This is a genomic window from Amycolatopsis acidicola, assembly GCF_007713735.2.
Lineage (GTDB): Bacteria > Actinomycetota > Actinomycetes > Mycobacteriales > Pseudonocardiaceae > Amycolatopsis_E > Amycolatopsis_E acidicola.
Genome location: NZ_VMNW02000079.1, coordinates 1 through 44,817, shown reverse-complemented (window position 1 = coordinate 44,817; position 44,817 = coordinate 1). Strand labels below are relative to the sequence as shown.

Here is a 44,817-nt window from a genome sequence, read left to right as displayed (position 1 = left end):
CCCCAACGCCCCGCACCACCGAACCTTCCCCCGGAGGCAACCACTTGCCTGAGTGGAAAGTGACCTGATACTTTCCACTCAGGCAAGTGGTTGAACCGACGGAAAACCAGGGGGACGAAGATGGCTACCGAGCCCACTCCGGAAGAGGCGGCGAAGGCACTCGGCACCGTCGGGCAGGGGCGGGGTCAGGCCCGCACCGCGCTGGCCAGTGGCGCGCGCTGGCTGGACGTGGTCACCGGCATCGTGATCTTCCTGTACAGCGCGTCCACCGACTTCCTGCCCGGCGCGTCCTGGCCGGGCCTGGTGTTCGCGGCACTGGTGCTGGTCTACCTCGCCGCGGGCAGGACACGCCGCGGCGCCGCGATGTTCGGGCAGCCGGCGCGCGTGCACCGGGACGCGATCTCACCGCAGTTCCGGCGCGGCACCCACCTCCTGATCTTCGGCCTGATGCTGCTGTCGATCGCGGGAATACTGGTACTGGGCGTGATCCGTCCGGACGGCGTGCACGTTCCTTACCTCAGCACGATCTTCGGCGCGGTGCTCGCCCTGCTGCTGATCGCCTTCGGCCCGCACCTGCGCCGCGGCCTGGCGAAGGCGGCCATCCCCGGAGGAAGCACCGTCGATGGCCGAAGCTGAACTTTGCCCGCTGCTGCTCGACCCCACCCGGCTGTCGATCGTCTCGCTGCTGGCGGCCACCGAGTGGGGCGAGTTCGGCTGGGTCCGCGATTCGGTGGGGCTGTCGGACTCCGCACTGTCCAAACAGGTCACCACGCTCAGCAAACCCGGCTACCTCGAGGTCCGCAAAGGCTACGTGGGCAAACGCCCCCGGACTTGGCTCAACCTCAGCGAATCCGGGCGCGACGTGCTGCACTCGCACGTGAAGGCGTTGCAGGGCATCGTCGAGGAGTCCGGGCGCACGGGCCGCGAACGCCGTTCCCTCACGGATTGACCGCCAGGAACAGGAAACTCGCGAAGAGAGCCAGATGCACCCCGCCCTGCAGCAGGGTCGCGCGGCCGGGCACGACGGTCAGCACGCCGGTGATCACGGTGAGCGCCAGCAGCACGAGGTGTGTGCTGCCCAGTCCGAGCACGAGGGTCCCGGGTAGCCACACCGAAGCCAGCGCGATCACCGGGATGGTCAGCCCGATACTGGCCATCGCCGAGCCCAGCGCCAGGTTGAGGCTGGTCTGGATCCGGTCCCGCGTCGCCGCGCGCAGGGCCGCGATCGTCTCCGGCAGCAGCACCAGCAGCGCGATCACCACCCCCACCACGGCCTGCGGGAACCCGGCCTTGCTGACCCCGTCCTCGATCGCGGGCGACACCACCTTCGCGTCGCCCACCACGGCGAACAGCGCGACCAGCAGGAGCAGCAGGCTGAGCCACGCCGCGCTGGCCTTCGGCGGGTCAGCGTGTTCCTCCGTGCCCTGCTTGACCGGCAGGAAGTAGTCGCGGTGCCGCACGGTCTGCATCGCGACGAAAAGCCCATACAGCACAAGCGAAGCGACACCGGCGAACGCGAGCTGCGCCGGCGAGAACTCCGGCCCCGGCCGGCTGGTGGTGAACGTCGGCAGCACGAGGCTCAGCGTGGACAGCGTGGCGACCGTCGCGAGCGCCCCGCCGGTGCCTTCCGCGTTGAACACCGCGACCCGGTGCCGCCACGCGCCGACGAGCAGCGACAGCCCCAGGATCCCGTTGCAGGTGATCATCACGGCGGCGAACACGGTGTCCCGCGCCAGGCTCGCCGTCTTCGCGTCGCCGCCGATCATGAGGGTGACGATCAGGCCCACCTCGATGATCGTCACCGCGACCGCGAGCACGAGAGACCCGAACGGCTCGCCGACGCGGTGCGCCACGACCTCCGCGTGGTGCACCGCCGCGAGCACGGCCGCGGCCAGGCACAGCGCGACCAGCAGCACCACCACGAGCGGCAGTTTCCGGCCCCACGTCAGAACGAGCGCGAGTACGGCGATCAGCGGGCCGACCACGGTCCAGTCGGTCAGCCAGCTGCGGATCCGGGAAGCCACGGGCTCACGATGCCACAGCGCGCCCCGTCCGGCCTGGTGGCCGACCGTGCACAGTGGACTCAGGGCTGCCCGGGCAGCAGCTCCACGAACAGCCCTTCGGCGTCGGCGGTGAGGTGCTCGCCGTCGTAGAGCGCGCACGTCAGAAACCGCTTTCGCCCCTCTACGCGGGCGATCTTGGCTTCCACGCGCAACTCGGTGTCGAGCGGCGTGATCCGGTGGTACTCCACCTGCAGGTACTTGGTCCGGGCCCGGTTGCGGCCCGCGTTGGCCAGCCTGCCGAGCATCTCGTCGAACAGCACGGTGATCGCGCCGCCGTGCGCGGCGCCGTTGCCCCCGAGATGGAAGCGGTCGAACGTGACGCGCCCGCGCAGGTGGGTCTCGTCCCGCTCGTCCAGCCACAGCGGCGGAAGCAGTGGCTGGCCGCGCCCCGGCAGATCGTCGCGGTGCCCGCTGAGCTGCTCGTCTTCGCCGACCAGGTAAGGCTCGAGCGCGCCGGCCACCGTCTCGAGGATCGCGCCGACCTCGGCGGAGACCTCGGGCGGGGGAGCGGCGCCGGTGATCGCGGCCTGCACGGTCCGCAGCGCCTCGATCATCCGGCCGAACTCGGGCCCGCCCGGCTGCCCGGCGACGCCGGGCGTGGCTGAAATCTGGTCCATGACCGTCGATTGTGGCCTACGCGTTGGTAGGCTTTGCCCGCTATGGGTCCCGACGTCTCCGTGCTACTGCACGAACCGCTCGTGATCGTCCGCGCGGGCGAGCCCGTGCCCCCGCGTGGCGACCAGATCCTGGTCGGGGTCGGCGAGTTCCCTCGCGAAGCCGCCGCGCGGCTGGACGTCACGCTGGTGCCGCCCGGTTCGAACGCGGGACCCGAGTTCGTGGTCTCGGAAGATCCGGTGGCGGACGCCGAATTCCTGCGTGCCGCCGCGCACGACAACCCGCAGGCCGCGCTCGTGCTGGCGCAAGTGCTGCGCGCGGGCGGGGGAGACGTCGCCGCGGCCCTCGATCTGGAGTCCTTCGCCTACTCGACCCTGCTCGGAGGCGCGGAGTTCGCGCGCTGGCTGGAGAAACGCGGGGAACGCCCCCTGCCGCCGCCGTCCACGGAGCCCGTGCTGGTCGAGCGTGACGGGGCGCGGCTGCTCATCACGCTCAACCGGCCGGAACGGCGCAACGCCTACGGCCGTGAAGTGCGGGACGCGCTCGTGGAAGCGTTGCGGCTGGCCGAATTGGACGACAGCATCGAGCGCGTCGTGCTCACCGGCGCCGGGCCGTCGTTCTCCGCGGGCGGGGATCTCGACGAGTTCGGCACGACGCCGGATCTGGCCACCGCGCATTTCGTGCGCACGCGCGGCGGCGCCGGTCTGCTGCTGCACAGGCTGGCTGAGCGCGCCGAAGTCCGCGTTCAAGGCAGTTGTGTGGGCGCGGGCATCGAGCTGCCCGCTTTCGCCGGCCGCGTGATCGCCCGCGAGGGCACCACGTTCCGGCTGCCTGAGGTCGGGATGGGGCTCATCCCGGGCGCGGGCGGCACGGTCAGCATCCCGCGCCGGGCCGGCCGGTGGCGCACGTTGTTCCTCGCCCTGTCGGGCCGGCCGCTCGGCACCACCACAGCGCTGGAGTGGGGCCTGATCGACGCGGTGGAGTGACTCCTCAGGCTTCCCAGTCCGACAGCACGGCTTCGGTGTCGGCTCCCGTCTCGCGCGGGGGAGCCGGTTTTGCCGCCGGGGTACGGGAAAACCGCGGCGCGGGCGCGGCCTGGGCCACCCCGTCGATCTCGACGAGCGTGCCGCGTTCGGCCAGGTGCTCGTCCGACTGGGCCTCGGCGAAGGTCAGCACCGGCGTCACGCAGGCGTCCGTGCCCGCGAAGATTTCGGCCCACTCGTCGCGCGTCTTGCTCACGATCACCTCGGTGAACCGGGCACGCAGCGTCGGCCAGCCCTTCGGATCGGTCTGCGGGGGAAGCTCCTCGCCGTCGAGACCGAGCCCCTTCAGGAACTCCGCGTAGAACTGCGACTCCAGGCAGCCGACCGCGATGTACCGGCCGTCGGCGCAGGTGTAGGTGTCGTAGTAGGGCGCGCCGCCGTCGAGGAGGTTCACGCCGCGCGTGTCGCTCCAGGTCCCGGCGCCGCGGAAGGCCCACATCATCTGCGACAGCACGCTGGCCCCGTCGACCATCGCCGCGTCCACCACCTGGCCGCGCCCGGAACTCTGCCGCTCCCACAACGCCGCCAGCACCCCGGCCACCAGGAACATCGAACCGCCACCGAAATCGCCGACGAGGTTCAGCGGCGGCACCGGCCGCTCATCCACGCGGCCGATCGCGTGCAGCGCGCCGGTGAGCGAGATGTAGTTGATGTCGTGCCCGGCGCGCGGCGCCCGGGGACCCTCCTGGCCCCAGCCGGTCATCCGCCCGAACACCAGGCCCGGGTTGAGCTCGTGGCAGGCGTCCGGGCCGAGACCGAGCCGCTCGGCGACCCCGGGCCGATAGCCTTCGAGCAGCACGTCGGCCTTCGCGACCAGGCGTTTGACCAGCGCGAGCCCTTCGGCGGACTTGAGGTCCGCGGCCACCGAGCGCCGGTTGCGCAGCAGGTGGTCCGGGCGTTCACCGGTCGGGTCGAGCCCCTTGGCCGGGCGTTCCACCCGGACGACGTCGGCGCCGAGGTCGGCGAGCACCATCGCGGCGTGCGGGCCCGGCCCGATCCCCGCCAGCTCCACGACACGCAATCCCTGCAACGGTCCCGGCACGTTCGGTCCTTTCTGTTCGGTCTTCGGGTTCACCAGGTGCCGGAGTAGTCGGCCGCGCGCCGTTCCGCGAACGCGCGCACGCCCTCCCGTCCGGCGGGGCTCGCGGCGCATTCGCCGATCGAGCGTGCTTCCTCGGCGAGCTGGGCAGGCAGGTCGCGGCCGGCGGATTCGTGTGCCAGCCGCTTGATCCGGCCGAGGGACCCCGTGGGTCCCTTCGCCAGCCGGCCCGCGATTTCCCGGGCTTCGGCCAGGACGTCTTCGTCGGCCACGAAACGCGTGAGCGCGCCGAGCCGCGCCGCCTCCTCGCCCTCCAGGACCCCATCCGTGAGCAGCAGGTCCCGGGCGCGCGCCGGCCCGATGATCCGGGGCAGCGACCACGACATCCCGCCGTCCGGCGAGAACCCGATCGACGGGTACGCCGGGCGGAGCTTCGTGCCCGGCCCTCCGACCACGATGTCGCAGGCGAGCGCGATGCTCATGCCCGCGCCCGCGGCCCACCCGCTGACCGCCGCGACCACCGGCACCGGCGCGCGCGTGACGGCGAGGATGAACTCGTGGAACGTGGTGGCCAGGTCCGTGACGAACGCGCCGGGATCCTCGGCCGAGCCGAACGCCTTCACGTTGCCGCCGGTACAGAAGTTCTTGCCCTCGCTGTGGATCAGCACCGCGCCGACCTCGCTCGCGCCCTCGCCGATGGCGCGCAGGAGTTCGGTGGCGCTCGCCATGCGGGCCTCGTCGAGCGAGTTCCCCGCGGCGGCCGTCGCGATGGGGCAGCGCAGCACCCTGTCCCGCAGTTCGACGTGCCCGGAATGCTTGTCCAGCAGGGCTTCGAACGCGCTCACCGCGGCGACATCCGGATCGCGCCGTCGAGCCGGATGGTCTCGCCGTTGAGCATCGGGTTCTCCACGATGTGCTTCGCCAGCGCCGCGTACTCCGCCGGGTCGCCGAGGCGGGCGGGATGCGGGACCTGCGCGCCGAGCGCGGAGATCGCCTCGTCCGGCAGCGCCGCGAACAGCGGGGTGTGGAAGAGGCCCGGGGCGATGGTCACCACGCGGATGCCGAGGCTCGCCAGGTCGCGGGCGATCGGGAGGGTCATGCCGACGATCCCGCCCTTGGACGCGGAGTAGGCGGCCTGCCCGATCTGGCCCTCGAAGGCCGCGACGGAGGCGGTGTTGATGATCACACCGCGCTCTTCGCCCACCGGTTCGGCGTGCGAGATGCGCTCGGCGGCGAGGCGGATGACGTTGAAGGTGCCGATCAGGTTGACGGTGACGACCTTCGTGAAGTCGGGCAGCGGGAAGGCACCCTTCTTGCTCACGGTCTTGATCGCGTTGCCGATGCCGGCGCAGTTCACGACCGTCCGGAGCGGACCGAGTCCGGCCGCGGCGTCGAGCGCCTTGGTGACGTCGGCTTCGCTGGTCACGTCGGCGGGGGTGAACACCGCGGAGTCGCCGAGTTCCGCGGCGATCTTCTCGCCCTCGGACGTGGGCAGGTCGATGATCGCCACCTTCGCGCCCGCGCCGTGCAATGCCCGCACGGTCGCCAGCCCGAGGCCCGACGCGCCGCCGGTCACCAGCGCCACACCGTCGGAAACCTTCACGTTGTCCTCCTCACTGCGCCATACTTATCGGTCGCTCGGTAGGTTAGCCATCCACGGCGGGCTTGACCACCGTGGCGATCGTGATGAGTTCCGGGCTGTCCGCGGTTACGGGGCCGCCGCCCCAGTCCCCATAGCGCTCGACGGCGCGCAGGCCCGCTTCGGCGAGGAACCTGTCCAGCTCGGCCTCACCGGTGAAGCGGAGGACGCTGGTGCTTCGGTCCTCCCAGCCTGCGCCGGTGTACGTCGTGGTGAAGCGGACGAGCCCGTCTCGCGGCGTCTCCGCCTCGTGCGCCATCCGGACGGTCTCGCCGCCGACGGTGATTTCCCTTGCGTACTCAGGCGTCCAGCGCTCCCACGCCCGCGCCGCCGGGTTGCGCGTCTCGAAGGCGAAGCGGCCGCCGGGCGCGAGAGCGGCGCGGACGGCGGAGAGCGTCGCGCGCAACTCCTCGTCGGTGCATAGCACCTGGAACGCGTGCCCGGTCATCACCACGAGATCGAACTCGCCCCGGAAGGGTGTCGAGAGGAGGTCGCCGAGCACCCACTCGACGCCCTCGTGACGGCGGGCCTCGGCGAGCATCGCGGCCGCCGGGTCCAGCCCGCACAGGCGGCCCTCGTGCCCGGCCTGGCGGGCTTCGCCCAGGAGCGTGCCGGTGCCGCAGCCGACGTCCAGCACTGCGGTGGCGGACAGCACCAGGGGCAGGTAGAACTCGAGGTCATCACGGCCGGAGTTGAGCGCGTCGTACCACGCGGCGAGGCGTTCGTCCGTGAACGCGTGGTCGGCCATGCCGCCGATCATGCCTTCCCCGGCCGGGTCCCGGCCGTGTAACCCGTCACTGATCGTTTCCGACTTCAGACCAGGACTACCGAAGGAGAATCACCATGCCCTCCCGCCTCAACCCCTACATCAGCTTCCGCGACAACGCGCGCCAGGCACTGGAGTTCTACCGCGACGTCTTCGGCGGCACCCTCACGCTGAACACCTTCGGCGAGTTCGGCCAGGCCGACGCCCCGCACGCGGACAAGATCATGCACGGCATGCTGGAGACCGGCAGCGGCTACACGATCATGGCCGCCGACACCCCGCCGGAGATGGAACACCAGCCCGGCACGAACATCTCGGTCAGCCTCAGCGGCGACAGCGCCGACGAACTGCGCGGCTACTGGGAGAAACTGGCCGAGGGCGGCACCATCGCGGTCCCACTGGAGAAGCAGATGTGGGGCGACGAATTCGGCTACTGCACCGATAAGTTCGGCGTCCAGTGGATGGTGAACATCAGCGGCTGAGGACGGCGCGGGCTCGGCAGAGGACGGTGAATATCGGCTGCCCCAGCGCCTCGCGCCTGCCATGATCGGCGGGTGTGCGCATCCCTGAACGTCGCGGTGGCCCAGCCGGTGTCGCTCTCGCACGCCGTCGAGGCGAACGTGGCGGAGCACGCGCGGCTCGTGCGGGCGGCGGGCGCCCGGGTGATCGTGTTCCCGGAGCTGTCGCTGACCGGCTACGAGCTGGGGGCGGAACCGATCGCGCCCGGAGACCCGCGGCTGGCGCCCCTCGTCGACGCCTGCGCCGAGACGGGCTCGCTCGCGCTCGTCGGCGCGCCCGTGCCGGGGCCGCACATCGCGCTGCTCGCGGTCGACGGGACGGGCGTGTCGGTGGCGTACCGCAAGATCTACCTCGGCGGGCCGGAGCCGGAGCACTTCCGCCCCGGTGACACGCCCGCGGTCCTCGACATCGACGGGTTCCGCGTGGGGCTGGCGATCTGCAAGGACCTCGGGGTGCCGGAGCACGCCGCCAACACGGCCGCGCTGGGCATCGACGGCTACGTCGCCGCGACGGCCGAGACGGTGGAAAACAAGGACCTGCAAGAGAAACGAGCACACCGCGTGGCCACCACGCACGGCGTGTGGGTGGCCGTCGCCAGCTTCGCGGGGCACACCGGTGGCGGCTTCGAGCCGGCCACCGGAGGCTCCAGCATCCGCCGCGCCGACGGCACGATACTGGCGCAGGCCGGGCCGGCGCCGGGGGAGTTCGTGCGCGCCGAGCTCAGCTGACGTTCGGCAGCAGGAAGTCCACCAGGTCACGCGCGTAGCTTTCCGCCGAATCCGCCAGTTTCGCCTGCGCCGAGGGCGGGGTGGCGTGCACGTGGTTCACGACCGCGCCGCACAACGTGTCCAGCAGCAACGTGACCGACGTGCCTTCGGGCAGCTCGCCGCGGCGGATCGCCCGCCGCACGATCGCGCGGGCCGCCAGGATCTGGGACTCGCGGATCTTCGCCCAGTGCCCGGCGACGGCCGGGATGCGATCGGCGTCCAGGGCCAGGCGCATCGCGGCGCGCCCGGTGTCGCCGAGGTAGTGCCGGAACAGCTGCAGCGCCAGCCGGATCAGCTCCTCGCGGACCGAGGTCGCCTCGATCTCGGTGACTTCGCCGACGTACTGCCGCACAGCGTCCAGCAGCAGCGCTTCCTTGGTGGGCCAGCGCAGGTAGATCGACGCCTTGCCCACACCGGCCCGCTTGGCGACCGCCTCGATGCTGAACCCGGACCAGCCCTCCGCGCCGAACAGGCCGATGGCCGCGGCGGCCACCCGCCGGTCGACCTCGGGGTCGCGCGGGCGGCCGGAGCCTGCCGAGCGTGGCATGGACCACCCTCCTGTTTACTGAACGGTAGCCGTCAGTATAGCGTCCGGGGATGTTCGAACCCGATCCGCGCACCCCCGTGCTGGTGGGCGTCGGCCAGTTCGCCGAACGCCTCGACGATCCCGGGTACCGCCGCCTCTCCGCGGTCGGGCTCGCCGCCGAAGCCCTGCGGGCCGCGCTGGAGGACACCGGGGCGGACCCGGCGGCCGTCGCGGCCGCCGCCGACACCGCGGCGGGGGTCCGGCAGTTCGAGATCTCCAGCCCGCTCGGCCACGCGCCGCTGGGCAAGTCCGACAACTACCCGCGCTCGGTCGCCCGGCGTGCCGGCGCCGATCCGGCCCGCGCGATCCTCGAGGTCTCCGGCGGGCAGTCGCCCCAGCATCTGGTCACCGAACTCGCCGGCACGATCGCCGCGGGCGGGTCCAGGGTCGCGTTCGTCTTCGGCTCCGAAGCCATCTCCACGGCCCGCGCCTTCGCCGGTGCCGAGGGCAAGCCGGACTTCACCGAACACGTCGAAGGCAGTCTCGAAGACCGTGGCTTCGGGCTCAAAGGCCTTGCGGGACAACAACTCGTGGCGCACCAGCTGATCGACGCGCCCAGCCAGTACGCGCTGTTCGAGAACGCGCGGCGGGCCCGGCTCAAGCAGTCGCGCGAGGAGTACGCGCGCACGATGGGGGAGTTGTTCGCTCCGTTCACCAAAGTCGCCGCGGCGAACCCGTACGCGGCGGCGCCCGTCGAGCGCAGCGCCGAAGAGCTGGCCACGCCGACTGAGCGCAACCGCCCGATCGCCGACCCCTACACCCGCTTTCTGGTGGCCAGGGACCAGGTGAACCAGGGCGCCGCGGCGGTGCTGATGTCCGTGGAGGCGGCGCGCGAACTCGGCGTGCCCCCGGAGAAGTGGGTGTTCCTGCACGGCCACTCCGATCTGCGCGAGCAGCACCTGATGGACCGCGTGGACCTGTCCACCGGCCAGGCCGCCGTACGCTCGGTGCAGCACGCGCTGGAGCTCGCCGGGATCAGCGTCGCCGAGCTGAGCACGATCGATCTCTACAGCTGTTTCCCGATCGCCGTCTTCGCCGTGTGTGAGGGAATCGGCCTCGCCACCGACGACCCGCGCGGGCTGACGCTCACCGGTGGCCTGCCGTTCTTCGGCGGCGCGGGCAACGACTATTCCTTGCACGCCATCGCCGAAACGGTGCAGCGCCTGCGAGCCGAGCCCGGCGCGTACGGGCTCGTCGGCGCGAACGGCGGGATGCTCAGCAAGTACTCCACCGGCGTGTACTCCACGACGCCCGCGGACTGGCGCGCGAGCCGGGACGCCGGGCTGCAGGCCGAAATCGACGCGCTGCCCGTCGTCGAGCAGGCAGTGCATCCGGACGGCTGGGCGACCGTCGAGACCTACACGGTCAAACACGGGCACGGCCGGACCGGTGTCCTCATCGGACGGTTGGAGGCCGACGACCGGCGTTTCGTCGCGCTGGCGGAGGATTCCGAGCTGCTCGACCAGCTCGACCTCGGTACGCGCTTTTTCGTGCGCTCCTTCGGGTTCGGCAACCGGGCGGCGCTGACCGAGGAGCGGATGAACGAGCTGCTCCCGCCGCGCCCGGTGGGGTTCCGCGAGAGCTACGAGTACGCGCAGGTTCGCCGCGACGGGCACCTGCTCGAGGTGACGATCAACCGCCCGGACGCGCGCAACAGCCTGCACCCACCCGCGAACCAGGAACTCGACGAGATCTTCGACGCCTACTTCGCCGACCCCGACCTGTGGGTCGCGATCCTCACCGGCGCCGGGGAGAAAGCGTTCTCCGCGGGCAACGACCTCGTGTACTCGGCGTCCGGGAAACCCTTGTGGACGCCCAAGAACGGGTTCGCCGGGCTGACCGGCCGCCGTGCGCTGCCGAAACCGGTGATCGCCGCCGTGAACGGCTACGCGATGGGCGGCGGGCTGGAGATCGCGATGGCGTGTCACCTCGTGGTCGCCGACGCCGCCGCGCAGTTCGCGTTGTCGGAGGTGAAGGTCGGGCTCGTCGCCGGCGCGGGCGGGCTCGTGCGGCTGCCGCGGACGGTCCCGGAAAAGGTGGCGACCGAGATGATCCTGACCGGCAGGCGGATCGGCGCCGAGGAGGCGCGCGATTACGGGCTGGTCAACCGCGTCACCGAGGAAGGCAAGGCACTCGAAGGGGCCCGCGAGCTGGCGGCGTCGATCCTCGAGGGTTCGCCGACGTCGGTCCGGCTGTCGCTGCAGATCATGGCCGAGACACGGGGCATCGCCGACACCGTCGAAGCGGTCAACCACCCGACCGAAGCGCTCGACGAACTGCTGGTGAGCGAGGACGCGCTCGAAGGGATCACGGCGTTCGCGCAAAAACGTCCGCCGGTGTGGCGTAACCGCTGACCCTTCACGCGACGGGAAGCCGGGCCTCCACCGCGAGCCCGGTGCCCGGCGCGGGCGTCGTGCGCAACTCGCCGCCGACCGTCGCCGCCCGCTCACGCATCCCGAGCAGTTCCGGGCCGTCCGGCGACAAGGGGCCGGCGTCGGAGATCCGCACGCGCAGGTCGTCGCCCGTGTAGTCCAGCTCGACCGCGACCGGGCAGCCGTCCGTGCCGGCGAGCGACTCCTCGACGATCCGGCACGCCGCCAGTTCGACACCGGGATCCAGGCCGGTGACCGTGCCGTGCACGATCAATCTCGCGTCGGCGCCCGAGGTTTCCCTTGCGCCGTCGACAAGTTCGAGCATCTGGCCGAGTCCGGTATACGGCCGGATGGGCTCGTGCCCGGCGTCCGGGCGGAGTAACTCCTGTACCCGCCGCAACTCCATCAGCGCCGTGCGCGCCGTCTCGCCGATCACGTGCAGCCCGGCGGTCGCCTGCTCCGGGGTGCTCAGCCGCGCCGACTCCGCGCGCGCCGAGATCAGCGAAATCCGGTGCGCGACCACGTCGTGCAGCTCCCACGCGATCCGCGACCGCGCGCCGCGAACTGTCAGCTCCCGCAAGGAGTCCTGCATCGCGTGCTGCTCCGCGCGCCCCGCACGCAGCTGCCCGACGTGGGTGCGCGCCAGCACGGAACACACCGCGGCGAGCGCGAGCAGCCCCGTGACCGCCGGGAAACCCCGGAAGCACAAGGAAGTAAGCGCTGTCGCGGGCGCGATCACCAGCGCCGCTCCGGCCGCGTGGCGGGTGGCGAACGCCAGCGGCACCGTCGCCGCGAGCCCGATCACCACCGCCGCGGTGCCCGCTTCCCCCGCGCGCGACAGGGATTCCCCCGTCGCGAGCACGCCCAGCACGATCGCCGCGGGAAGTGGCCAGTCCCGGATTGCCGTCATCCGGCCATTCTGGCGGTCACCGGGTGCCTTGCGGGACCCTTTTCGGCGAACAGGGGCGGGCGCGGCGGAGCGCCCGGGAGCGGGGTTCGTAGTCTCTCGGGCATGGATGCCACCATCGAGGTACGCGGGCTGCGCAAGCGCTACGGCACCGCCGTGGCCCTCGACGACCTGACGTTCACCGTTTCCCCAGGTCACGTCACGGGGTTCGGCGGACCGGCCGGAGCGGGCAAGACGACGACGCTGCGGGTGCTGCTCGGGCTCGAACGCCCCGACCGGGGGATGGCGCTGATCAGCGGCCGCCAGTACCGCGAACTCCGCGTGCCGCTGCGCGAGGCCGGCGCCGTGCTGTGGGGGACGGCGCCCCATCCCGCCTGCCGCGCGCGCACGCACCTGCGCTGGCTGGCCCAGTCGAACGGCCTGCCGGCCACGCGGGCGGGCGAAGTCCTCGAACTCACGGGCCTGTCCGCGGTGGCCAAACGCGCCATCGGCACGCTGGACCCGGCCTCGCGGCGCCGGCTCGATCTCGCCGCCGCGCTCCTGGGCGATCCGCCCGTGCTGCTGCTGGACGAACCGTTCGACGGCCTCGGCCCGGACGACGCCACCTGGCTCCGCGGGCTGCTGCGGGAGCTCGCCGCGCAGGGCCGCGCGGTGCTGATCACCAGCCGCACCATGCGTGAACTGGAGGAGACCGCCGAGCACGTCGTGGTGGTCACGCGCGGCAGGCTCCTGGCCGACGCGCCGCTGAAGGACCTGCTGGCGGCCGTGTCCGATGGCCTGGTCGCCGTGCACACCTCCCACCGCGAGGAGGCGATCACCGTGCTCGCGCACGCCGGGGCGACCGTCACCGCCGGGGGCGGCGACGAGATCACCGTGTCCGGGCTGCCCGCCGACCGCGTGGTCAGCGTGCTCAGTGAAGGGGTCGTGCCCTTTTCCGGGGTCAGCGAACACCGGCCGTCGCTGGAGGAGGCGTACCTGGAGCTGACCAGGAAGACCGCCGAGCAGGTGCCCGCATGAGTTACTCGAGCTCGGTGCCGCGCGGCCGTGACGGGTTCCCGCAGCTGTTCCGCGCGGAGTGGACGAAGCTGCGCTCGGTGCCCGCCTGGGTGGCCACCATCGCGGCCGCTTCGGTGCTGACCATCGGCACGGCGGCGCTCGTCGCGGCGGCGTCCACGCCGGACGCGCCCGCGCGCACCGCCGGTTCGCTCGGGCAGTACGCGGACAGCGCGAGTTTCCTGCACCGCACCATGACCGGGAACGGCACTGTCGTCGCCCGCGTGGTTTCGCAGGACGAGCAGGACACCGCCGCCGGGGCAGGGCTGATGATCCGCGCCTCCGCCGACGCGGGCGCGCCGTACGCCGCGCTGATCGCCGCGCCGGGCCAAGGCCCGCGGCTGGTCACGGATTTCGCCACCGAGGCCACCGGCAGCCCCGCCGCGCGCTGGCTCCGGCTGACCCGCACCGACGCGCTGATCACCGGGTACCAGTCGGAGGACGGTGCCACCTGGACCCAGATCGGCGTCGTGACCGTGCACGGGCTGGGGGAGCGGGTCGAGACCGGGTTGTTCGCCACCGCCCCGGGTTCGGTGGTGGTGAGCCGCGGGCTCGGCGGCGAAAGCATCGAGGAGAAGCCCGGGCCGGTGCCCGCGGTGTTCGACAACGTCGCGGTCACGCCGGTCCAGGCGCAGACCCTGCCGCCGTGGAGCCAGCCGGTGGCGGACGGGCCGGCGCTCACCGTGCGGGCGTCGGGTGAGCTCGGGGCCAGCCGGTACGCGGGCGACGCTGCCCGGGATCTGTTGTCCAGCATCATGATCGGCCTCGTGGTGCTCGTGGCGCTGGCCGTGTTCACCTTCTCCGCGGAGGCACGCGGCGGCCTCCTGCGGACCACGTTCATCGCGGTACCCAGACGCGGCCCGCTCCTCGCGGCGAAGGCCGCGGCACTGGGCACGGCGGCCTTCGCGGGCGGACTCGTCGCCGCTCTCGGCGCTTACCTCGTGGGCGCGAATGTGGTGCGAGGTAAGGGAATCTTCGTCCCGTCGCTCGGTGAACCCGCGGTGCTGCGGGCCGCGCTGGGTTCTTCCCTGCTGGCCGCGCTGACGGCGGTGTTCGGGCTCGGGGTCGCGATGTTCGTCCGCCGCCGGTCGATCGCGATCGGTGCGGTGCTGGTGCTGGTCCTGCTGCCGCGGATCATCGGCACGACGTTGCCGGTCTCCACGGCGCAGTGGCTGGAACGGATCACCCCGTCGGCCGGGTTCGCGATCCAGGAGACCGTGCAGCGCTACGACTCGGCCATCGCGCCCTGGGCCGGGCTAGGCGTGCTGGCGCTGTACGCGGCGGCTGCGCTGGGCGTGGGAATCTGGTGGGTGCGGCGACAGCCGGCTTAGTCCACTTTCGACAGGCGTCCGCCGGCGGGCCGGGTTACTCTCCCGGGCAGCCGGTGAACGGAGGACGAGTGGCGGCAGGGGTTTCCCGGTGGTGGCACGGGGTGATCGCGGTCGTCGTCGCGGGGTCGCTGGTGGTGCAGCTCGTGTTGCTGGGCACCGGTGGCGCGGACGCGAACTCGGGCGAGGGCGCCGTCGTGAGCCTTGGCGTGCGGATCTGGCGGCTGTTCAGCTACTTCACGATCCAGAGCAACCTGTTCGTGCTGGCCGTCTGCGTCGTGCTCGCCGCCCGGCCGCTGTTCGACGGGCCGGTCTGGCGGGTCGTGCGGCTCGACGCGCTGCTCGGGATCCTGATCACCGGCGTCGTCTACGACCTCGTGCTCGCGAACCAGGTGCACCTGACCGGCTGGGCGCACGTCGCGACGGTCGGCTTCCACTACGTCTCGCCATGGGCGTTCGTCCTCGGCTGGCTCCTTTTCGGGCCCCGCTCCCGGATCAGCTGGGCGACGGTCGCGGCCGCGTTCCTGTGGCCCGCGGCGTGGCTGGTCTATATCTTCGTGCAGGGCGCTTTCACGCACTGGTATCCGTACCCGTTCCTCGACGTGACCCGCATCGGGCTCGGCACGGCGATCCGCAACGCCGTGTTCGTGGTGCTGGTCGCCGTGGTGCTCGCGGTGCTGGCCCGCCTCGCCGACCGGCACCTGCCTGCGCTGGTGAGCCGCCCGAAGGCGAAGATCCCCGTGAACTGAACCGCGGTGGGCATTGCCGGGCAACGGTTTCAGCGTGTGGTGTGTGCTCCGCCGTTGACGTGCAGGGTCTGCCCGGTGATGTGCCGCGCGCCGGGTGAGGCCAGGAAGTACGCGGTTTCGGCTATGTCGTCCGGCTTGCCCGCGCGCCCGTCGTGGGTGGCGGCGATCAGCCTCGCCCGGCGCTCGTCGGTCAGTTTCCCTTGGAAGAACTCGGTTTCCTCGATGAGACCGGGGGAAATGACGTTCGCCGTCAGTCCCTTCGGCCCGGCCTGCGCCGACAGGCCCGCCGTCCACGCCGCGAGCGCCGCTTTCGCCGCGCCGTAGGAGGAAACGGCGTACTCGGCGCCGATCGAACTGACGTTGATGATCGAGCCGCCGGGGCGCAGCGCGTCCAACAGCGCCGTGGTGGTGAGGACCGCGCTGAGCAGGTTCGCGTCCAGGTTGGCGTGCCAGGCCGCGCGGGTGTCCTCCAGCGTGCCGGTGGCTTCGCGGGTCAGGTCGGTGTTGCCGCCCGCCATGTTGACCAGCACGTCGAGCTCGGGCAGGTCCGCCGCGAGCCGGGCGACCTGCGCGGGATCGCCGGCATCGCAGGGAACCGGGCGCGCGCCCAGTTCGGCCGCCGTGGCGCGCAGCCGGTCCTCGCGGCGGCCGGTGATGACCACGGTGTCGCCGTCCGCCCGGAACCGCGCGGCGATGGCCTTGCCCAGTCCGGTGCTGCCCCCGGTCACGAGCACGATGCGTGTCACTGACTTTCCTCCCGTGTTAGATTTAGCGCTAAACGTAGCAGCGAGGTGAGTGAGTTGTCGAAACCCGGGGATGAGGTGCACGCGGTCTCGACGTGGCCCGCGGCGGACATCGCGGCGTCCTGGCGGCGAGAGCTGCCAGGCGTTCCCACGGGTTCGATCGAGATCGTAACGCCGGTCTGGCGGATCGCGAAGGTGCTCGCCGACGACCGCCGCCGCACGCTGGCCGCCCTCGGTCTCGACCCGGCGACGCTCGATCTGCTGAGCGTGATCCGCCGCGCGGGCCCGCCGTACGAGCTGACCACGCGGGAGATCACCGAGCGCACGCTCGTCACGGCGGGCGCGGTGTCGCAGCGGGTGGCGCGAGCGGAACGAGCCGGCTGGGTCGAGCGCGCCCCGTCGACGGCGTCGCGCCGCGCGGTCGCCGTACGGCTCACCGCGGAAGGGCACCGGCTGATCGAGTCCGCGGTCCGGCGGCTCCTGGAGCACGAAGCGGAGTCCATCGCCGCGCTGAGCGAGGACGAGCGAGTGGTTTTCGCCGGACTGGTGGGCAAACTGGAGGGCGCGCTGGTCCCGCAACACGGATCTGACACCGGCGCCGTCTAGAGTTTTCCCATGCATGACAGACGCGGCCGGCGCGCATGACCGGGACGGGGCCGGGCCCCGTGGCGCTGGGCGAGTTCGAAGTCACCGCGCGGGAGCTGCGATTGTCGCGTGAACCCGCGGGCGCGGCCACGGCGCGAGTACTGGTCCGCTCACGCCGGCACGTCCTCGGCGAGCTGGAAGTCCCCGTACGCCAAGGGAAAGTGGACGAGGAACTGCTTCGTGCGGCGACCCGTGATCTTCCCACGGTGTCGGAAGCGGACGGCTTCGCGCGCCCCACGGTGAGCGTCGTGATCGCGACGGCCGGGCGCGCCGAGGAGGTTCGCCGGTGCGCGGGGTCGGTGCTCGCCGGCGATTATCCGGTACTGGAAATCCTGCTCGTGGACAACCGGCCGGGCGGCCCGGAATCCTTGCGGCTCAAGGAATTCGCTGGCACCGACAGCAGGCTCCGGTACGTCGCCGAGCCGCGCGCCGGTGTCAGTTTCGCGCGCAATCGCGGCGCGGGGGAGGCGCGGGGCGAGATCGTCGCGTTCACCGACGACGACGCCGTGCCGGACCCGCACTGGTTGAGCGGACTCGCCCGGGAGTTCGCCGATCCCGACGTCGGCTGCGTCACCGGGCTGGTGCTCCCGCTGTCGCTCGACACCCCGGCGCAGCAGTGGTTCGAGGACTGGGGCGGGTTCGGAAAAGGCTTCCACCGCACCAGGTTCACCGCCGCCGACGAAGGCCGCTCGGCGCTGTACCCGTTCGCCGCGGGCCTGTTCGGCTCCGGCAACAACATGGCCTGGCGCGCCACCGGCTATCGCGCCCTCGGCGGCTGCGACCCGTTGCTGGGACCAGGTACTCCCACGGCGTCGGGGGAGGACCTGGAGCTGTTCATCCGGCACGTGCGCGGCGGCGGCGTGCTGGTGTACACGCCGGACGCGGTGGTCCGGCACGAGCACCGGCGTGAGGTCGGCGAACTGGCCGGCCAGCTCCACGGGTACGGGGTGGGGCTGTTCGCGTTGTTCGCCGTCTACATCGGACGGAGGCCGGGGGAGCTGTTCCCGATCCTCCGGCGGTTGCGCGGTGGGTTCGCGCACCTGCTTTCTCGTGACAGCGCCCGCAACGCCGGACGCGGCGCGGACTTTCCGGCCGTGCTGGCGCGCGCGGAACTACGCGGCCTGCTGGCCGGCCCGTTCCGGTTGCTCAAGGCGTTGCTGCGCCGTCACTGAGGTTCAGTCCTCCTGTACCTCGATCGCCTGTGCCGGGCACACCGACGCGGCTTCGCGCACCTCGCCTTGCAACGACGCCGGGGGAGAGTCCTGCAGCAGCACCACGATCCCGTCCTCGTCGCGCTGGTCGAACACCTCGGCGGCGGCGAACACGCACTGGCCCGCCCCGACGCACCGGTCCTGGTCGATGGTGATCTTCACCGGGTCCTCCTCACCACGTGACGGGCAGCTCGTGCACGCCGTAGACGATCATGTCGTGCTTGAACGGCAGTTCTTCCAGCGGCACCGCGAGTTTCAGGCCCGGGAGCCGCCGGTAAAGCGTGCTGTAGACGACCTGCAGCTCGATCCGCGCGAGCGGCTGGCCGAGGCACTGGTGCACGCCGTAGCCGAACGCGACGTGGTGGCGCGCCTTGCGGGTGACGTCGAGCCGGTCCGGGTCGGGGAACGCGGAGTCGTCGCGGTTGGCGATGTCCCCGGCGATGATCAGGCCCTCGCCCCGGCGGATCACCTGCCCGCCGATCTCCAGGTCCTCCGTCGCGACGCGGCGGCGGCCGGAGTGCGTGATGTTGAGGTAGCGCAGCAGTTCCTCGACGGCGTTCGCGATCAGCGCTTCGTCTTCGGTGTCGCGGACGGCGGCCAGCTGGTCCGGGTGCTCCAGCAGCGCGACGGTGCCGAGCGCGATCATGTTCGCGGTGGTCTCGTGCCCGGCGACGAGCAGCAGCTGGCCCATCGCGCCGATCTCTTCGCGGGTCATCGCTCCGGTGCGCAGCTGTTCGACGGCCAGCCTGCTCAGCAGGTCTTCGCCCGGCTCCTTCTCCTTCGCCACCGCGAGGTCGCCGAGGTAGTCGAGCAGTTCCTGGGTCGCGGCGACGGCCTGCTCGGGCGTGGTGTCGCGGGCGATGATGGCGCGGCTGGCGCGGTGGAAGAAGGCGCGATCGGCGTAGGGGACGCCGAGCAGCTCGCAGATCACCAGTGACGGCACCGGCAGCGCGAAGGCCTCGACCAGGTCGGCGGGGTTCGGCCCGGCGATCAGGTCGTCGATCAGCTCGTCGACGATCTGCTGGATGCGCGGGCGCAGGGCCCGCATCTTCCGCACCATGAAGTCGCGGGTGAGCAGCCGCCGCGCGGCGGCGTGCTCGGGGTCGTCCTGGCTGATGAAAGCCTTGGCGCGCTTACGGCGCGCGGCGGTGGCGGGGGAGACGTGCGGGTAACCGGAGCGGTCGGTGTCGGCGCTGACGCGGGGGTCCGCGAGCACCGCGCGGGCGTCCTCGTACCGGGTGATCAGCCACGGCGTGCTCCCGTCCCAGAGTTCGACGCGGGACACCGGCTCTTCGGCCTGCAGCCGGGCGAGCTCGGGCGGCGGGTCGAACGGGCACTGGCCGCGGGTCATCGGATAGGTGGGCGTGGTGGGCACGAAACCTCCTGTAGCGCACAGTTACCAAACGAATGTTCGGAGACTTCCTGAACACATGTTAGGCAAACGGGTGGGAAGTTGGCCACCTCGCCACCGGAATGGCGTAGTTTTTGTTGGTAGCAAAGGGAAAAACGGGCTCAATCGAACACGAGCGAGAGCAGTTCGTCGATGAACGGGCGCACGGAACGGGCGCTGCGCTCGCTCGGGTTGCTGTGCAACAGGGCGACGCGCCCGTGCGCCCCGACGAACACCAGCACCGCGGCGCGCTCGCTGGGCACCCGGAGGCTGTGTCCCGCCTCGGTGCACCGCTCGAAAGCGGCCGTGAGCAGGGCGATGACGTCCATCAGCGGCCCGTGCGGCGCCGGGGACTCGGACCGGTTCGTGCCGTGGTTGAGGATCAGCCGGTAGTGCCCGGGATTGTCGATGGCGAAGGCGCAGTAGGCGTGGAGCTGGGCGCGCACGCGGCCGACGGCGTCCTCCGGGTCGGTCTTCTCGTCCGCCTCGCGCATCGCCTCGCTGAGCCTGCCGGTCTCGTGCTCCAGCAGCCCGCGCACGAGCGCGGTGCGGTCGGTGAAGTGCTGGTAGATGCTCGCCGGGGCGATCCCCGCGGCGCGGGCCACGCCGCGGATGGTCAGCCCGTCCTCGCCGCCGAGCCCGGAGAGCAGGCGGCTGGCGGCGTCGAGGATCTCGCCCCGGAGGCGCTCGCCTTCGCCCCAGCGGTTGCGGGTGCGGGCGGGCGCGGAATCGGTCATGGGGACATTCTCACCCAGACCACCAGATGTATAACGACCTATACGCGGCGCGTTGTAGCGGGAACCGCGAAGGACCGGCGGTCACCTGCCCATGTGGTCCCGTCAAGGCTACGGAGGTCTGAGGTGCTGAGGGCGAGATCGGCGGCGGCGATGTTCTCGGCGAGGCGGGCAAGGTTGCGCGTGCCGGGGATCGGGACCACGTCTTCGCCCTGGGCGAGCAGCCACGCGAGCGCGAGCTGACCCGCCGTGCAGCCGAGTTCGGCGGCCAGCGCGTGGAGTCGCCGCGCCTGCCGGAGATTCGCGTCGAGTTCGTCGCCGCGGAACCGGGGATCGTCCCGGCGGAAAGCGCTCTCCGGAGCCGTTTCCGGGGTGAGTGTGGCGGTGAGCAGGCCGCGGCCGAGCGGGCTGTAAGGGACCAGGCCTACGCCGAGGCGCCGCGCGGCCGGCACGAGATCGAGTTCCGGATCCCGCCACAGCAGCGACCATTCGAACTGCACCGCGGCGACCGGGTGCACGGCGACGGCCTGTTCGAGCTGTCCGGGGGTCACTTCCGACAGGCCGAGGTTGCGCACCTTTCCTTCCCGTACCAGATCCGCCATCGCGCCGAGGGTCTCCGCCACCGGGATCTCGGGGTCGACCCGGTGGAGGTAGTAAAGATCGAGTGCGTCGACGCCGAGGCGGGAAAGCGATTCCTCGCAGTGCCCGCGGACGTGCTCCGGGCGGCCGTCGAGGTGGACTCCGTCGCCGGTCCGCACGATCCCGAACTTGGTGGCCAGGGTGACCTCGTCGCGCCGTCCGGCGATCGCGCGGGCCAGCAGCCGTTCGTTGTGGCCCTGTCCGTAGCTCATCGCGGTGTCCAGCAGGCGCACTCCCTGATCGAGCGCGGAGCGGACGAGCGCGATCGCGTCGTCCTCGTCCACCGGGCCGTAGCCCTGGGACAGGCCCATGCACCCGAGTCCGAGCGCGGAGGTGGTCAGTTCGCCGAGTCGTCGTTGCCGCATGTCCTCCAGCTTCGGCGCGGCAGATTGATAAGTCCAAGAGCATCTTGTGCTGGCGTCTATCGCGGATCACGATAGATCTGTGGAGCTTCGCCAGGTGGTCTACTTCGAGGCGGTCGTGCGGTGCGGAGGGTTCAGCCGCGCCGCCGAACAGCTGCGGATCGCGCAGCCCGCCGTGTCCGCCCAGATCAAGCGGTTGGAACGGGAACTGGGCATCACCCTGCTGGAACGCACCACGCGGACCGTGCAGCTCACCGCCGCGGGCCGCCTTTTTCTCGCCAGGGCAAGGGAAATCCTGGCTCAGGTCGAGGGGGTCCGCGCCGATCTCGACGAGCTTTCGGCCGTGCTGCGCGGATCCCTGCGCGTCGGGGTGACGCAGGTGCTGGGCTCGCTGGAGTTGCCGTCGCTGCTCGCCGGGTTCAGCCGGGCCTATCCCGGTGTCATGCTCGAACTCCGGACCGGGCTGATCGCGCAACTGCTCGCGGAGCTCGACGCCGGCACGGTCGACGTCGTGCTCGGGCCCGTGCACGCCGATCTGGCGAGCCGGTACTCCGCCGAAGTGCTTGCGCCGGAAGAGATCGTGCTGATCACCCCGCCCGGCGGCCGCCGGGTCAGCTCCCTCGACGACGTCCGTGGCGAGCCGTTCGTCTGCCTGCCCGAGGGAAGCGGGCTGCATGAGATCTTGCGCGCCGCGGCACGGGGGTTCGAGCCGGAGATCCGCTTCCAGACGCACAGCGCGGCGAGCATCCGGGAGCTGGTCGCGGCCGGACTGGGCGTCGCGTTGGTCGCCGCTTCGGCGGCCCGCGCGCCCGGGCCGCCGGTCGAGGTGCATCGGCTCGATCCGGCGCCGCCGCATCCGCCGATCGGGCTGATCTTGTTGCGGGACAAGGAACCCGGCGCCGCCGCGCGGGCGTGGGCGGACGCTTGCCGCGTCGCGGCGGGTTTTCCGGTCACCCGGCCGGGGCAACCCTGAGGAATGACTGGTGCGCTTTTCGTGGAGAGAGAGCGGAAATTCGAGCTGGATCCGGGGCGGGCGGTCCCGGACCTGTCCGGGGTCGGCCCGATCGTGACCCAGCGGTCGCCGGAACTCGCGACCCTGGAAGCGGTCTACTACGACACCGAGGACTGCCGGCTGCTCAAGGCCGGGGTCACGTTGCGCAGACGCGCGGGCGGCGGCGACGCGGGGTGGCATCTGAAGGTGCCCGCCGGGAAGGACACCCGCGAGGAGTACCAGCTGCCGTTGTCCGACGAGCTGCCCGCCGAGCTTCGCGAGCGCATGGAGCCCTACGCGAAAGGCGCCCGGATAACGGAAATCGCCCGGCTGAAGACTGAGCGCTACACCTACGAGCTGTGCAACGCGGCCGGGCGGCGGCTCGCCGTGCTGACCGATGATCATGTGACGGGGGAGAAGGCGGGCGCGGAGGTCCATCTGGACGGCTGGCGGGAACTGGAGGTCGAACTCGAGGAGGGTGCCGACACCGGGCTGCTGGACACGTTGAGCGAGGAGCTGACGAACTCCGGGGCGCGGCCGGGGCACTGGCCCTCGAAGCTGAAGCGGCTGCTGGCCGACTGGCTGCCCGAGGACGAGGACGTCGGACGGGGTTCGACCGCGGGTGAGGTGGTGCTGGCGTATCTCCGTGATCAGGTCGACGCGGTGCGCCGCTGGGACATCGGCGTCCGGAAGCAGGAGGAGGACGCGGTGCACCAGCTGCGGGTTTCCTTGCGCCGCTTACGAAGCGCGCTCAGGTCGTTCCGGCGCGTGCTGGACCGCGGACGGACGCGCGAGCTGGCCGACGAGCTGCAGTGGCTGGGGCGGGTGCTGTCCGACGCCCGTGATCTCGAAGTCCTGCGCGAGGGGCTGGCGCGGCAGTTCACCGGTCTGCCGGGGGAGACGTCGAGCGCGCGACGCGTCGTGGACCAGCATTTCGAGCGGGCGGAACGAGAGGCGTGGGATTCGGTGGCGGCCGCGCTCGACAGCGCGCGGTATGCGGCTTTGCTTGGTGCGCTGGAGAAACTGACGTCTGAGCCGCCGCTGACCGAGAACGCCGGGCTGCCCGCGCGTCGCGAATTGCAGCACGCGTTGGATCGGGCCGACCGGCGGCTCGTGCGTGCCGTCGACGAGTTGTCCGACGCCGAGGACGAGGACTCCGCGTTGCATTCCGTGCGTAAGAAGGCGAAGCAGGCGCGGTATGCCGCGGACGCGGTGCGGCCGGTGTTCGGCCGTCGTGTGCGAGAGTGGCGGCGCGGCTCGAAGCGGGTGCAGACGACGCTCGGCGACCACCATGATCTCGTGGAGACCCGGAAGTTGTTGCGCGATCTCGCGGGGATGACCGGTCCGCGCGAGGCGTTCGTGCTCGGGGTTCTGCACGAGCGGGCGGCCGTGCGGGGAGAGGAGCTGCGGAAGCGGTTCCTGCGTGAATGGGCCGGCGCCGCGCGACTTTGATCATCCCGTGATGGAGGGCACCTTCCGATTCGTCCCCTCGCCTGGTTAGGGTAGCCAAAGCTTAACGTGGAGGATGGCTGGGATGAAACGCGCTTGGGGTGCCCTGCTCGGGGTTCTGGTGATGGTGCTGGCCGCGTGCGGCACGACGACGTCCACAGAGGACGGGGCGAAGACGGGGAGCTCCGATGCCGGGGCGTTCCCGGTGACCGTGCAGACGCAGTTCGGTGACGTCACGATCAAGAGCGAGCCGAAGCGGGTGGTCGCTTTGGGTTGGGGCGACGCGGAAACCGCTGTCGCGCTCGGCGTGCAGCCGGTGGGTGCCGCCGACTGGCTGGCCTTCGGCGGTGACGGCCTCGGCCCGTGGATGACGCAGCGCTACACCACCGCGCCCACCATGCTCGGCACTCTGGACGTGAACCTGGAGCAGCTCGCCGCGCTGCACCCGGACCTGATCCTGGACACCCGCGCGAGTGGTAAGCAGGACCGCTACGACCAGCTGTCGAAGCTGGGTGTGCCGGTGGTCAGCGTGCCGAAGGGCGCGACGGCGTACTTGACCAGCTGGCAGCAGCAGCTCGATCTGGTCGGCAAGGCGCTGGGGCGCACGCAGCAGGCGGACAAGCTCAAGGCGGACCTGGACGCGAAGTTCACCGCCGCGGCGGCGCAGCACCCGGAGTTCAAGGGCAAGACCGTGGCGGTCGGGTCGAAGACGGTGAACGGCTACGGCGGCTACGTGAACGGGGACGGCCGGGTCGAGCTGATGACCAGGCTTGGGTTCGTGAACTCGCCGAAGATCCAGGCGGAGGCGGGGGACAGCTTCTCGGTGACGGTGTCGAACGAACGGCTCGATCTTCTCGACGCCGATCTGACGATGATCTTCCCGATCGGCGTGACCGCGGATTCGGTGACCGGCGACCCGCTGTTCAAGACGATCCCGTCGGTGCAGGCGGGGCGTTCGATCGTGTTCGACGACAAGACGGTCTCGACGGCGATGTCGAGCGCGACCGTCCCGGGGATCACCTACGCCCTGGACAAGATCGTCCCGATGGCTTCGTCGGCGCTGGCGCACTGACGTGCCCACGGCGGTCTGTTACGCGACGGTGCTGGCCGCCCGTCGCGTGACCCCGGGGATGCTGCGGCTCACCTTCGGCGGTCCGGAGGTGAGCGGGCTGACCAGTGGTGGGTATGACCAGCGCGTGAAGCTGTTCATCCCGCCCGCCGGGCAGCTCGTGCCGCGGCTGCCGCTGGGCGAGGACTGGTATGGCGAATACCGCGCGATGCCGGTCGAGGCGCGGCCGATCCTGCGCACCTATACGATCCGCGCGCACCGGCCCGAGGCCGGTGAGTTCGACATCGACTTCGCCGCGCACGGGCACGACGGCCCGGCCACGGATTGGGCGCGGCGCGCGCGGCCTGGCGACATTCTGGGCATCGTGGCCCCGGCGAAGGGCACTGTCGCGCCGGCGGGCGTGGAGTACCGGCCGGGCGAGGCGGACTGGCAGTTGTTTGTCGGGGACGAGACCGCGTTGCCGGCGATCGGCTCGATCATCGAAGCGTTGCCGGAGCGGGCGAAGGCGCTGGCGTTTCTGGATGTCGCGTCGCCTTCGGACACGCAGCGGTTCACCACGGCCGGCGACGTCCAGGTGAGGTGGCTGCCCCGTTCCGCCCGGGGCTCGACGACGCTGGAAGCCTTGCGTGCCACCGAGTTCCCGGCCGGGCGCCCGTACGGCTGGGTGGCGGGGGAGGCGAAGCTGGCGCGCGCGGTGCACCGGCAGCTGACCGAACGCGGCTGGCGGGACGACTGGATCTACTGCGCCGGGTACTGGAAGGGGAGCCCGGTCACGGAGGTGGCGTCGGAGGCCGAGTTGCGCACCATAGTGGAGCCGCCGCACGAGGCGATCGCGGAGAAGTCGATCTCGTACGTGGACCCGGTTTCGGCGGAGTTCCTGGCTCGGTCGACGTTCTTCCTGCTCGCCACCGGGGGCGAGGACGGTGCGCTGGACCTGTCGCCGCGGGGCGATCCGGCGGGCAGCATCGTGGTGCTCGACGAAGGGCGCGGTATCGCGATCGCGGACCGGCGCGGGAACCGGCGGCTGGACAGCATGCGGAACATCCTGCGCGACCCGGGCGTGGCGATGCTGTTCATCGTGCCGGGGATCGAACACGCGCTGCGGATCAACGGCCGCGCGCGGATCGTGCGGGAGGAGTCGTTGCTGGCGCGGCTCGCCGACCGCGGGAAGCCGCCGGAACTGGCGCTGGTGGTGGACATCGACGAGCTGTTCGTCCACTGTGGACAGGCACTGAAGCGCTCGGCGCTGTGGGAGCCGTCCCGCTGGCCGCGCGGCCCGGTCCCGACGGCGGGTGAGCTGTTCAAGAGCCACACCGGACTGGGCTGACCAGGCCGCGGCGCGGGTCGGCCTGTGTGGCCGGGAGCGGCGGCGGTGATGGGCGGCGCTTGTGGGGCGGCGGCCGCTGTGGTGCCCGGTTTCCGTGGCGTGTATCGGCGGAGGGGCGGTGGTGTTTTCGGGCTAGTCGGCTAGCGCTTGTCTCGGCAGCGCGCGGCGGTGCTCGGTTTCCACGACTTTGCTTCGCCGGGGGCCTGTGTCGGGATAGCCGGGCGAGAATTCCGTCGATGGCGGCCGCGTCGGCCTCGCTGCCCGGTTTCCACGGCCTGCTTGGGCGGCTGGGCGGTGGTGTTGTGTCGGGCCCGTGGGCTGGCAGCGCCCTCGGCGCGGCGGGCGCTCCGGTGCCAGGCTCCCGAAGCCTGTCCCGCCGCAGCGATGGGGGTCCTGGCGCCGCCCGGCCCGGTGGTATTCCTTCACCCGCGATATCGCGATACCACCCCCAGGTGCCCGGTTTCCGGTAGTTTGAGTGGTGCCGACCGCCTGGGGGAAGGAGTCCGGTTTGGCCGCGCTGGTGCTCACCGACGACGCCACGTTCACCCCGCCCACGGCACGGGATTTCGATCTCGGGCCCCTCTTCTGGGGGCTCACCAAGCCGATGCTGCTGGTGCTCTGCTCGGTCGTCATCGTCGCCGGGTTCTTCCTGCTCGCGTCGCGGCGGTTGAAGATCGTGCCGGGGCGTGTGCAGTTCGCGGCCGAGCTCGCCTATGAGTTCCCGCGGAACACGATCGCCCGCGAGCAGATCGGCACGGGAGAGTTCCGCCGGTTCGTCCCGCTCATCCTCGCGCTGTTCAGCTTCGTGCTGGTGAACAACCTCTTCGGGCTCATCCCGGTCCTGCAGTTCCCGACGATGGCGCGGATCGGGTTCCCGCTCGCGCTGGCCGTCCTCGTGGTGTACCCGGTTTACCACTACGCGGGGGTCCGCAAGTACGGCGTCGGCGGGTACTTGAAGCGCACGCTGTTCCCGGCGGGCGCGCCGAAGCCGGTGTATTTGCTGCTGACCCCGATCGAGCTGGCGCTGAAGTTCGCGCTGGACCCGGCGCTGCTGGCGATCCGGGTGTTCGCCGCGATGTTCGCCGGGCACCTGATCCTGATGGTGTTCACCGTCTCCGGCGAGTTCCTGCTGCTGCATGCCGGCGCGGTGGCGAAGCCGGTTTCCCTGGTGTCGTTCGCCTTCGCGATCCTGATGACGTTCGTGGAGGCGCTGATCCAGGTGATCCAGGCCTACGTGTTCGCGTTGCTCTCGGCCAACTACATCGGGGCGGCGCTCGCCGGGGAGCACTGAGCCCGCGATGAGTTCCGGCGCCGGCGCGGGTCTGTTCTGATATCCGCACATCCCATCCTGGAGGACATCATGACGCTGCCCGGCCGCCCGCCCGTCGTCGACTTCGCCACCTGGCAGGCCGCCCGCGACGAGCTCCTGGTCCGCGAGAAGGCCCACACCCGCGAGGGCGACGCGATCGCCGCGGCCCGGCGGCGGTTGCCGATGGTGGAGCTCGACGGCAAGACCGAAGTGGTGGGCGCGGCGGGCCCGGTCCCGTTCCTCGACGTGTTCCAGGGCCGCGACGAGCTGGTCACCTATCAGCACATGTGGTACGACGGCGCGCCGCACCAGGGTCAGTGTGAAGGCTGCACCACCACTGCCTGGCATCTGCAGGACGTCGACGCCTATCTGAACGCCCGCGGTGTCTCGTATGCGGTTCTGACGGCGGGCCGCTGGGACGAGGTCGCCCCGTACGTGGAGTTCATGGGCTACACCCAGCCCTGGTATTCGCTGGACACGCCGATCGGCGGCGGGATGGGCCGCATCAGCTGCTTCCTGCGCGAGGGCGACCGCGTGTTCCTGACGTACACGACGACGGGCCGGGGCAATGAGCGGGTCAACCCGTCGATCAACCTGCTGGACATGACGGTCCACGGTCGCGGCGAGGCGTGGGAGGACAAGCCCGAGGGCTGGCCGGAGGGGAATCCGGCCTGCTGGACCTGGCGCACCGACGCGGACGGGAACTCCACCTGGGGCGACACCGGCCGCCCCACGCCGCAGTGGACGCGGCCCGGCGCGACCCCCGTGCAGACGTTGGGCCGCAAGGGATCCATGCACTGACCTCAGGCCGGACAAGCGGGTGCCGGAGCACCAGGCAGCCCGGCGGCGCTTCGAAGCAGGAGTTACCCGAGGGCGGACCGGTCGGACGTCGTCTCGGGCGCGGCCTCGCGGGTGACCGACTCCAGTAGCACCTGCGCCACGTCGCGTACGGCCACGTCCTGGCCGAGGTCTTCGTTCTGCCGTTGCACCAGTCCGTCGGTGATCATGACCTTGCAGAACGGGCAGCCGGTGACGATCGTGCCCGCCTCGGTGCCGAGCGCCTCGTCGACCCGTTCCAGGTTGATGCGCTTCCCGATCTTCTCCTCCATCCACATCCGTGCCCCGCCGGCGCCGCAGCACAGGGAGCGTTCGGCGTGCCGGGGCATTTCGGTGAGCGTGGCGCCGGTGGCCTGGACCAGTTCGCGCGGCGGGGTGTAGACCTTGTTGTGGCGCCCGAGGTAGCACGGGTCGTGGTAGGTGAGTGGTTTGCCCTCCACGGGCCCGACGCCGTTGACGGTGGTGCCCGCGACGGGGGCGACGGGCACGAGTTTCTTCTCGCGCACCAGCCGGTTCAGCAGTTGGGTGTGATGTACGACCTCGTAGTGGCCTTCGAGTTGCGGGTATTCGCGGCCGAGGGTGTTGAGGCAGTGCGGGCAGGTGGTGACGATCTTGCGCTGGACCGGTTCGCGGCCTTCGAAGACGGCGTTGAGCGTTTCTTTCGTTTCCTGCGCGAGCATCTGGAACAGGAACTCGTTGCCAGAGCGCCGCGCCGGGTCACCGGTGCACGTCTCGCCGTCGCCGAGGACGGCGAAGCTCACGCCGGCGAGGTGCAGCAGTTCCGCGGTGGCGCGCACCGTTTTGCGGGCGTTGTCGTCGAACGCGCCCGCGCAGCCGACCCAGAACAGGTATTCGACAGCGTCGTCCAGCGTGCCGTCGCACACGGGCACCTCGAAGCCGAGGTCCTTGGCCCAGTCGAGGCGCTCGGAGTTGTTCTGCCCCCACGGGTTTCCCTTGTTCTCGAGGTTCTTGAACAGGGTGCCCAGCTCGGTCGGGAAGGCGCTTTCGATCAGCACCTGGTGCCGTCGCAGGTCGACGATGTGGTCCACGTGCTCGATGTCGACCGGGCACTGTTCGACGCACGCCCCGCAGCTGGTGCACGACCACAGCACGTCCGGGTCGATCACGCCGCCCTCGTCCTTCGGCGCCACGAGCGGCACCTCCGGGCGGTCCGCCTGGTCCTTCCCGCCGATCAGGTAGGGCGCGGTGTCGAACAGGCTGTCCCGCAGGTCCATGATGACCATCTTGGGGGACAAGGGTTTCCCGGTGTTCCACGCCGGGCACTGGGACTGGCAGCGCCCGCATTCGGTGCACGTGGCGAAGTCCAGCATCCCCTTCCACGTGAAGTCCTCGATCTTGCCGCGGCCGAACACGGCGTCCTCGTCGGCGTCCTCGAAGTCGATCGGCTCGCCGCCGGACTCCATCGGCAGCAGCGGGCCGAGTCCGTCGGGCATCCGCTTGGCCGTGACGTTGAGCGGGGCCAGGAAGATGTGCAGGTGCTTGGAGTTCAGCACGATCACCAGGAACACCAGCATGACGCCGATGTGCAGCAGCAGCCCGACGTCCTCGAGCACCACGGCGGTGTCATGCCCCGCGAGACCGATGAGCTTGCCGAGGCCGAGCGAGACCCAGGCGCCGTTGTCGTAGGGGAACGTGCCCGCCGCCGCCGAGGAGCCGCGGAACAGGAACATCGTCCAGACCACGTTGAAGATCATCAGCAGGATCAGCCACGCGCCGCCGAGGTGCGAGCCGTAGAAGCGGGACTTGCGCTCCTGGCGGTCGGGGGCGTTGCGCAGCCGGATGATCGCGAACGTGACGAGCGAGAGGAGCACCGCCACCGCGATGAAGTCCTGCAGGAACCCGAGCACCGCCCAGTGCCCGATCCACGGGATGCTGAAGGTCTCGTCGAACAGGCTGCCGTAGGCCTCGAGGTAGACCGACGCCAGGATCACGAAGCCCCAGAACGTGAAGAAATGCGCCACGCCGGGCACGGACCATTTGAGCAGTTTGCGCTGCCCGAAGACCTCTTCCAGCTGGGCGCCGATCCGCCGCCCGAGGTCGTCGAAGCGGCCGTGCAGCGGCTGCCCCGACCCGATGAGGCGGTAGAGCCACCAGGCCCGCCGTCCCGCGAAAGCCAGTCCCGCCACCGTGATCAGCACGCCGACGAGCATTCGAACCAGCACGTGTCCTCCGCAAACTCGGGTACGTCTTCCTCGCGGGTCCGCTCGTGGGCTAGGTGACGCCGAGGTAGCCCTTCCGCGATTTCGAGCCGGCGCGCCATGGCGCGCCCGGGCGGCGTGTGGCCGTGTAGTAGCGGCAGGCGTAGGCGGCGCAGCGCATCTTGCGGACGCGCCAGTGTTTGAGGAACAGGGTGCCGCCGGTGTGTACCCCGAGACGGAGGTAATGTCTTGTGCCGTAACGCTTTTCGTGTTGCCAGGCCTCGTACTCGCCGGTGGCCCAGCCCAGCCAGGCCCGCCGCAGGACGACGCCGGTGGCCGCGCCGCCGCGCATGACGTGCGCGCAGAACCGGTGCAGGACCTGGAGATCGGGCAGCCCGTCGGCGTCGGTGCCGGGGGAGAGGTGCTCGATGACGACGTGGCCGGGATGGCGCCGTTCGCCGCTGAACCGGACCGGCAGCCCGCAGTAGGAACACCCGAAACCGTCGAGCCGCACCATCGGCAAGCCTCCTCGATCTCCGACCGGGCCAGTGTGACGCCAACCACTGCCGCGGTGTCAAGGAAAGCCGGCCCGATACGGCCGGATGGCCTAGCGGCCTATTTCGGTGGTGACAAGGGAAAATCGTCGAAAACCGTGATCTTCAGGGCGCGGAGCCGGGCCGGTTCGGAGATCACTTCGTAGCCCGTGATGCGGTCTTCCTCGACCGTTACAGAAAGCGCTATCAGCAGTTTTCCGAACGGGGCGACCACGGCGCCGACGCGTCCGTCGATCATGGCGGTGGCGGCGAAGCGGGAGCGGCGCCCGAAGCCGGCCGTCTCGCGCGCGACGATGTCCGAACCGCGCGCGACGGTGGCCCGGCCCGGCGGCAGGGCGGAGGCGTCGGCGCGGCGCACCACGTCGGGGGCCAGCACGGCCAGCAAGCCGTCGAGGTCGCCGGTGCGCGACGCGGCGAGGAACGCCTCGACCACCGCGCGCTGGCGTTCCCGTTCGGCGCGGGACACGGTCGGCGTGCCCTGGATGCGGTGGCGGGCGCGGCTGGCGAGTTTCTTCGTCGCCACCACGGACCGGTCGACGACGGGGGCGATTTCGTCGAACGGCACCGCGAACAGGTCGTGCAGTACGAACGCGACGCGCTCGTGGGGGGAGAGGGCGTCGAGTACGACGAGCAACGCCCGGCCGACCGCGTCGACGAGCACGGCTTCCTGTTCCGGGTCGCTTTCCCACACCTGTTCGGGCAGTTCGGCCCAGGGTTCCTCGGCGCGGGCGGCGCGGGCGCGGAGGTGGTCGAGGCAGATCCGGGACACGACCGTGGTGAGCCAGCCCGCGAGGTTCCCGACCCCGGTCGTGTCGGTGCGGTCGAAGCGGATCCACGCCTCCTGCACCGCGTCCTCGGCCTCCGCCGCGGAGCCCAGCATCCGGTAGGCCACCGCCCGCAACCGGCCCCGGTGTGCTTCGAACTCGTCCATGGTCACCTTTCCCGCCCGTCGTCCGTCACCTCGTTGACGTGTCCCCACCGAGGAAGGTGACCCCGATGACGAACCTGCTGCACGTGGACTCCAGCGCCGGGCCCGCGGGCCTGTCGGTCAGCCGCGAGCTGACCGCGCGCTTCGCCGCGACCTGGCGCGAGCACCACGGCGACGCCGGTTACCGCTACCGCGACGTGGTGGCCGATCCGGTGCCGCTGGTGAACCCGGCCTACGTGACGCTCGGCACCCGGGTGGAACGCCTCGGCACCGTGCCGCGCGGCAAGATCGCCGAACTGGCCGAAAGCGCCGCCGAGGAACGGGAATGGGCGCTGACCGACCCGCTGGTGGAGGAGGTGCTGGCGGCCGGGACCGTGTTGATCGGCACGCCCATGTACAACTTCAGCGTGCCGGCCGCGCTCAAGGCGTGGATCGACCGGATCACGTTCCCCGGCGTGTTCACCGACCCCGGCACCGGCGAAAGCCTCCTCGCGGCGACACGCGTGGTGATCGTCGCCGCGCGCGGAGGCGGATACGGGCCCGGCAGCCCACGCGAGGGCTTCGACTTCCAGGAACCCTTCCTGCGCAAGTACTTCGAGAACCTCGGCGTCACGGACTTCACGTTCATCCACGCCGACCTGACCCGCGCGGCGGACATCCCGCAGCTGCACGCGCTGCGGGATCTGGGGGCGGCCTCGTACGCGACGGCGGCGGACCGGGTGGTTCAGGAGGCCGGCGGCGGGGCGGTGAAGATGCAGAACGGGTGACCGGCCGGATCGGCGTACGCGCGCAGCGGCTCCTCGGGATCGTCCGAGCGGTCCAGCAGGAGCCGCGCGCCGAGCGCCAGGACGTGCTCGTGCTGCTGATCCAATTCCGCCACCGTCTCGACCGTCAGATCGAGGTGGAGCTGCTGCGGGACCGGGCCTTCGGGCCAGGTGACCTCCGGCAGGCGCGCCACGGGCTGGAACGCGAGCCCGGGCCCGCCCGCCGGATTGCGCAGCACCAGCCACTGCTTCGCCTGCGGGTCGGGCTCGCCCTCGGCGGGCGGCTCGTCGCCCGGGCGGTAGCGGAAACCCAACAGCCGCCGGTAAAACTCCGCGAGCGCGCGGGCGTCCGTGCAGTCGAGCACGGTGTTGCGCAGCCACGGGAACTCAGCCATGATCGCCAGTCTGCCGCCGGGCGGTGGACCGCGCTACCTGGTTTCGCTGACGTAGAACCAGCGGCCGTTTTCCCGGGTGAAAGTGCTGTGCTCGGCGTGCACGTGCTCCTCGCCATCGGCGCGGTAATGCGCGCGGAATTCGACGGTGCCGTCGGTGTGGAAGGCGCTGCCGCCGGAGGTGGACAGGATCTCCAGCCGGGTCCACTCCGCGGGCCGGCTGTCGAGGTCGATCGTGGCCGGGCGGGTGCTGGGGTGCCAGGACTCCCGCAGGTATCCGGCGTCGCCCACCGCGAACGCGCTGTACCGCGAGCGCATCAGCTCCTCCGGCGTGGCGGCCACGGCCTCGCCGCGGTGCAGCCGGCCGCAGCAGCTGCCGTAGGGCTTCCCGAGCCCGCACGGGCAGGGTGTGTTCTTCCTGGCCATGCGGCCGATTGTGCCAGGTCAGCGCCGCCGCGAGAGGGCCACCCCGGCCAGGCAGATCACGCCGCCGACGAGGGCGGCCACCGGCGGCACCTCGCCGAGGAACAACGCGCCGAGCGCGATGGTGATCGGTGGTACCGCGTACGTGCTGATCCCGAGCCGCCCGGCGTTGACCCGCGCCAGCGCATACGCCCAGGTGCTGAACGCCAGCGCTGTCGGTACCACGCCGAGGTAAAGCAGCCAGCCCGTCGACAGCACCGGAGCGGCCGCGATGTCGTGGATCAGCGAGGGTGCGAACGGCAGGCACGCGATGGCGGCGACAGTGCACGCCAGCCACGTGACCTGCAGCGCCGGGATCCGCCGCAGCACGGGCTTCTGCGCCAGCACGCCGATCGCGTAGGTGACGGCCGCGGTCAGGCACAGCAGCACCCCGGCGAGGTCGGCGGAACCGGTGCTGGTCGCCATCCCCACCAGCACGGCCCCGGCGAACGCGACCACCGCGCCGATCAGCAGCCAGCGCGGGAACCCTTCGCGCAGCAGCAATCCCGCGAGCAGCGCGATCAGGATCGGGCCGATGTTCACGAGTATCGCCGTGGTGCCCGCGTCGACGTGGTGCTCGGCGGCGTTGAGCGCCACGTTGTAGACGCCGAACCAGGCCAGTCCACAAAGGATGATCAGCGCCCACTCCCGGGCGTTCGGCATGACCCAGCGGCGGCTCACCAGCAGCGAGACGCCCAGCGCGAGCGAACCGGTCACCAACCGGCCCAGTGCCAGGGAATCCGGCTGGAAGGACGCGCCGACGTAGCGGATGGCCACGAAGGCGGAGGCCCAGGCGAGCACGGTGACCGCGACCGCGGCGAGCGCGCTCCAGCGGTACCGGCTGGCCGGGGTCGTGGGCAGAGTGGTCGTCACGGCGGCGACGCTACCTGCCGGGAACCGGCCGGTACACGCGGTTTTCGGACGTGGGGCTAGGTTCTGTTTTATAAGCGGCGGAGCCGGTTGCGGCGGGCCGTCAATCGACACCGCCGGGGTTTGAATCGGTGGAGCCGCGCGGAGCGCGTCTGTTGAGGGTGGTGGCGGGTGACGGGAGGGGCCCCTACCCGCACCGCCACGCAAACCACATTCGAAACACTTCCTAGAGCAGCTTGTCCAGGGTGATCGGCAGGTCGCGGATCCGCTTGCCGGTCGCGTGGTGGACGGCGTTGGCGATCGCGGCCGCGACGCCCGTGATGCCGACCTCACCGACCCCGACCACCCCGAGCGGCATCGTCGGATCGGGCTCGCCGAGCCAGGTCACGTCGATCGGCGGCACGTCGGCGTGCACGGGCACGTGATAGTCGCCCAGCCCGGGATTCATGATCCGCCCGGTGCGCGGGTCCACCAGGGTGTGCTCGCTCAGCGCCATCCCGATGCCCATCACGATCCCGCCACGCAGCTGGCTCGCGGTGGTCTTCGCGTTGACCACCCGGCCCACGTCGAACACCCCGAGCCACCGCGAGACCCGCACCTCCGCGGTGTCCGGATCGACCCGGACCTCGCAGAAATGCGCTCCCGCGGCCGCTTTCGCCCAGCGACGGCTGTCGAGGAAGAACTTGGCGAAGAACTTCGCCTGCCCCAGGATCCGGCCGATCCCGGAATCCGCGCCGACCGCGACCTCCACAAAGGACCGTCCCGAGCGGCGCACCAGATCCGGCAGATCCGCGCCTCCGCCCGCCCGCAACCGGCGCCGCAGCTTCGCGCAGGCCGCCAGCACGCTCCCGGCGACGCTCGCCGTCTGCATCGACCCGCCCGCGCCCGGCGCGATCGGCAGCGCGGAGTCGCCGTATACGACGTGGACCGCGTCGAAGGGCACGCCCAGCGCGTCGGCCACGATCTGCGCCTGCGCGGTGGCGCCGCCCATGCCCATCTCCTGGAACCCGCACCGCAGCACCACAGTGCCGTCCGCGGCCAGCCGCAGCGTGACGTTCGCCGTGAACTGCCAGGCCGGGTGATAGGCCGACGCCACGCCCATCCCGACGAGCCAGCGCCCGTCCCGCATCGAGCCCGGCTCCCGGGTCCGCGAGGCCCAGCCGAACCGCTCCGCGCCGAGTTCGTAGGCCTCGCGCAGCATCCGATGGGAGAACTTCTTGCCGTCCAACGGGTTCACGGCGGGTTCGTTGCGCAGCCGGAACTCGATGGGGTCGATCCCGAGCGTGCCCGCGAACTCGTCGACGGCCGACTCCAGCGCGAAGGTCCCGATCGACTCGCCGGGCGCGCGCATCGACGTGTTGGGCACCAGGTCCAGTTCGGTGATCTGCTGGCGCAGCAGGATGTTGTCGGCCGCGTAAAGGTGCTGGGACTGCGAGGTGATCTGCTCGGGAATGCCCCCGGTGCGGCCGACGCGCGCGACGCTGGTGTGGATCAGCGTGGTGAGCCTGCCGTCGGTCCCCGCGCCGAGCGCGACGCGCTGGACCGACGGCGTGCGCCCGCCGACGGTGCGGTAGACGCCTTCGCGGGTCAGCATCAGGCGCACCGGCCTGCCCGTGGCCCTCGCGGCGAGCGCGGCGAGGATCGTGCCCGCCCAGATCGAGCCCTTGCCGCCGAACCCGCCACCCACGTAGGGCGCGAGGACCCGCACGTTCGCGAGCGGGATGCCGAACCGCCGGGCGAGGTGGCGCCGGAACCAGTCGAGGGTCTGCGTCGCGTCGTGCACGGTGAGCCGGTCGCCCTCCCACACCGCGGTGGTGGCGTGCGGCTCCAGCGCATTGTGGTTGTAGACGGGGGTGGTGTAGCGGAGGTCGACGGAGACGGGGGCTTCGGTGAGCGCCCGTTCCGCGTGGCCCTTCTTGGCGAAGCCCTGCGAGATCGGGCTGTTCTTCTGTTGCCGGGCATGGGGCGCGGCGGTTTCGAAGTCCACAGTGGATGCACGCTGCTCGTACGTGACCCGAACCAGGTTCGCCGCTTCCCTTGCGGCGTCGAGGGTTTCCGCGACGACGACGGCGACCGGCTGGCCGTCCCAGTGCACTTCGTCGGTCTGCAGGTAGTTGACCTGGGTGCCGGACACCATCGAGGGCAGGTTGAGCGGGTTGACCTTCTGCGGCGGTTTCAGCGGGGGAGCGTTGTGGTGCGTCAGCACCGTGACCACCCCGGGCAGCGCTTCCGCCTCGCGGGTGTCGATGGCGGTGATGCGGCCGCGGCTGATCGTGGCGTGCACGAGCGCGGCGTGCGTCAGGCCGGGATAGGGGTATTCGGCGGAGAACTTCGCGGCGCCGGTGGTCTTGGGGCCGCTGTCGACGCGGTCCAGGGGCAGGCCGAGCACGGTCATGCGGAGTCCTTCCCGAGCCCGGCGAGCGTCGCGACGATCGTGCGGCGCGTGAGCTCGATCTTGAAAGCGTTGTCCGGTGTCGGCCTGGCTGTCGCGAGTTCGGCGTCCGCGGCATGCGCGAAGGACTCGGCGGTGGCGGACGCGCCCAGTAGCGCACGTTCGGCTTCCGTTGCGCGCCAGGGCTTTGTGGCGACGCCGCCGAGCGCGAGCCGGACCTCGGCGACCCGTCCCTCGGCGACCCGTCCCTCGGAGACCCGGAGCGCGGCTGCCACGGAGACCAGAGCGAAGGCGTAGGAGGCGCGGTCGCGGACCTTGCGGTAGCGGGAGTTCGCGGCGACGGGCAACGGCGGCAGGTCGACGGCGGTGATCAGCTCGTCCGCCTCGAGTGTCGTCTCCACGTGCGGGGTGTCGCCGGGCAGCCGGTGGAACTCGCCGATCGGGATCCGGCGCACCCCGCGCGTGCTCTCCACCTCGACGGTCGCGTCCAGCGCGGCGAGCGCGACACACAGATCGGACGGGTGGGCGGCGAAGCAGTGTTCGCTGACGCCGAGGATGGCATGGTTGCGGGTGAACCCGCCGGCGGCCGCGCAGCCCGCGCCCGGCTCACGCTTGTTGCACGCGGCGGCGCGGTCGTAGAAATACAGGCAGCGCGTGCGCTGCAGCAGGTTCCCGCCGATCGTGGCCATGTTCCGCAGTTGCGCCGAAGCCCCGTTGAGGATGGCCTGCGCCAGCATCGGATAGCGGGCGCGCAGCAGCGGATGCCCGGCGACCTGGCTGTTGCGGGCCAGCGCGCCGATCCTCAGCCCGCCGCCCGGCAGCTCTTCCACGGCGGTCAGCGGCAGGCGCGTGATGTCGACGACCGTGCCGGGATGCTCGATGTCCTGGCGCATCAGGTCGACGAGGTTCGTGCCGCCACCGAGGAACTTCGCGCCCGGCTCGGCCACCGCCTGCAGCGCCGCGGGCACGTCCGGCGCGCTGACGTAGGAAAAGGGTCTCATCCGGCCACTTCCTTGATCGCTTCGACGATGCCGTTGTAGGCGCCGCAGCGGCACAGGTTGCCGCTCATCCGCTCGCGGATCTCCTCCTCGGTCAGCTCCGCCGGGGTCTCGCCCTCCGGGTCGGTGACCGCGCTCGGCGCGCCTTCCTTGTGCTCGGCGAGCATCCCGATCGCCGAGCAGATCTGGCCGGAAGTGCAGTAGCCGCACTGGAACCCGTCGTTGCGGGCGAACGCGGCCTGCAGTGGGTCGTCGACGCCTTCGATGGTGGTGATCTCGCGGCCTTCGTACTGCACGGCCAGCGCGAGGCAGGAGTTGATGCGCTCGCCGTCGGCGAGGACCGTGCACGCGCCGCAGGCGCCCTGGTCGCAGCCTTTCTTGGTGCCGGTGAGGCCGAGGTGCTCGCGCAGCGCGTCGAGCAGGCTCACCCGTGGCTCGAGGTCGAGCCGGTGCGTCGTCCCGTTGACCCGCAAGGTGGTGTCCGCCATGCGCCCGAAGTTAGCAGTACGATGTTCTCTTAACAAGTGGACAGCGTTCACTTAACGATGATCGTATGATGGCTGAGACATGTCTCAGGAAGCGTTCGTCCGGGCCAGGCGGCCGGAGCAGAAACAACAGCGGCGCGAGGCGATTTTGAAGGCCGCGCGCGAGCTGGCGGAGCGTGACGGGGTGCGCACGGTCAGCCTCGGCAGCGTGGCGGCGGAGGTGGGGCTCGCGAAGTCCAACCTGGCGCGCTATTTCGCCACGCGCGAAGAGATCTACCTTGAGCTCGCGACGCAGGAGTGGGAGAGCTGGGAGCAGGCGGTGCTCGAACGGCTGCCCGCCGCCAAGAACCGGGCCGAGGTGGTCGACGTACTAGCCGAAACCCTCGACGAACGCCCATTGTTCTGTGATTTGCTCAGCCACAGCGGAACCACGCTGGAGCACAACGTGTCGAGCGGCGCGGCGCGCGCGTTCAAACTCGCGATGCTGCGCGTGGGCGCGACGATCGGCGCCGCGATCACCCGCGTGTACCCGGAACTGACCGAGCAGGAAGCGTTCGAAGTAGCGACGGCGGCGGCCGGTGTCGCGGGCCTGCTGTACCCGGGCGCGAACCCGCCGGAGGTGATGGCGCGCCTCTACGCGACGGACCCCGAAGTGGCGGCCGCGTGCCTCCCCTTCGCGCCGACGCTGAAGCGGATGCTGGGCGCGCTGGTGGCGGGGCTGCCTTCGCTGCGCTGACGTTTCGGGGCCCCGGGCGCGTGCGTGTCGTTCGTGCCGACGGTGGAACGGATGTTGGGTGCGTTGACGATGGGCTGCGGTCGCTGCGGTGTTTTCCGTTCGAGGCCGTGGGGGCGGGTGTGCCTGCCGCTCGCACCGACGCTCGAATGGATGCTGGGTGCGTTGGTAGCGGGTCCGCCGTCGCGCTGATTTCTCTCCCGGATTCGGGGTGGTGGCGGTGTGTTGCCGTTGGCGCCGACGTTCGAATCGGATGCGGAGCGCGCGCTGATCGTGGGCTGCCGTCGCCGATTTTCGTTCGGCGCCGTGGGAGGCTCTGCCGTTCGCGCCGACGCTGGAACGGATCTTCGGCGCGTGGATGGCGGGACTGCCCTCGCGCCGTTCCCCCCGCCCCGGGGGCAGCGTGCCTGCTGTTGGCCCCGACGCTGGAACGGATGTTGGGCTGTTCGCGGTGTTACATTCCCTGCAGTGATGCTCGCAGCCCCCGCGGCCGTGCATACCGTTCGAAGGAACCTACTCGCTGCGCGGCTTTCCCTTCCGGGCAAACGAAAACCGCGGGCGGGCCCGCGGTTTTCCGTTTCCGGAATTCAGTTCGAGCTGGCCGCCGGTTCCGTCGTGCCGATTTTCGGCTTCGTCAGCGGGGCGCGCGGTTTGGGCGCGGTCGGTTTCCCGCGGCCGGTGATGTCGTCGACCTTGTCGCCGATCTCGGTGAGCTTCTCCAGCAGCGACTTGCGCACCTCGCGCAGCCGCTCGACTTCGGCCTCCGCCTCGGCGATCATGGTGCGGGCCTCTTCGGCCGCCGCCTTCGCCGCGGCCTCACGGTGCCGGCGCGCCGTGTCCGCCTCCTCCTCGATCTCCTTCCGCGACTGCGCCGCCTCCTTCTCGGCGGTCTCCCGGATTTCCCTCGCTTCGGCCTCCGCCTGCGCCACGATGCGCTCGACCCGCGCGCCGATCCCGCCCGAACCGACCACCTCCAGCGGCACCGACAGATCGGCGTTCAGCCCGGCCAGCCGCTCCTCGGCCTGCCGCAGCGCCTCACCCTGGCGTTTGGCCCGCGTGCGCATCTTGCGCACGTACTCGTCGACCTCCTGCTCGCTGTACCCGCGCCACTGCCGGCCGAACTCCGGTTCGCGCTCGGCGTCCTCGTCGGAAAACAAGCTTTCTGCCATGCCGACGAGTCTCGACTCAGCTTCCAGACGGTGCAATTCGGATCGGCGCATTTCCCCGGCAACTGCCCGGAAGACTGAATTTCACGTTTTCGGTTTGCACCCTTTCCGGCGAACGGCGGATTGAGTGGGGCGCACCGTGCTGGTTAGCTCCTGGACGGTTCGCACCCCGACCTCGTGGGAGATCAACGATGACGACCTCACGGCGAGAGTTCCTGCAGGCCGCGGCGCTGGTCGGCGCGGCGGCGGCCGCGGCACCGGCGACCGCCCAAGCCGAACAAACCCAGCAGACCCGGCAGACCCCGCAAGCCCAAGCCCCGCAAGCCCAAAAAGCCCAACAGACCCAGCAAACCGAGCAAGCCCCCGGCGGGCCCGGCGCCGACACCACCTTCACCCCGGCGGACAAGCTCGGCTTCGGCACGGCCCGCGGGGCGGAAAGCGCTGTCTGGTTCACCCTGGAGGGCGGCCGGATCTCCGAGACCTACCACCCCGACCTGAGCACCCCGGCCAGCCGCGAAACCCAGTGGATCGTCACCGACGGCGAAACCTTCGTGGAGCGCGTCACCGACGTGACACACCGGACGGAGGCACCCGACCCGCGCGTGCCCTCCTACCGGCAGGTGGCCACGGGCACGGGATGGACCCTGACCACCCGCGTGGTCACCGACCCGGCGCGCGCCGCCGTGCTTGTGGACGTCGACTTCCGGGCGCGGAAACCGTTGCAGATCTTCGTGCTGCACGATCCCGCGCTCGGCGGGGAAGGCACGGCGGACAGCGCTTTCCCGCAGGACGGCGCGCTCGTCGCCAGCGACGGCCGAACGGCCAGCGCACTGTTGGCGGGCAACGGTTTCAGCGAGTCCACCGTCGGCTACTCCGGCGTGAACGACGGCTGGACCGAGCTGTCCGCGAACCAGGGACGGCTGCTCCACCACTACGCCACCGCGGGCCCGGGCAATGTCATCCAGGTGGCACGCCTCCGCCTCGACGGCCGCACCACGACCCGCGAAACGGTCGTGCTCGGCTTCGGTTCCGCCCCCGGCGAAGCGGTCGGCGCAGCACAAAAGTCGCTGCGCCGCGGCTTTACCGCCGTGGCCAAGGAATACGCCCAGGGCTGGAACAGCTACCTCGCCGGACTGCCCGAGACTCCCGGCTCCGTGGGCAAGGCGAAGGACGTCTACACCACCTCGGTACTCATGCTGGCGTGCAGCGAGGACAAACGAAACCCGGGCGCCTTCATCGCCTCCCCGAGCATGCCCTGGGCCTTCGGCTTCGACCGCGCCGTCGCCCCGGAATATGGCTCCTACCACCTGGTCTGGCCCCGCGACCTCTACCAGATCGCCACCGGACTGCTCGCCGCCGGCGACCGCGCGGCCGCCGGGCGCGCGCTGGACTACCTGCTCCGGATCCAGCAACCGGACGGGCACTGGGCCCAGAACACCAAGGTCTCCGGCGAACCGTTCTGGACCTCCATCCAGCTCGACGAGACGGCGGCCCCGATGCTGCTGGCCTGGCTGCTCGACCGCCACGACCCGTCCACAGTGGACAAACTCGCCCGCGGCGGCGACTTCCTGCTGTCCTACCCTGGCGCCCCGTTCACCGAACAGGAACGCTGGGAGGAACAGAACGGCTACTCGCCCTCCACCATCGCCTCCGTGATCGCCGGGCTCGTGTGTCTCGCCGACCTGCTCGCGAAAGCCGGCCGCGACGGGACGAAATACCTTGCCACAGCGGACAACTGGGCCGCGGCGGTCGACGGCTGGACGGTCACGCGCACCGGCCCGCTCTCCCCGCGCCCGTACTACGTGCGCCTGACCAAGGACGGCGACCCCGACGCCGGAACCACCTACAACCTCGGCAACAACAACCCCGGCCAGGTCGACCAGCGCGCCGTGGCCGACGCCGGATTCCTCGAACTGGTCCGCCTCGGCATCAAACCGGCGGGCGACCCGGTCGTCGAAAACTCCCTCACCGTCGTCGACGCGCAGATCTCCACCGCCACCCCGGCCGGACGCCACTGGCACCGCTACTCCAGTGACGGCTACGGCGAACAGGCCGACGGGAACCCGTGGAACGTCAACCGCGCCGACCTCCAGCGCACCTACGGCCGACTGTGGCCGATCTTCGCCGGCGAGCGCGGCGAGTACGAACTCCTCAACGGTGACGCCCGGGCGGCCGCGGGCAGGCTCGCCGACATGGCCGCGACAGCGGGGGAGACCGGCCTGCTCCCGGAACAGGTGTGGGACACCAACCCGCCCTACCCGCGCACCCGCCCGGGCACACCGACCGCCTCGGCGACACCGCTGGCGTGGACGCACGCGCAGTTCGTGCGCCTCGCGTGGTCCGTGCAGCGCGGCCGGCCGGTCGAGTACCCGGACGTCGTGGCGGAGCGCTACCTCAAGCGGCGGTGATGGCCGACTCGATCTCGGCCCTGGCCTTGATCATCAGCTTCGGCTGCGTGACGCTCAGGTGCGCGGTGAGCCTCCCATCCGGGGTGTGCCACGCCGCGCTCCACTTGGGCTCGTCGCCATCGCGGATCTCCACCGAATCGGCGGGCCCGTGATGGCCGACGTACTGGATCTTCCGGCCGAACTGGTCGCTCCAGAAGTACGGCACCGGGTCGTGCACGGGCAGCGGCCCGCCGTCCCCGAGGATCACCGCGGCCACGGTTTCGGGCGCGGAGCGCGCGTCGTCCCAGTGCTCCACGCGCAGCCGCGTGTTCCAGCGCGGGGACCAACGCGCCGCGACGTCGCCGATCGCGTAGACGCGCTCGCGGTTCGTGCGCAGGTGCTCGTCCACCACGACACCGCGGTCGACCTCGATGCCGGAGCCCGCGAGCCACCCTGTCTCCGGGCGGACGCCGATACCGGTCACCACGACGTCCGCGTCCACGTGCGTGCCGTCGGTGAGCCGCGCGCCGGTCGCCGTCACCTCGGTGACCCCGGTGCCCAGGCGCAAGTCCACTTCGGACCACCACTGCGTGATCCGGTGCCCGACCTCTTCGCCCAGCGCCAGGGCGAGCGGCGCCGGACCGGGTTCCACGCACGTCACGCGGCAGCCCGCCTTCAACGCGGACGTGGCCACCTCGGCGTTGATCCAGCTGGCACCGGCGAGCAGCAGATGGGTCCCGGGCACCAGCCGGGCACGCAGCCGCGCCGCGTCTTCGGCCGTGCGGACCGTGAACTGCGGGCCGGGCCCTGGCAACCGGATGGGGCTCGCGCCGGTGGCGATGACCAGCGCGTCGAAAGGAACCTCGCCCTCGGTGGTGTGCACGACGTCGCGGTCCGGGTCCAGCGAGGTGGCCGGCACGCCGAGGCGGAGGTCCGTGCGCAGCGAGGAGAAATCGGTGCGGAGCGTCGTGTCGCGCTCCTCGGTCAGCGCGCCCTTCGTCAGCGGCGGCCGGTCATAGGGCGGACAGGACTCGGCGCACAGCACGGTCAGCTCCCCCTCGTGGCCTTTCGCGCGCAGCTGCTCGCACAGCCGTGCGGCCGCGAGGCCACCTCCTACCACCACAATGTGGCCCATCGATCGTCTCCTCAGCGCACTGACGGTCAAGGGGACATCGTGACACGCGGGCAAGCTCCGTGGCTGTGATCTCGGTCGGCCCTGCCGCACGCGACCCTGACGACAGCAACGCGGCCGGACGATCACGTCGCCCGGCCGCGTTGCTGTCGTCAGTGCGTCAACCCTGCCGCGTGTTCATCCTCGGGTTGCGCTTGTTGATCACGTAGGTGTGCCCGCGCCTGCGGACCACGATGGAGCCCGCCTGCCGCTTGAGCGACCTGATCGAATTCCTGGCCTTCATCCCGCCCGTCCTTTCTCCCCGTGCGCTGCAACGCTTTCCGGGCCGGGCGCATTCCCTACCAGCGGTCGCGGTGCAGCACCTCCGAGAGCGGCTGGCGCGCGGCGGGGCGGAAGGTGTCGCCGGTGTGGAAGGCCGTCGGGATCAGCGCCGCCTGGCGCACGTCGCGCGGCAGCCCGAGCACCTCGGCGGCTTCCTTTTCGTACACCAGGTGTAGCGACGTGTACGCGGTGCCGAGGCCGAGCGTGCGCGCGGCGAGCATGTAGCTCCACACCGCCGGCAGGATCGAGCCCCACAGCCCGGCCTGGTTGCCCGGCGGCAGTTTCCCGTCCGGCACGGTGATCGCGGGGACCACCAGCACCGGCACCTCGTGCAGGTGCTCGGACAGGTAGTCGGCGCTGTTCTGCACCCGGTGCTGGGTGGCCGCGCGCGATTCGTCGGAGGGGAAACGCTCTTCGGGGCTGGGACCGGCGCCGCGGTAGGCGTTGTAGGAGCGCCGGTACAGCTCCGCGAGCTCGGCGCGCTTGCCCGGGTCGGTGACGACGATCCAATGCCAGTCCTGCCGGTTCGAGCCGGTCGGCGCCTGCAAAGCGAGTGTCAGCGCCCGCTCGACCAGCTCCTGCGGCACGGGCCGGGTCAGGTCGAGGCGCTTCCGGACGGTGCGGGTGGTCGTCAGCAGCTCTTCGGGTGTCATGCCCCCGATCTTGACAGCCCTCCGGAAGCCGCGCGTCAGGGCGGCGTGTTGGCCCTTCCCGTCGCCGCGTTGGCCGCCCTCGTTGGCGTGTTGGCTGTCCCGGTCGGTGTGTTGGCCGCGCCCGGCCGTGTGTTGGCTGCGCCCGGCGGTGCGTTGGCCGTCGCCGGGCGCCACCACGTCGGCGAGGCGGGCCACCACATCGACGCGAGGGACAAACACATCGACGCGAGGGGCCAACACGCGAACGGGAGGGGCCAACACGCCGGGGG

At 71.1% G+C, this 44,817-nt stretch carries 46 protein-coding genes; 20 read left to right on the top strand and 26 right to left on the bottom strand.

Features of this window, described 5'->3' with window-relative positions; all coding sequences use genetic code 11:
- Nucleotides 1-120: 120 nt before the first annotated feature.
- Nucleotides 121-636 carry a hypothetical protein gene (locus tag FPZ12_RS35340; RefSeq protein ID WP_150980645.1) on the top strand — a complete coding sequence of 172 codons (516 nt, stop codon included), beginning with the start codon at nt 121-123 and terminating at the stop codon, nt 634-636.
- On the top strand, nt 623-949 hold the full coding sequence (locus FPZ12_RS35335; RefSeq protein WP_144750504.1) for a winged helix-turn-helix domain-containing protein: 327 nt from the start codon (nt 623-625) through the stop codon (nt 947-949). Before FPZ12_RS35340 ends, FPZ12_RS35335 begins: the two co-directional genes overlap by 14 nt.
- Here the strand turns inward: FPZ12_RS35335 and FPZ12_RS35330 are convergent.
- A complete protein-coding gene (locus tag FPZ12_RS35330; protein WP_144750502.1) occupies nt 939-2,024 on the bottom strand; it encodes a calcium:cation antiporter in 1,086 nt (361 codons plus the stop codon). The two genes, FPZ12_RS35335 and FPZ12_RS35330, sit on opposite strands and share 11 nt — an antisense overlap.
- Before the next feature lie 59 nt (nt 2,025-2,083).
- A complete protein-coding gene (locus tag FPZ12_RS35325; protein WP_144750500.1) occupies nt 2,084-2,680 on the bottom strand; it encodes a hotdog domain-containing protein in 597 nt (198 codons plus the stop codon).
- Between the two features lie 42 nt (nt 2,681-2,722).
- Here FPZ12_RS35325 and FPZ12_RS35320 point away from each other — a divergent pair, with 42 nt between their 5' ends.
- On the top strand, nt 2,723-3,664 hold the full coding sequence (locus FPZ12_RS35320; RefSeq protein WP_144750498.1) for an enoyl-CoA hydratase/isomerase family protein: 942 nt from the start codon (nt 2,723-2,725) through the stop codon (nt 3,662-3,664).
- 4 nt (nt 3,665-3,668) lie between these two features.
- Here the strand turns inward: FPZ12_RS35320 and FPZ12_RS35315 are convergent, their stop codons facing one another.
- From FPZ12_RS35315 to FPZ12_RS35300, 4 genes are read right to left on the bottom strand one after another with little or no spacing between them, the layout of a single operon-like run.
- Nucleotides 3,669-4,763, bottom strand: a complete 1,095-nt coding sequence (locus tag FPZ12_RS35315) for a CaiB/BaiF CoA transferase family protein (protein ID WP_144750496.1) — start codon at nt 4,761-4,763, stop codon at nt 3,669-3,671.
- 29 nt (nt 4,764-4,792) lie between these two features.
- Nucleotides 4,793-5,605: an enoyl-CoA hydratase/isomerase family protein gene (locus FPZ12_RS35310; protein WP_208026128.1), complete on the bottom strand. Its 813-nt coding sequence runs from the start codon at nt 5,603-5,605 to the stop codon at nt 4,793-4,795.
- A complete protein-coding gene (locus tag FPZ12_RS35305; protein WP_144750495.1) occupies nt 5,602-6,363 on the bottom strand; it encodes a 3-hydroxyacyl-CoA dehydrogenase in 762 nt (253 codons plus the stop codon). Before FPZ12_RS35305 ends, FPZ12_RS35310 begins: the two co-directional genes overlap by 4 nt.
- A gap of 43 nt (nt 6,364-6,406) precedes the next feature.
- Nucleotides 6,407-7,147 (bottom strand): class I SAM-dependent methyltransferase, encoded by a 741-nt coding sequence (locus FPZ12_RS35300; protein ID WP_144750493.1) that lies wholly within the window; start codon nt 7,145-7,147, stop codon nt 6,407-6,409.
- Nucleotides 7,148-7,242: 95 nt separating this feature from the next.
- Here FPZ12_RS35300 and FPZ12_RS35295 point away from each other — a divergent pair, with 95 nt between their 5' ends.
- Both FPZ12_RS35295 and FPZ12_RS35290 read left to right on the top strand, forming a co-directional pair.
- Complete coding sequence (locus tag FPZ12_RS35295) at nt 7,243-7,647, top strand: VOC family protein (RefSeq protein ID WP_144750491.1); 405 nt, start codon at nt 7,243-7,245, stop codon at nt 7,645-7,647.
- 72 nt (nt 7,648-7,719) lie between these two features.
- Nucleotides 7,720-8,412, top strand: a complete 693-nt coding sequence (locus tag FPZ12_RS35290; RefSeq protein WP_144750489.1) for a carbon-nitrogen hydrolase family protein — start codon at nt 7,720-7,722, stop codon at nt 8,410-8,412.
- Here FPZ12_RS35290 and FPZ12_RS35285 read toward each other — a convergent pair.
- The gene (locus FPZ12_RS35285; protein ID WP_144750487.1) at nt 8,405-8,998 is read right to left on the bottom strand and encodes a TetR/AcrR family transcriptional regulator; all 594 of its coding nucleotides are present in this window, start codon (nt 8,996-8,998) and stop codon (nt 8,405-8,407) included. The genes FPZ12_RS35290 and FPZ12_RS35285 overlap by 8 nt on opposite strands.
- Before the next feature lie 50 nt (nt 8,999-9,048).
- Here FPZ12_RS35285 and FPZ12_RS35280 point away from each other — a divergent pair, with 50 nt between their 5' ends.
- On the top strand, nt 9,049-11,391 hold the full coding sequence (locus tag FPZ12_RS35280) for an acetyl-CoA acetyltransferase (protein WP_150980642.1): 2,343 nt from the start codon (nt 9,049-9,051) through the stop codon (nt 11,389-11,391).
- Between the two features lie 4 nt (nt 11,392-11,395).
- On the opposite strand, the gene FPZ12_RS35275 is transcribed toward FPZ12_RS35280, so the two are convergent.
- Nucleotides 11,396-12,319, bottom strand: a complete 924-nt coding sequence (locus FPZ12_RS35275) for a sensor histidine kinase (RefSeq protein ID WP_144750483.1) — start codon at nt 12,317-12,319, stop codon at nt 11,396-11,398.
- 102 nt (nt 12,320-12,421) lie between these two features.
- Here FPZ12_RS35275 and FPZ12_RS35270 point away from each other — a divergent pair, with 102 nt between their 5' ends.
- The 3 genes from FPZ12_RS35270 to FPZ12_RS35260 all read left to right on the top strand — a co-directional run bounded on the left by FPZ12_RS35270 (nt 12,422) and on the right by FPZ12_RS35260 (nt 15,446).
- Nucleotides 12,422-13,333 carry an ABC transporter ATP-binding protein gene (locus FPZ12_RS35270; protein ID WP_144750481.1) on the top strand — a complete coding sequence of 304 codons (912 nt, stop codon included), beginning with the start codon at nt 12,422-12,424 and terminating at the stop codon, nt 13,331-13,333.
- Nucleotides 13,330-14,700, top strand: a complete 1,371-nt coding sequence (locus tag FPZ12_RS35265) for a DUF1349 domain-containing protein (RefSeq protein WP_144750479.1) — start codon at nt 13,330-13,332, stop codon at nt 14,698-14,700. Before FPZ12_RS35270 ends, FPZ12_RS35265 begins: the two co-directional genes overlap by 4 nt.
- 68 nt (nt 14,701-14,768) lie before the next feature.
- Nucleotides 14,769-15,446 carry a Pr6Pr family membrane protein gene (locus tag FPZ12_RS35260; RefSeq protein WP_150980639.1) on the top strand — a complete coding sequence of 226 codons (678 nt, stop codon included), beginning with the start codon at nt 14,769-14,771 and terminating at the stop codon, nt 15,444-15,446.
- Nucleotides 15,447-15,475: 29 nt separating this feature from the next.
- On the opposite strand, the gene FPZ12_RS35255 is transcribed toward FPZ12_RS35260, so the two are convergent.
- Nucleotides 15,476-16,192, bottom strand: a complete 717-nt coding sequence (locus FPZ12_RS35255; protein ID WP_144750475.1) for an SDR family NAD(P)-dependent oxidoreductase — start codon at nt 16,190-16,192, stop codon at nt 15,476-15,478.
- A gap of 54 nt (nt 16,193-16,246) precedes the next feature.
- Here FPZ12_RS35255 and FPZ12_RS35250 point away from each other — a divergent pair, with 54 nt between their 5' ends.
- Complete coding sequence (locus FPZ12_RS35250; RefSeq protein WP_144750473.1) at nt 16,247-16,795, top strand: MarR family winged helix-turn-helix transcriptional regulator; 549 nt, start codon at nt 16,247-16,249, stop codon at nt 16,793-16,795.
- A gap of 35 nt (nt 16,796-16,830) precedes the next feature.
- A complete protein-coding gene (locus FPZ12_RS35245; RefSeq protein WP_144750471.1) occupies nt 16,831-18,006 on the top strand; it encodes a glycosyltransferase family 2 protein in 1,176 nt (391 codons plus the stop codon).
- Nucleotides 18,007-18,009: 3 nt separating this feature from the next.
- On the opposite strand, the gene FPZ12_RS35240 is transcribed toward FPZ12_RS35245, so the two are convergent.
- From FPZ12_RS35240 to FPZ12_RS35225, 4 genes are all read right to left on the bottom strand, one after another.
- The gene (locus tag FPZ12_RS35240; RefSeq protein WP_144750469.1) at nt 18,010-18,207 is read right to left on the bottom strand and encodes a ferredoxin; all 198 of its coding nucleotides are present in this window, start codon (nt 18,205-18,207) and stop codon (nt 18,010-18,012) included.
- A gap of 10 nt (nt 18,208-18,217) precedes the next feature.
- Nucleotides 18,218-19,420 (bottom strand): cytochrome P450, encoded by a 1,203-nt coding sequence (locus FPZ12_RS35235; RefSeq protein WP_243770202.1) that lies wholly within the window; start codon nt 19,418-19,420, stop codon nt 18,218-18,220.
- Between the two features lie 137 nt (nt 19,421-19,557).
- Entirely contained in the window at nt 19,558-20,172 is a 615-nt protein-coding gene (locus tag FPZ12_RS35230; RefSeq protein WP_144750467.1) for a TetR/AcrR family transcriptional regulator, read from the bottom strand.
- 38 nt (nt 20,173-20,210) lie between these two features.
- Nucleotides 20,211-21,173 (bottom strand): aldo/keto reductase, encoded by a 963-nt coding sequence (locus FPZ12_RS35225; RefSeq protein ID WP_208026127.1) that lies wholly within the window; start codon nt 21,171-21,173, stop codon nt 20,211-20,213.
- 79 nt (nt 21,174-21,252) lie between these two features.
- Here FPZ12_RS35225 and FPZ12_RS35220 point away from each other — a divergent pair, with 79 nt between their 5' ends.
- The 6 genes from FPZ12_RS35220 (at nt 21,253) to FPZ12_RS35195 (ending at nt 28,116) form a co-directional block, all read left to right on the top strand.
- Entirely contained in the window at nt 21,253-22,143 is an 891-nt protein-coding gene (locus tag FPZ12_RS35220) for a LysR family transcriptional regulator (protein WP_144750465.1), read from the top strand.
- Between the two features lie 3 nt (nt 22,144-22,146).
- Nucleotides 22,147-23,613 carry a CYTH and CHAD domain-containing protein gene (locus FPZ12_RS35215; protein WP_144750463.1) on the top strand — a complete coding sequence of 489 codons (1,467 nt, stop codon included), beginning with the start codon at nt 22,147-22,149 and terminating at the stop codon, nt 23,611-23,613.
- A gap of 82 nt (nt 23,614-23,695) precedes the next feature.
- The gene (locus tag FPZ12_RS35210) at nt 23,696-24,682 is read left to right on the top strand and encodes an iron-siderophore ABC transporter substrate-binding protein (RefSeq protein ID WP_144750461.1); all 987 of its coding nucleotides are present in this window, start codon (nt 23,696-23,698) and stop codon (nt 24,680-24,682) included.
- A 1-nt stretch (nt 24,683) separates the two neighbouring features.
- Nucleotides 24,684-26,006: an MSMEG_1061 family FMN-dependent PPOX-type flavoprotein gene (locus FPZ12_RS35205; protein ID WP_144750459.1), complete on the top strand. Its 1,323-nt coding sequence runs from the start codon at nt 24,684-24,686 to the stop codon at nt 26,004-26,006.
- Nucleotides 26,007-26,514: 508 nt separating this feature from the next.
- The gene (gene atpB / locus FPZ12_RS35200) at nt 26,515-27,297 is read left to right on the top strand and encodes a F0F1 ATP synthase subunit A (protein ID WP_243770201.1); all 783 of its coding nucleotides are present in this window, start codon (nt 26,515-26,517) and stop codon (nt 27,295-27,297) included.
- Nucleotides 27,298-27,366: 69 nt separating this feature from the next.
- Nucleotides 27,367-28,116 (top strand): DUF899 family protein, encoded by a 750-nt coding sequence (locus FPZ12_RS35195; protein WP_144750457.1) that lies wholly within the window; start codon nt 27,367-27,369, stop codon nt 28,114-28,116.
- 62 nt (nt 28,117-28,178) lie between these two features.
- On the opposite strand, the gene FPZ12_RS35190 is transcribed toward FPZ12_RS35195, so the two are convergent.
- The 3 genes from FPZ12_RS35190 to FPZ12_RS35180 form a co-directional block, all read right to left on the bottom strand.
- Nucleotides 28,179-30,335, bottom strand: a complete 2,157-nt coding sequence (locus FPZ12_RS35190) for a (Fe-S)-binding protein (RefSeq protein WP_144750455.1) — start codon at nt 30,333-30,335, stop codon at nt 28,179-28,181.
- A gap of 49 nt (nt 30,336-30,384) precedes the next feature.
- On the bottom strand, nt 30,385-30,828 hold the full coding sequence (locus tag FPZ12_RS35185; protein WP_144750453.1) for a hypothetical protein: 444 nt from the start codon (nt 30,826-30,828) through the stop codon (nt 30,385-30,387).
- Between the two features lie 98 nt (nt 30,829-30,926).
- A complete protein-coding gene (locus FPZ12_RS35180) occupies nt 30,927-31,796 on the bottom strand; it encodes a sigma-70 family RNA polymerase sigma factor (RefSeq protein WP_144750451.1) in 870 nt (289 codons plus the stop codon).
- 65 nt (nt 31,797-31,861) lie between these two features.
- Between FPZ12_RS35180 and FPZ12_RS35175 the strand changes: the two genes are divergently transcribed.
- The gene (locus FPZ12_RS35175; RefSeq protein WP_144750449.1) at nt 31,862-32,560 is read left to right on the top strand and encodes an FMN-dependent NADH-azoreductase; all 699 of its coding nucleotides are present in this window, start codon (nt 31,862-31,864) and stop codon (nt 32,558-32,560) included.
- Here FPZ12_RS35175 and FPZ12_RS35170 read toward each other — a convergent pair.
- From FPZ12_RS35170 to FPZ12_RS35145, 6 genes are all read right to left on the bottom strand, one after another.
- Entirely contained in the window at nt 32,518-32,952 is a 435-nt protein-coding gene (locus FPZ12_RS35170) for a VOC family protein (protein WP_144750447.1), read from the bottom strand. The genes FPZ12_RS35175 and FPZ12_RS35170 overlap by 43 nt on opposite strands.
- Before the next feature lie 33 nt (nt 32,953-32,985).
- Nucleotides 32,986-33,375 carry a YchJ family protein gene (locus tag FPZ12_RS35165; RefSeq protein WP_144750445.1) on the bottom strand — a complete coding sequence of 130 codons (390 nt, stop codon included), beginning with the start codon at nt 33,373-33,375 and terminating at the stop codon, nt 32,986-32,988.
- Between the two features lie 18 nt (nt 33,376-33,393).
- Nucleotides 33,394-34,284: a DMT family transporter gene (locus FPZ12_RS35160; RefSeq protein WP_243770200.1), complete on the bottom strand. Its 891-nt coding sequence runs from the start codon at nt 34,282-34,284 to the stop codon at nt 33,394-33,396.
- Between the two features lie 223 nt (nt 34,285-34,507).
- Complete coding sequence (locus tag FPZ12_RS35155; protein ID WP_144750443.1) at nt 34,508-36,676, bottom strand: xanthine dehydrogenase family protein molybdopterin-binding subunit; 2,169 nt, start codon at nt 36,674-36,676, stop codon at nt 34,508-34,510.
- Nucleotides 36,673-37,674 carry an FAD binding domain-containing protein gene (locus FPZ12_RS35150; RefSeq protein ID WP_144750441.1) on the bottom strand — a complete coding sequence of 334 codons (1,002 nt, stop codon included), beginning with the start codon at nt 37,672-37,674 and terminating at the stop codon, nt 36,673-36,675. The genes FPZ12_RS35155 and FPZ12_RS35150 overlap by 4 nt, the downstream gene beginning before the upstream one ends.
- On the bottom strand, nt 37,671-38,159 hold the full coding sequence (locus FPZ12_RS35145; protein ID WP_144750439.1) for a 2Fe-2S iron-sulfur cluster-binding protein: 489 nt from the start codon (nt 38,157-38,159) through the stop codon (nt 37,671-37,673). Before FPZ12_RS35145 ends, FPZ12_RS35150 begins: the two co-directional genes overlap by 4 nt.
- Before the next feature lie 79 nt (nt 38,160-38,238).
- Between FPZ12_RS35145 and FPZ12_RS35140 the strand changes: the two genes are divergently transcribed.
- Nucleotides 38,239-38,892, top strand: coding sequence for a TetR/AcrR family transcriptional regulator (locus FPZ12_RS35140; RefSeq protein WP_144750437.1), 654 nt, complete (start codon nt 38,239-38,241; stop codon nt 38,890-38,892).
- Between the two features lie 584 nt (nt 38,893-39,476).
- On the opposite strand, the gene FPZ12_RS35135 is transcribed toward FPZ12_RS35140, so the two are convergent.
- Nucleotides 39,477-40,058: a V-type ATP synthase subunit E family protein gene (locus tag FPZ12_RS35135; RefSeq protein WP_144750435.1), complete on the bottom strand. Its 582-nt coding sequence runs from the start codon at nt 40,056-40,058 to the stop codon at nt 39,477-39,479.
- A gap of 188 nt (nt 40,059-40,246) precedes the next feature.
- On the opposite strand from FPZ12_RS35135, the gene FPZ12_RS35130 reads away from it, so the two are divergent.
- Nucleotides 40,247-42,463: a glycoside hydrolase family 15 protein gene (locus tag FPZ12_RS35130; protein ID WP_144750432.1), complete on the top strand. Its 2,217-nt coding sequence runs from the start codon at nt 40,247-40,249 to the stop codon at nt 42,461-42,463.
- Here FPZ12_RS35130 and FPZ12_RS35125 read toward each other — a convergent pair.
- The 3 genes from FPZ12_RS35125 to FPZ12_RS35115 form a co-directional block, all read right to left on the bottom strand.
- Nucleotides 42,450-43,577 carry an NAD(P)/FAD-dependent oxidoreductase gene (locus FPZ12_RS35125; protein ID WP_144750430.1) on the bottom strand — a complete coding sequence of 376 codons (1,128 nt, stop codon included), beginning with the start codon at nt 43,575-43,577 and terminating at the stop codon, nt 42,450-42,452. The genes FPZ12_RS35130 and FPZ12_RS35125 overlap by 14 nt on opposite strands.
- A 157-nt stretch (nt 43,578-43,734) precedes the next feature.
- Entirely contained in the window at nt 43,735-43,857 is a 123-nt protein-coding gene (locus FPZ12_RS35120; RefSeq protein WP_144750427.1) for a ribosomal protein bL36, read from the bottom strand.
- 55 nt (nt 43,858-43,912) lie between these two features.
- Nucleotides 43,913-44,548 carry a nitroreductase family protein gene (locus FPZ12_RS35115; protein ID WP_144750425.1) on the bottom strand — a complete coding sequence of 212 codons (636 nt, stop codon included), beginning with the start codon at nt 44,546-44,548 and terminating at the stop codon, nt 43,913-43,915.
- Nucleotides 44,549-44,817 lie beyond the last annotated feature (269 nt).

Bases quoted from the DNA above. Each gene is read 5' to 3' on its own strand.
- FPZ12_RS35300 (WP_144750493.1), bottom strand. From the start codon at position 7,147: ATGGCCGACCACGCGTTCACGGACGAACGCCTCGCCGCGTGGTACGAC.
- FPZ12_RS35140 (WP_144750437.1), top strand. From the start codon at position 38,239: ATGTCTCAGGAAGCGTTCGTCCGGGCCAGGCGGCCGGAGCAGAAACAA.
- FPZ12_RS35340 (WP_150980645.1), top strand. From the start codon at position 121: ATGGCTACCGAGCCCACTCCGGAAGAGGCGGCGAAGGCACTCGGCACC.
- FPZ12_RS35210 (WP_144750461.1), top strand. From the start codon at position 23,696: ATGAAACGCGCTTGGGGTGCCCTGCTCGGGGTTCTGGTGATGGTGCTG.
- FPZ12_RS35125 (WP_144750430.1), bottom strand. From the start codon at position 43,577: ATGGGCCACATTGTGGTGGTAGGAGGTGGCCTCGCGGCCGCACGGCTG.
- FPZ12_RS35120 (WP_144750427.1), bottom strand. From the start codon at position 43,857: ATGAAGGCCAGGAATTCGATCAGGTCGCTCAAGCGGCAGGCGGGCTCC.
- FPZ12_RS35130 (WP_144750432.1), top strand. From the start codon at position 40,247: ATGACGACCTCACGGCGAGAGTTCCTGCAGGCCGCGGCGCTGGTCGGC.
- FPZ12_RS35265 (WP_144750479.1), top strand. From the start codon at position 13,330: ATGAGTTACTCGAGCTCGGTGCCGCGCGGCCGTGACGGGTTCCCGCAG.
- FPZ12_RS35225 (WP_208026127.1), bottom strand. From the start codon at position 21,173: ATGCGGCAACGACGACTCGGCGAACTGACCACCTCCGCGCTCGGACTC.
- FPZ12_RS35135 (WP_144750435.1), bottom strand. From the start codon at position 40,058: ATGGCAGAAAGCTTGTTTTCCGACGAGGACGCCGAGCGCGAACCGGAG.
- FPZ12_RS35280 (WP_150980642.1), top strand. From the start codon at position 9,049: ATGTTCGAACCCGATCCGCGCACCCCCGTGCTGGTGGGCGTCGGCCAG.
- FPZ12_RS35185 (WP_144750453.1), bottom strand. From the start codon at position 30,828: ATGGTGCGGCTCGACGGTTTCGGGTGTTCCTACTGCGGGCTGCCGGTC.
- FPZ12_RS35170 (WP_144750447.1), bottom strand. From the start codon at position 32,952: ATGGCTGAGTTCCCGTGGCTGCGCAACACCGTGCTCGACTGCACGGAC.
- FPZ12_RS35155 (WP_144750443.1), bottom strand. From the start codon at position 36,676: ATGACCGTGCTCGGCCTGCCCCTGGACCGCGTCGACAGCGGCCCCAAG.
- FPZ12_RS35165 (WP_144750445.1), bottom strand. From the start codon at position 33,375: ATGGCCAGGAAGAACACACCCTGCCCGTGCGGGCTCGGGAAGCCCTAC.
- FPZ12_RS35215 (WP_144750463.1), top strand. From the start codon at position 22,147: ATGACTGGTGCGCTTTTCGTGGAGAGAGAGCGGAAATTCGAGCTGGAT.
- FPZ12_RS35230 (WP_144750467.1), bottom strand. From the start codon at position 20,172: ATGACCGATTCCGCGCCCGCCCGCACCCGCAACCGCTGGGGCGAAGGC.
- FPZ12_RS35175 (WP_144750449.1), top strand. From the start codon at position 31,862: ATGACGAACCTGCTGCACGTGGACTCCAGCGCCGGGCCCGCGGGCCTG.
- FPZ12_RS35145 (WP_144750439.1), bottom strand. From the start codon at position 38,159: ATGGCGGACACCACCTTGCGGGTCAACGGGACGACGCACCGGCTCGAC.
- FPZ12_RS35275 (WP_144750483.1), bottom strand. From the start codon at position 12,319: ATGACGGCAATCCGGGACTGGCCACTTCCCGCGGCGATCGTGCTGGGC.
- FPZ12_RS35325 (WP_144750500.1), bottom strand. From the start codon at position 2,680: ATGGACCAGATTTCAGCCACGCCCGGCGTCGCCGGGCAGCCGGGCGGG.
- FPZ12_RS35180 (WP_144750451.1), bottom strand. From the start codon at position 31,796: ATGGACGAGTTCGAAGCACACCGGGGCCGGTTGCGGGCGGTGGCCTAC.
- FPZ12_RS35335 (WP_144750504.1), top strand. From the start codon at position 623: ATGGCCGAAGCTGAACTTTGCCCGCTGCTGCTCGACCCCACCCGGCTG.
- FPZ12_RS35195 (WP_144750457.1), top strand. From the start codon at position 27,367: ATGACGCTGCCCGGCCGCCCGCCCGTCGTCGACTTCGCCACCTGGCAG.
- FPZ12_RS35115 (WP_144750425.1), bottom strand. From the start codon at position 44,548: ATGACACCCGAAGAGCTGCTGACGACCACCCGCACCGTCCGGAAGCGC.
- FPZ12_RS35270 (WP_144750481.1), top strand. From the start codon at position 12,422: ATGGATGCCACCATCGAGGTACGCGGGCTGCGCAAGCGCTACGGCACC.
- FPZ12_RS35295 (WP_144750491.1), top strand. From the start codon at position 7,243: ATGCCCTCCCGCCTCAACCCCTACATCAGCTTCCGCGACAACGCGCGC.
- FPZ12_RS35150 (WP_144750441.1), bottom strand. From the start codon at position 37,674: ATGAGACCCTTTTCCTACGTCAGCGCGCCGGACGTGCCCGCGGCGCTG.
- FPZ12_RS35245 (WP_144750471.1), top strand. From the start codon at position 16,831: ATGACCGGGACGGGGCCGGGCCCCGTGGCGCTGGGCGAGTTCGAAGTC.
- FPZ12_RS35320 (WP_144750498.1), top strand. From the start codon at position 2,723: ATGGGTCCCGACGTCTCCGTGCTACTGCACGAACCGCTCGTGATCGTC.
- FPZ12_RS35285 (WP_144750487.1), bottom strand. From the start codon at position 8,998: ATGCCACGCTCGGCAGGCTCCGGCCGCCCGCGCGACCCCGAGGTCGAC.